Raw genomic sequence first — 56,797 nt, forward strand, 5'->3', positions numbered from 1 at the left:
CCTCGACCACGCCGATCGCCGGATAACGGGCTTTCAGCGCCTCAATATAGCGCCAGTGGGTGGTGGCTTTACGCCCGTTCAGCAGACCCGACGCGGCCAGAACAAACACCCCGGAACAGATAGAAAGCAGCTGGCAACCGCGCGCATTGGCCCGGCGTAAGGCCTCGGAGAGCGCCGCGGGAACAGGCGCATCCATCCCTCGCCAGCCCGGCACAACGATCAGGTCTGCCGATTCCAGCAGATCAAGCCCCCCGTCGGTCAGGATGCGGATCCCACCGGTTGCCCGAAGCTCACCGTCATCAATGCCCGCCACCGCAAAACGATACCATTCGTCGCCCAGCTCGGGACGTGGCAAACCGAAGATTTCCACCGCCACGCCAAATTCAAAGGTACACAAACCGTCATAGGCCAGTACCACCACCAGCGGGCGGGAAACCTGTCTTAAGTTTGTCATCTTTTTGCTGTTTTCTGGCATAAGCAGACGCATTCACGTGATCAATTTCTGGATAGAGTAGTGTTAACACAAACGCCAAAGATGAGGAAGGATCATGAGTTATGTTACTGAATTTCCGGCTGCCGAGCCGCAGGAAGCCGTTACCCATTTTCTGCGTCGCCTGAGCGTCGAAACAGACTGTGCCGATGTGCACCATGCGCTGACGAATAACGAGCAGGACTTTGTGTTGCTGCATGTTGTCGGGAAACCTGAGCAGTTTGCCCGTCGTCATGTGCCCGGCGCGATACATATGCCCTGGAGCCAGATCACTGAGGCGCGCATGGCGCAGTGGCCGGCCGATACGCTGTTTGTGGTGTACTGCGCCGGGCCGCACTGTAACGGCGCGGACAGAGCCGCACTGAAGCTGGCGCGTCTCGGACTGCCGGTGAAAATCATGATTGGCGGCATCACCGGCTGGGAGGACGAACAGTACGCGTTTGCCAGTAGCGAAACCGCTGCCGCGTTGTGAACATGAATAAATTTCAACTGTCGTGAAATTTTCTCGTTTGCCGGGATACAGCAGGTATGTCATCTTTTTTGGACATTTAGACATCCAGAAGTCTAAAGCTTCAAGAGATGAATTATCACTGCTGGCAATTATCGCCGGCAGACAGAGGAGATTTCCATGCAGCGACAGCACGCCCCATACCGCGCCGATGTAGTCGGCAGTTTTTTACGCCCGGATGCCATCAAACAGGCTCGCCAGCAGTTTGCCCGCGGTGAGATTGATGCCGGGCAGCTTCGCGCGGTGGAAGATGACGCGATCCGCCAGGTGGTCGAACAGCAGTGCGCCTGCGGCCTGCACGTGGTCACCGACGGTGAGTTCCGTCGCGCCTGGTGGCACTTCGATTTCTTCGATGGTCTGCAGGGGGTTGAGCGTTACGATTCACAGCAGGGCATTCAGTTCAACGGCGTGCAGACCAAAGCGCACGGCGTGCGCGTCACCGGCAAGCTGGGTTTTGGCGATCATCCGATGCTGGAAGACTTCCGCTATCTGAAAAGCATCAGCGGCAACGCGCAGCCAAAAATGACCATTCCCAGCCCGAGCGTGCTGCACTTCCGTGGCGGTCGCAAAGACATCGATGCGACGGTCTATCCTGATCTGAATGACTATTTTGACGATCTGGCCACCACCTGGCGCGACGCCATCCGGGCATTTTATGATGCAGGCTGTCGCTATCTGCAACTGGATGATACCGTCTGGGCCTACCTCTGTTCGGATGACCAGCGTCGTCAGATCCGCGAGCGCGGGGAAGATGCCGATGAGCTGGCGCGTACCTATGCCCGCGTGCTGAACAAGGCGCTGGAAGGAAAACCAGACGATTTGACCATCGGTCTGCATGTCTGTCGCGGTAACTTCCGCTCCACCTGGATTTCCGAAGGCGGCTATGAGCCGGTGGCCCAGGTGCTGTTCGGCACGGTGAACGTCGATGCCTTCTTCCTGGAGTACGACAATGACCGTAGCGGTGATTTCGCACCGCTGCGCTTTGTCCGCCCGGGCAAGCAGCAGGTGGTACTTGGGCTGATCACCACCAAAAATGGCGAGCTGGAAAACCCTGAAGGGGTGAAGGCGCGCCTGGAGGAGGCGGCCAGATACGTGGCAAAAGAGCAGATCTGCCTCAGCCCGCAGTGCGGTTTTGCCTCCACCGAAGAGGGCAACACCCTGAGTGAAGCCCAGCAGTGGGACAAAGTGCGTCTGGTCACACAGATCGCCAGCGAAGTCTGGTAATCCCGTCGTCACAGCGCTGCATTATAAAAGTGCAGCGCTGTACCATTCTGAGTCGTTCTCTTTACATCCCGCGTTACACATCCTGCAATAGCACGTTATTCATCCTGGCATCCTTTTTGCTCCTGTTTCGCTGAGACATTTTTCCGCGTCCATGCCGTAACGGACGTCTTCGCACAGCGTTCTTTTTCAGGAGTGAAAATATGCACCGTCGTACATTATTAAAAGCCTTCGCGTTGTCTGCGTCAGTCGTTGCTATGGGGATGAGTTTTGGCGCACAGGCGGCCGATACCATCAAAGTGGGGATTATGCATTCGCTCTCCGGCACGATGGCGATCTCAGAAACGCCGCTGAAAGATGTCGCCCTGATGACGATTGACGAGATCAACGCCAAAGGCGGGGTGCTGGGTAAAAAACTGGAGCCAGTGGTGGTTGACCCGGCCTCTAACTGGCCGCTGTTTGCCGAAAAAGCGCGTCAGCTGCTGAGCCAGGATAAAGTGGCCGTGGTGTTTGGCTGCTGGACCTCGGTGTCTCGTAAATCCGTACTGCCGGTATTTGAGGAGCTGAACGGTCTGCTGTTCTATCCGGTGCAATACGAAGGCGAAGAGATGTCGCCGAACGTCTTCTATACCGGTGCGGCGCCAAACCAGCAGGCCATTCCGGCGGTGGAGTACCTGATGAGCGAAGACGGCGGTAGCGCTAAACGCTTCTTCCTGTTGGGCACGGATTATGTCTACCCGCGAACCACCAACAAGATCCTGCGCGCCTTCCTGCACTCCAAAGGCGTGGAAGACAAAGATATCGAAGAGGTCTACACCCCGTTCGGACACAGTGACTACCAGACCATCGTTGCCAACATCAAGAAATTCTCCGCAGGCGGTAAAACCGCGGTGGTCTCCACCATCAACGGGGACTCCAACGTCCCGTTCTACAAAGAACTGGCTAACCAGGGGCTGAAAGCAACCGATGTCCCGGTAGTGGCGTTTTCCGTTGGCGAAGAGGAGCTGCGCGGGATTGACACCAAACCGCTGGTCGGCAACCTGGCCGCGTGGAACTACTTCGAGTCCGTTGATAACCCGACCAACCAGGCCTTCGTGGCGGACTATAAAGCCTATGCCAAAGCCCATAAGCTGCCGAACGCCGATACCGTGGTCACCAACGACCCGATGGAAGCCACCTATGTCGGGATCCACATGTGGGCGCAGGCGGTAGAGAAAGCAGGCACCACCGACGTGGATAAAGTGCGCGCGGCTATGGCCGGACAGTCCTTTAAGGCACCCTCCGGCTTTACGCTCACCATGGATGCCACCAACCATCACCTGCATAAGCCGGTCATGATCGGTGAAATCGAAGGTAACGGCCAGTTTAACGTGGTCTGGCAGACGGAAGAGCCGGTACGCGCCCAGCCGTGGAGCCCGTTCATCGCCGGGAATGATAAAAAGCCCGATCAGCCGATGAAGACCGCCAGCAACTAAGCCATTACTGCAGGGAGAAAAGTCATGAACGCCATGCGCATGATGATCGCTATTGTATGGCTTACCGGACTGCTGCCAGGGATGGCGCAGGCATCGGATGCCGATCAATTTGTTGCCGCCAGCCGCAGCCAGCAGGCGGATATGCTGACCCGCTGGGCTCTCGCGCCGGATGCCGCAAGACTGCCGTTACTGCAGGCGCTGCAAAACGAAAATCTGTTTGCCGACAGCCAGAAACATGCCTTTGCGCGACGCAATGGCGAGATGGTGGCGCTGGGAGATTCCCCTGCTGCAGAAGGGCAAACCAAAGCCGTACGCCTGACCAACCGTCTGCGGGTGCTGGCCGCCACGGCCAACGCTACGCATCAGCTTATCAGTGACAACGTCACGCAGCGGCGTGCCGCCGCGAGCCAGTTACAGCGGGATGCGCAGCCGGAAATGATCGGCCTCCTGCAAACGCGGGTAAGCAGTGAAACGGACGATGTGGCGCGCCAGTCGCTGCTGCTGGCGCTGGCTAATCTCCAGCTCGCCAGCCCACAGGCTGACGTGCGTCTTCAGGCTATTGAACGACTCGGGCAATCTGACGACCCGGACGTGCCATCCCGACTCATGCCATATACCCAGACGCAAACCGAACCGGATGCCCGCGTGCGTGCCGCCGCCGGGGAGAGCCTGAGCCAAATTCAGCACCGTCTGATGTGGGGCGATCTCCTCGGGCAGGCGTTTATGGGGCTGTCGCTGGGCTCGGTCCTGCTGCTGGCGGCGCTGGGGCTGGCGATCACCTATGGGCTGCTGGGTGTCATCAACATGGCGCACGGCGAGATGCTGATGCTTGGGGCGTACGCCACGTGGATGGTTCAGCAGATCATGGCCAGTGTCACGCCTCAGTGGCTGGCGCTGTATCCGGTCGTCGCGCTGCCTGTCGCCTTCTGCCTGACCGCAGGCATCGGGATGATCCTTGAACGCACGGTGATCCGCCATCTCTACGGTCGTCCGCTGGAGACATTACTCGCCACCTGGGGTATCAGCCTGATGCTGATTCAGCTGGTACGCATGACGTTTGGCGCACAAAACCTGGAGGTGGCAAACCCGGCCTGGCTGTCAGGCGGGGTGCAGGTGTTTGCCAACCTGACGCTACCGTGGAACCGCATTGTGGTACTGGGCTTTGTGCTGATGGTTCTGTTCTTCACCTGGCTGGTCCTGAATAAAACCCGTCTCGGCCTGAACGTGCGTGCGGTAACGCAAAACCGCAGCATGGCGGCCTGCTGCGGGGTGCCGACCGGACGTGTCGATATGCTGGCGTTTGGTCTGGGCTCCGGCATCGCCGGTTTAGGCGGCGTGGCGCTCTCCCAGTTGGGCAACGTCGGGCCGGAACTGGGCCAGGGTTACATTATCGACTCCTTCCTGGTGGTAGTTCTTGGCGGTGTCGGACAGCTGGCAGGGAGCGTGGCGGCAGCGTTTGGCCTTGGGATCTTCAACAAAATTCTTGAGCCGCAGATGGGGGCCGTGCTGGGCAAAATCGTCATTCTGGTGGCCATCATTCTGTTTATTCAGAAACGTCCGCAGGGATTGTTTGCGCTGAAAGGGAGGGTCACTGACTGATGAGCCAGCCACTTACCTTAAAACTGGCGCGAAAAGCGCCACGCACAACGCAGATAGCAGGCAGCCTGCTGGTGGCATGTTTGCTGATATTGCCATTCTTTGCAATGTTGCCCGCCACCCATCCGCTGGCGCTGTCGACCTGGATGCTGACGCTGCTCGGCAAAATCCTGTGCTACGCCATCGTTGCGGTGGCGCTCGATCTGGTATGGGGATATGCCGGTATGCTCTCGCTGGGCCACGGGATCTTCTTCGCCCTGGGCGGATACGCCATGGGGATGTACCTGATGCGCGAGGCCGCGGGCGATGGGCTGCCCGCATTTATGTCGTTTCTCTCCTGGAGTGAACTGCCGTGGTTCTGGTGGGGAACCCAGCACTTTGCCTGGACGCTGGTACTGATTGTGATGGTGCCGGGGCTGCTGGCGCTGGTGTTTGGCTGGTTTGCCTTTCGCTCAAAAATCAAAGGCGTTTATTTCTCGATCATGACGCAGGCGCTGACCTACGCGGGAATGTTGCTGTTCTTTCGCAACGAAACCGGGTTTGGTGGCAATAACGGTTTTACCGGTTTTACCACGTTGCTGGGGTTCTCCATCACCGCGACCACGACCCGTATCGCGCTGTTTCTGGCGACCGTCATGTTGCTGCTCCTCACGCTTGGCATCGGCTTTGCCCTCGCCAGAAGCAAGTTTGGCCGTATTCTCACCGCCGTGCGCGACGCTGAAAATCGCCTGACGTTTTGCGGCTACGATCCGAAGGGATTTAAGCTGCTGGTATGGACGCTTTCCGCCATGCTGTGTGGCCTGGCGGGAGCGCTCTATGTGCCGCAGGTCGGGATTATTAACCCCGGTGAAATGTCGCCGACCAACTCCATTGAGGCCGCCATCTGGGTGGCGCTGGGCGGCCGCGGCACGCTGGTTGGCCCGGTCATTGGCGCGGCGCTGGTGAACGGCGCGAAGAGTTTCTTCACCGTCGCAATGCCGGAATACTGGCAGCTGTTTCTCGGGCTGATTTTTATCGCGGTAACGCTGTTTTTACCGCGCGGCGTCTACGGCCTGTTTCGTAAGGGAGAGAAATAATGCAGCCAGCAGAAGGATTATTCACTCGCCAGCTGCCCGGGGATCGCTATCGCGAGCAGACGGACCCGGTGCTGCAGCTGGATAAGATCAACGTCAACTTCGATGGGTTTCAGGCGCTGACGGATCTCACGCTGAACATCGGCGTGGGGGAGTTGCGCTGCGTGATTGGGCCAAACGGCGCGGGAAAAACCACACTGATGGACGTGATCACCGGCAAAACGCGGCCGAAAAGCGGTAAAGCCGTTTATGACCAGTCGGTAGATCTGACCCAGCTTGAGCCAGCCGCCATTGCGCGCCAGGGGATTGGCCGCAAGTTTCAGAAACCGACGGTATTTGAGGCGCTGACGGTATGGGAAAACCTTGAGATCGCCATGAAAACCGACAAGTCCGTCTGGGCAAGCCTGCGGGCCAAACTCAACGGCGAACAGTGCGATCGTATTGATGAGATGCTGGTCCTGCTGCGGCTCGTCGGTGAACGCGACCGCCGAGCCGGACTGCTTTCGCACGGACAAAAACAGTTCCTCGAGATCGGAATGCTGCTGGTCCAGGATCCGCATCTGCTGTTGCTGGACGAACCCGCCGCCGGGATGACGGACGCGGAGACCGAGTACACCGCCGAGCTTTTCCGGACCCTGGCAGGCAAACACTCATTGATGGTGGTTGAACATGACATGGGGTTTGTTGAAACCATTGCCGATCGCGTGACCGTACTGCATCAGGGACAGGTGCTGGCAGAAGGCTCGCTTCGCGAGGTGCAGGCCAACGAGCAGGTGATTGAAGTCTATCTTGGACGCTAAGGAGCCTTGATGTTACAGGTTAACGAACTGAATCAATACTACGGTGGAAGCCATATTCTGCGCGGCGTGAGCTTTGAGGCTATCACCGGCGAAGTGACCTGCCTGCTGGGGCGCAATGGCGTGGGTAAAACCACGCTGCTGAAGTGTCTGATGGGGCTGATCCCGGCGAAAACGGGTGAGGTTATCTGGCAGGGGAAAAAGATCACCCACAGCAAGCCGCACCAGCGGGTGCAGTCTGGCGTGGCGTATGTACCGCAGGGACGTGAGATTTTCCCGCGCTTAACCGTGGAAGAGAATCTGCTCATGGGGCTCTCGCGCTTCCCAGCCCGCGAAGCAAAACATGTCCCGGAGGAAATCTGGCAGCTTTTCCCGGTATTAAAAGAGATGAAGCATCGACGCGGAGGCGATCTCTCTGGCGGACAACAGCAGCAGCTGGCGATAGGTCGCGCCCTGGCGAGCCGTCCGCAGCTGCTGATCCTTGATGAACCTACCGAAGGCATTCAGCCCTCGGTAATCAAAGAGATTGGCCACGTGATCCGCCAGCTTGCAGACCGGGGGGACATGGCGATCCTGCTTGTGGAGCAGTTTTATGACTTTGCGGCAGCGCTGGCAGACAGCTATCTGCTCATGTCTCGCGGCACCATTATCCAGCGAGGACGGGGAGAAAACATGGAGCAGGAGGGCGTTCGCGGACAGGTTGCGATCTGAAATGTTATAATATAACATCCCCATTCCTATAAAAACGGAGTGAGGATACTGTTGTGGCTGCACATATTGGAAAATTTGCGATGACTCTGGGGGCGCTGCTGGTCAGCGGCCAGCTGTTTGCCCACTCACACGGTCACCAGATGACCGAAGCGGAGCAAAAGGCGGCAAACGGCGTGTTTGCGGACAAAGACGTTAAGGACCGGAAACTGTCCGACTGGGACGGCACCTGGCAGTCCGTTTATCCCTTCCTGCTGGATGGCTCGCTGGATCCGGTTTTCAGAAAGAAGGCACAGAAGGACAATAAAACGTTCGACGAGATCAAAGCCTATTACCGCACGGGGTACGCCACCGATGTGGAGGCTATCGGCATCGAAAATAACGTCATGGAATTCCATAAAGGTAAAGAGGTCAGCCGCTGTCAGTATGATTACAGCGGCTACAAAATTCTGACTTACGCGTCAGGCAAAAAAGGTGTTCGCTATCTGTTTGAGTGTAAGGACGCGGGCAGCAAGGCGCCGAAGTTTGTTCAGTTCAGCGACCACACCATTGCGCCAAAAGCCTCATCCCACTTCCACATCTTTATGGGCAATACCTCCCACGAGGCACTGCTGAAAGAGATGGATAACTGGCCGACCTATTATCCAAACGAGATGTACAAAGAGCAGGTGGTGGAGGAGATGCTGCACCACTAGGCTGTTGCTGTTGCCGGGTGGCGGCTACGCCTTACCCGGCCTGCGATCAGGGTTTTGTAGGTCGGGTAAGCGCAGCGCTACCCGACACGCAATCTTCACGCTTCACGCTCATTCCACGCAGGATCATCAGCCAGGCAATGACGATAGCCGCCATCATAATCATAAACAGCGACCAGTGCGGCAAATGGGTCAGGATGATGCCGGTGATCATCGGGTTGGCCGCCGCGCCGAGCCAGCCCAGCGCCTGAGCGGAGAAGTAGCTTGCTTTCATACCTGGCGGGGCGATGTTGTCGATCAACATATATTCACCCGGCGCATAAATAATCTCACCCAGCGTAAAGATGGCGGCGGCGATGCCCCAGTAAATCAGGTTTTCTCCGGAGATCATAAAGCCACCCAACCCCACGATAAAAAACAGGGTGGCGGCCGTCATCAACGGGCGAATATTGCTGGCAGAGATTTTGCGTCCGAGTGCGTACTGCAGCGTCACCACCACGGCGGCATTGACGGGCAGAACCACGGCGACCACCTTTTCGGCGAAATCACTGTCTGCATGTGCGGCCAGAACATACTGCGAAATACAGCTCGCGAACGACCCGCCGACGTATGACGCGAGCAGGCCAGAGAGCGTATACCAGAACAGCGCGCGGTCTTTCAGCAAAACCGACGGTTGCCACGTTGTCTTCTGCTCCGCGGTATCTAACGCAATGCTTTTTTGCACAAAGAAGTGGATAAACCCCAGCGGCAGAGCGGCACAGAACGCGGCCAGCCAGAACGGCAGCTGCAGGCTGTACATCACCAGAAACGTGCCAAGAGGCGGCCCGATCGTCCAGCCGATGTTCAAAAAACTGTAGTTCAGCGAAAAAACGCGGGCTTTTTCACTGGAGGTCAGCACGTCGGAGAACCAGGCTTTCAGCACCGTCGAGAACACAGAATAGGCACAGTTGATTAACGAAAAGAACAGCACCACCAGGGTGACGTTATTGACCAGCGGGATCGCCACAAAACCGGCGATAAACGCCACAATCGCGATCAACATGTAGCGCTTTTTATCGAACTTATCGGCCAGAATGCCAAACCCCAGGCTGAATACCACGCCGATGGTCAAGGCGATGGTCAGGGCATAACCAATATTCTCGACGCTCATGTTAAACACGCGCGTGAGATAAATAGTCATAAACGGCAGCGTGGCGCCACGACCGATGGTTAATAACAATGACGATGCCAGCAGCGCTGCGGTTGAGCGCCTGAGAGATGGTTTCATATTCCTGCCCGACAAATGCTTATGCTTTTTATAGTGTGTCCTAAAAGGAGTATCACGACATAAGAGGCTTGTATAGCGCCCAATTTATCCGTAAGTGCTTCAACTGCCTGCCAGAATTAATGATCTTCTCGCGACGCACTTTTTTCTGTTACCTTGAAGTGTTAACAAATTATTAATAAATCAGGGGCAGGGTATGACGCGTAAAGACGGATTGCTGGCACTGCTGGTGGTCATCGTATGGGGACTTAATTTTGTGGTCATCAAAGTGGGGTTGCATAACATGCCCCCGCTGATGTTGGCCGGTTTGCGCTTTATGCTGGTCGCCTTCCCGGCACTGTTTTTTGTTGCCCGCCCGAAAATCCCGCTAACGCTCCTGCTGGGTTATGGCCTGACCATCAGCTTTGGCCAGTTTGCATTTCTGTTCTGCGCCATTAAGTTCGGTATGCCTGCCGGTCTTGCCTCGCTGGTGCTGCAGGCGCAGGCGTTCTTCACCATCATTCTCGGTGCGTTTGTTTTTGGCGAGCGTTTACAGGGCAAACAGCTGGCGGGGATCACTCTGGCCGTGTTTGGCGTGCTGGTGCTGATTGAGGCCAGCCTGAACGGCCAGCACGTGGCGTTGCTGGGCTTTATGCTGACGCTGGCAGCGGGGCTGAGCTGGGCCTGCGGCAATATTTTCAACAAGCTGATCATGCAGCATGAAACACGCCCGCAGGTCATGTCGCTGGTGGTCTGGAGCGCGCTGATCCCGATTGTGCCGTTTATGGTGGCCTCGCTGATTTTTGATGGCCCGGCGGTGATGCTGACGAGTCTGGTTGAAATCGATCTCACCACTATTCTGTCGCTGGTCTACCTGGCGTTTGTCGCCACCATTATCGGGTACGGGATCTGGGGTTCTCTGCTGGGGCGCTACGAAACCTGGCGCGTGGCGCCGTTATCACTGCTGGTGCCGGTTGTCGGGCTGGCGAGCGCTGCGATTTTGCTGGACGAAAAGCTGAGTGCATTACAGCTGCTCGGCGCGGTGCTGATCATGGCCGGGCTGTATATCAACGTGTTTGGCTTACGCGTGCGTCGGGCGGCGCGAGTGCGGAATTAGGGCAGAAAAAAGCCCCGCATCGGCGGGGCAAAACGAATCAGAAGCCGTGCTGATTATAATAAGGCACGCCTAATTCGTCGGATTTGTCGCTACCAGACCCCATGTGGTTGAAATCATAAGGGGACTGGCTATGTGCTGACGGCAAAATCATCGTGTCATGATTATTTTGCTGCGTTGCACGAGGGGGTTGCTCCGCGAAGGTCTGGCTGGAAAAGAGCACCAGCAAGGCGAGGGCGGCGGAGGCGGTAACGTTCATGATTTCCTCGGTTACGTCTTTACAGGCGATGATTAACTACAATGTTTTAGCGGATAAAGGTATCGGGATTCACCCGGCACGCTGGTGATACGATACTTATGAGGCGGCACGTCGAAGTAGTTCTTAAACGTACGCGTCAGGGTCTGTTGCGATTCAAACCCGTATCGCTCCGCCAGATAAAGGATCGGTTCATTGCTTTCTTTCAGTTTTTGGGCAATTTCCGTCAGCTTGCGGCTGCGAATATATTGACCTAATGAATGACCGGTCTCTTTTTTAAACATCCGTTGCAGGTGCCATTTGGAGTAACCTGAACGCTCTGACACTTTTTCAAGGGAGAGCGGCGATTCCAGGTTATCTTCGATCCAGTCCAAAATGCTATGAATAGTGATAGCGTCAGTATTGCGTCTGGACATCGTCATACCTCTTTTTCTGTTTACGGCAGTATTTTCTTAAGCAAAAGCTCAAGCGTTGCCACTTCCTCTGCCGTTAAGTTTTTTGTTAGTTCCTGATGCAGTGTTTGTCCTACTAATTGATGACATTGTTCACACATATCCGCACCGTCGCTGGTGAGTGTCACCAGGACGCCGCGCTTGTCATTCGGGTTAGGGCTTCGTTCTATCCATCCTTTACAGACGAGACGATCCAGCATGCGGGTCAGCGCGCCCAGATCGACAGAGAGCACCTTTTTTAACTCAACCGGGGTGATACACACCTGGCAGCGAATGGAGCACAGCACTTTAAACTGCGTTGCGGTGATATCCAGCGGCGACAGATAGTCATTCAGCAGGCGGTCTTTTTTCTGATTAACCAGATGAATAAGACGACCCAGCGGAACAACGTCGTTGAAGATATCACTGGTGCTTTTCACAATGGTTGCCCTGGCAAGTAGTTTAATCACGGCAGATATTATTGCTCAGGCAAGTATAAGTCAACTGAATGGATCTGCGGATGCCACGAATTGCTAAAACGTTTCATGAACTTTTGTTGAGGTCTTTCAAATCATACAGATAACGCAGGGTTATCGTTCCTTTATGAAAATAATCGTTACGTTGCGTGAATGGCTCAATGTCACACTTTCACCCTATAATTGCGGTGATAAACATGGATAAGGACAACGACGCACTATGTTGGATTTGATAAAAGCAATTGGTCTTGGGCTGGTGGTATTGCTGCCGTTGGCCAACCCGTTAACGACGGTAGCGCTTTTCCTCGGGCTGGCAGGGAATATGAACAGCGCAGAGCGCAATCATCAGTCGATGATGGCCTCAGTGTATGTGTTCGCCATCATGATGGTGGCTTACTACGCCGGTCAGCTGGTGATGAATACCTTCGGGATCTCCATCCCTGGCCTGCGTATCGCCGGGGGGCTGATTGTGGCCTTTATCGGTTTCCGCATGCTGTTTCCGGCGCAAAAAGCGCATGAATCGCCTGAAGCGAAGAGCAAATCCGAAGAGCTGGAGACCGAACCGAGTGCGAATATCGCCTTTGTACCGCTAGCCATGCCGAGCACGGCAGGGCCAGGGACCATTGCGATGATCATCAGTTCTGCCTCAACGGTACGTGACGGCACTACGTTTCCGGACTGGGTTGTGACCGTTGCGCCACCGCTGATATTTGCACTGATCGGCATTATTGTGTGGGCATCATTGCGCAGTTCCGGGGCAATTATGCGCTGGGTCGGCAAAGGCGGTATCGAGGCGATTTCCCGTCTGATGGGGTTCTTGCTGGTATGTATGGGCGTGCAGTTTATTATTAACGGCGTGCTGGAGATTATTAAGACTTACCACTGAGGTCATTGCCGGGTGGCGGGGCTGACGTTATTACGGGTTTGTAGGCCGGGTAAGCGTAGCCGCCACCCGGCACAAACAGACGTCACCCGTGCTGCCCCTGTTCCTCCACCGCCACCGGCCATTTACGGAAGATCAACACCGACCAGATAAGCGCCACCAGTGCCGGAATGGCCCCCAGATAGCCAATCGCCGACATGGATACGTGCAGAATCACCTGATTGCCCACCAGCGCACCCGCGCCAATTCCCAGGTTAAAAATGCCCGAGAACAGCGACATCGCAACGTCTGTGGCATCCGGCGCGAGGGCCAGCACTTTCACCTGCATCCCGAGACCGATAATCATGATCGCTACGCCCCAGAACAGGCTGAGGATCGCCAGCTGGCTTTCACTGCCCGCGGCGGGCATCAGCAGCAGCAGACACGCCAGCAGCAAACCGATGGCGCTGCTCACCAGCGCTGAAGCGTGCTGATTGCCAAGCTTGCCGAAAAGAATACTGCCAATAATGCCCGCCCCGCCAAGGAGCAGCAGGAGAAGGGTGGCAAAATTGCCGCTAAAGCCGGCCACCACCTGAACGAACGGCTCGATATAGCTGTAAGCCGTATAGTGGGCGGTGACCACAATAACGGTAAGCAGATAAATGCTCAGCAGCGCCGGGCGACGCATCAACAGCGGCAGGCTTTTCAGCGAGCCGGAATGTTCGCTTGGCAGCTTCGGCAGCAGTTTTACCAGACACACCAGGGTAACCAGCGCTCCCATGCCAATGGCGAAGAACGTGGTACGCCAGCCGAAGTATTGCCCCACAATACGGCCAATCGGCAGGCCCAGCACCATCGCCAGCGCGGTCCCGGTGGCAATCAGGCTCAGCGCCTGGGCGCGTTTCCCCGCCGGTGCCAGCCGGATAGCCAGCGACGCGGTAATCGACCAGAAAACGGCATGCGCAAAGGCGATCCCGACGCGGCTTAACACCAGCACCGTAAAATTCCACGCCAGGAACGACAGCACGTGGCTGGCGATAAACAACATAAACAGCCCGATCAGTAGCTTACGCCGCTCCATCTGGCTGGTCAGCAGCATAAACGGCAGCGACATCAACGCCACCACCCAGGCGTAAATGGTCAACATAATGCCCACCTGCGCCGTTTCCATCTGGAAACTCTCTGCGATGTCAGACAACAGCCCAACCGGAACAAATTCTGTGGTGTTGAAAATAAACGCGGCAATAGCCAGCGTGACCACGCGTAGCCACGCAACCCTGCGGGAAACTGTGTTCGTTGTCATAGGGATGTCGGAGATTCGTTGCAAAAGAAGAGGAGACGATCTTAAAGCCTTGCACGGCGAAAACTCAACCATTATGTGATGCAGATCTCAATATTTACCTTATGAAAGCGGTAGCCGGAGGCAGGGTTTTCATTGAATATAAAAGAACACTCCAACAAAAACAGGCGGTAAGACAGTGCAGGAGATTGATTTTTATCTGGTCGATGCGTTTAGCAATGTGTCATTTGGCGGAAATCCGGCTGCCGTTTGCCCGCTCAAGGCGTGGCTGCCGGACGAAACGTTACTGAAAATGGCGCAACAGCATAATCAGTCGGAAACCGCATTTTTCGTCTGTACGAAAGGGGGCATTGAGCTACGCTGGTTTACCACGCTGACCGAAGTTAATCTTTGCGGTCACGCCACGCTTGCTGCGGCGTACGTTTTGTTCAATGAACTGGACTATCCTGACTCGCGGATCCACTTCGAAACGGCCTCTGGCCGCCTGACGGTGAGCCGGGAGGGGGAGTGGCTGACGCTGGGTTTCCCGGCATGTCCCACGCATGAAGAGACGCCCCCGCCGGAGATGCTCGCGGCGCTCGGTATCCGCCGCTACGTTGAAGCCCGCAAAGGCCGCGCATGGGTGGTGGTGCTGGAAGATCGCCAGCAGGTTGAAGCACTCGCACCGACAATTTCAGCCATGACGCCTGGCGAACATAAGGTTGCCGTTACGGCGCGGGGCGACGGGGATTACGATTTCGTCAGCCGCTTTTTCTCCCCCGGCGTTGCCGTCTGGGAAGATCCGGTGACCGGCTCTGCACATACCATGCTCATTCCTTACTGGAGCGAAAAATTGGGTAAAACGACGATGTTTGCCCGTCAGGTTTCCGCGCGGGGCGGCGACGTGCGGTGCGAGCTAAAAGGCTCGCGCGTGCTGATGAGCGGACAGGCGTCATGCTATTTGAAAGGCACAGTTTTTCTGCGCTAGATACCTATAACAACAGAGGAAAAGACAATGCAGGAAATTGATTTTTATCTGGTGGATGCCTTCAGCGACAGGGCGTTTGGCGGCAATGCAGCGGCGGTATGCCCGCTGGAGGAGTGGCTTTCGGATGAGACGCTGCTCAAAATGGCGCAACAGCATAACCAGTCTGAGACGGCGTTTTTCGTACGCACCGACACCGGGTTCGAGCTGCGCTGGTTTACCACGCTGCATGAAATCAACCTCTGCGGCCACGCGACGCTGGCAGCCTCCCACGTGATTTTCGAATACCTCGATTATCCGCATACCGAAATCACCTTCACCACGCGCTTCGTGGGTGAGTTGACGGTGAAACGCAACGGCGACTGGCTGACGCTCAATTTCCCTGCCTGGTCGACCGAGGTGGTCGACAATCCCCCGCCGGGCCTGTTCAGCGCGCTGGGGATAGCCCAGGCTAAAGAGGTCCGCGTCGGACGGGATTACATGGTGGTACTGGAGAGCCAGCAACAGGTGGAGGCCTTAACCCCGGATATTGCAGCGATGGCGCCGCTCGGGAAAATGGTCTGCGTGACGGCACCAGGAGAGGAGTATGACTTCGTCAGCCGCTTCTTCTGCCCGGGCGAAGGGGTACCGGAAGATCCGGTCACCGGATCGACGCACAGCATGCTGATACCGTACTGGAGCGAGAAGCTGGGCAAAACGTCGATGAACGCCCGCCAGGTTTCATACCGTGGCGGGGATCTGCGCTGCGAACTGAAGGGCGACCGTGTGCTGATTGGCGGCCAGGCGACGCTCTATCTGAAAGGGCGTATCTTCCTGCGCTAGCTGAGCGAGGCGCCGCCGCATATCACCATCTCCTGGCCCGTGATGGCGGCGGCTTCATCGCTGAGCAAGAAATTCACCAGCCCCGCGACCTCTTCTGGCGTGATAAGACGGCCGATGGGCGGACAGGTAGGCGGTGAACTTTCTCGCCCCGGTGCGTTGAGCATCGGCGTTTGGGTGGCACCCGGCGCGACCACGTTTGCGGTGATCCCACGCGGGGCCAGTTCCGCCGCCCAGCTTCTGACCATCCCTGTCATCGCCGCCTTGGTGGCAACATACTGCGAGCGACCTGCCGCCCCGCGGGAGGTTCTGCTGCCAATCGCCACAAATCGTCCACCGGCGGTCATAGCGGGCGCGAAATGGTTAAACAGGGCTTCGCAGGCCTGAACGTGCAGTTGCCACAGTGACGCGCCAACCCTGCTTTCCAGTTGCCCCAGTGGGGCGGCGGCCATCATCCCGGCGGCGTGGATCACCGCCTGCGGTGTCGCGATGGCGTGCAGGGCGCTGTTCAGCGCCTCAGGGTCGGTGATATCCACGCGTAACCCCGTAAAGCCAGGGGTATCCGGGATCACGGCGCGGCGGCTGAGTCCGGTGACCTGCCAGCCTTCCGCCAGTAAACGCTTAACGATGGCCTCACCAATTCCGGAGCTGGCTCCGGTCACGACGGCGTGACGCATGTCAGACCTCCAGCATTGAACGAGGAACTTTAAACACCGCTTTACGCACTATCATCGGCGCGCTGCTGGCGCACAGCGCCTGGTGTGGTTCTCCGGGAGAAAAGACCGCAAAGTCACCCGCGCCAAGGCGGATCCCGACGCTGTGTGCCGATGAGCTGGCAATAAACAGGTCCGCTTTACGCTCTTCGTCATCCGGCTTGCCAACAGGGCGCGCGCCGGCATAGATGAGTTCTTCTCCCGCCAGCACAACCTGAATATCCGCCCACTGGTGATGGTACTCCGTATGCCGCTCCGCGCGCGGCTGCGTCTGCGCCGGACCAATCTGGCAAAACCAGGGGGCATTGTCCGGCTGCCAGCGGCCGTCATCGCGTTCGCTAAGCGCCTGCAGCGTGCAGTCCGGGCGGGACAGCAGGGCATACAACACCGGCGGTAACCCTGCCAGCGGCAGGGCGTCGAGATGTCCAATAATCATGCTGACTCCTTGACCCACTCGGGCGTCACCCGCACGTATTTTATGGCCTGACGAAAGTAGGTGTAGGCGATATGCAGGCTGCCATCCGGGCTCTGCTTAATGCTCGGATAGGAAAACTCACGGTTCAGTTTCTCCAGAGAGTTGTTAGTCATACAGTAGCCGTCTCCCTCGTCCAGATGCCGTTGCCACGGCCAGCTTTTGCCTCCGTCCGGCGAAATGGCGACGGTCATCGGCGCACGCGGGGCACCCCAGAAGGCGGTTCGACCGTGGGTCACAACCGGCTCTTTACGGCCATCGCCATCGTCAATTTCATCGTACAGAGAGGCGCGACGCTCCTGCGCCCCGGCGGCGCTCATGAGGTTAAACACCAGCGCCAGCTCGCCACTGGCAAGCGTTGTCACCTGGATAGAGGAGTTGTTGTTAGGTAATACCGTGGGCTCCGGCACGGACCAGCTTTCGCCCTTGTCCGTTGACTGGCTGTAATAAATGTTATCCGCCCAGCGGCTGCGGAACAGGGCAACCAGGGTGCCATTGCGCAGCGGGGTGATATTCATATGGACGCAGCCCAGGCTGTCCGGCACCTCGACATCACGCCAGGTTTTGCCCCCGTCTTCGGAGATTTTCACCGCGCTGATGTCATCGTTACCGACCCATTTCTCACCCGGCCGGGTGCGGCAGTAAAACACCGGCAGCAGCCAGTTCCCGTTCTCCAGCACGACAATCGGCTGACGAATAAAGGTGCCGGGTTTATCGAGCAGGGTCGCGATGTCCCCCCAGGTTTTACCCAGATCCCGGGACTGGCGATAGCGCACAATAGCGGTGTCCTGGTTGCCGGAAATTTGCGCGGTCCACAACAGCCACAGCACGTTATCGGGTGCCAGGAACAGAACCGGGTTCTGTTCGGAGCGCGTGGCATCATCCGACAGTTTTTCTGCCTCACTCCACTGCTGGCTTCCCGGTGACAGGCGCGAACCCCACACAGAGATATCCGCAATACCCTCCTGGGTACCGCCAAACCAGACGCACATCAGCGAACCATCCGGCAGCGGCAGCAGATTTGCCGCGTGGTTTTGTGGGCAGGCGGAAGGCAGCATGGCCGCCTCCACGCGCGTATCCTGTTGTGGGCGAATAATCCCGTCGCGGGTTACGGTTACAGACATATCAGACTCCATTGTTTTCAACGGGGGTTGGCGCTTTACCCTGTGCCTTTCCCGGAATGAGACGGTCGATGACCATGATGACCGCAGGGGTCAGCAGGGCGATGTACATATTGTTAATGCCAAACGGATCGCCCAGCAGATACCAGACAGAGGTCACGACGCAGGCGCCGATCAGCCCAGCATTGGCTCCGCGAGTACTGCGGAAGAACGGGGCGTAGAACGCGATGACCGCCACGACGGAAATCGACAGACGAATGGCGCGGGTAAAGAACGACAGCTTCAGCACTTCAGGCACCAGCAGAACAAAAATCAGCGGCAGGAAACCAATCAGCAGGGAGATCCAGCGGGTAGCTTTAAACTCCTGCTCGGGCGTCGGGTTGCGCATCGGCACGTAGAAATCTTTTACCACCAGGGAGGCAATGGCGAGCGCCACGGTACTGACGCTGACGAAGATGGACGCGACCAGAGAGGTGGTGACCAGACCGGCCAGCCACGGGTTCATATCCTGCAGGAAAATCGGCATCGCATACAGGCTGTCGATCTCCGGATGCAGGTATTTTGCCGCCACGCCAATCACCGCAATGGCCAGCGCGATCGGCAGGCAGAAGAAGAACGCGACCCAGGTGGAGCGTTTAGCCGATTTAACATCTTTGGTGGAGGAGATGGCCTGGATCACAAACTGGGTGCAGAAGATGGAGCCAATGGTGCCGATGAGCCATGCGAAAATGGTCGACGCGCCGATGTTGCCATCCCAGGTCCAGTAGAAGTCCGGCATGTTTTCGATCATCGGCGTGAAACCGCCGGTTTTGGATAACGCAAAACCCATGATGGCCAGAATGCCGAAGTATTTCAGCGCACTGTGCAGCACAGTTACCCACGCCACGCCTTTCATGCCGCCGAAGGCGAAATAGAAGGTACTGACGATAGCCGTAATGAAAGCGGCAACGGGCAGATTGACTTTCAGTACGGTAGAAATGGCTGCTGCGCCGCTGACGTAATTCCCCACATTCACCAGCAGCAGGGCGTAGATCATGATGAGGGAGATAATGTTTTTGGTGCTGTTACCGTACTTTTCAGCAATCGCACCCGAGATGGTGATTTTCCCGGTGTTGTATATGCGTTTTACCAGCAACAGGCCAAAAAGCGGGAAGCCAATCGCGGCCCCGATGACGGACCATGACGCAGCAAACCCGTCCTCGAACGCCGCCTGCGCGGTGCCGATGGTGGATTTAGCGCCGATATACTCAGACATCAGCAGGATCCCGACAATAAACGCCGGCATCGCGCGGGAGCCTTCCATAAAGTCCCCGGAGTTTTTACTGCGGATCCGGAAGGTCAGCCAGGTGGTGAACAGGATGTAGGCAATGACTATGCCCACAATGATCAGGGTATCTTCAGCGGTAAAATTATTCATCTTTGCCTCTCTTCAGGGCGAGTGAATCCTGGGCACCTCAGGTACCCGGTATTCTTATTGACGAAACCAACGCCGTTTAGCTAAGTGACGTTGTCACTATCTGGCGAATCTGTTGGCACTGCTGCTCGCTAAACGCCACGGCATAGCGACTCTCTCCGACATCCTCGCCCATGATTTGCAGGGCCTTTTTAACAGCGGCAGGGGAAAACGCCACGCTGTACAGCTCGGTGCGGAGCCGGGTGACGCGCTCCTGCGCCTGCCGGGAACCTTCAACATCACCCGCGTTAAAGCGTGACCAGATGGCGTTGATCGCCGCTGGCGCCACGTTTGCCAGCCCGGAAATACAGGCTGAACATCCCTCGACGAAGCCCTGATGGATCAGTGAATCTGGTCCGTTCAGCACGTCGAACCCGTCAATGTCGCTTACCGCGTTGAGGAAACCGCGCAGGCTTTCATAGCTCCCGGCACTGTCTTTAATACCTGAAATGTTGGGGTGTTCGGCCAGCGCCCGTACCGTGGCGGGCTCAAGGGTGTTGCCGGTCCGCGCCGGAATGTTGTACAGAAAGACCGGTACGGTTAGCGCGTCAGCGACGGCGGTGTAGTGTGCGATGAGCTCAGACTGTTTCAGCGGCACGAAGTAAGGGGTGATGACGGAAACCGCATCCACACCCAGCGCGGCGATCTGTTTTCCCAGCCGGATGGTGTCGCGGGTGGAGATTTCGCCAATATGCGCCACGACGGGCGCGCGTCCGGCGACGGTTTCCACACAGGTCCGGGTGACCGCGATTTTTTCCGCTTCGTTCAGGACAAAGAACTCGCCGTTGGTTCCGCCGCAGAAAATGCCGTTTCCGGCGTCCAGCTGCCGGGCGACCTGCCGCGTTAAGCCGGGAAGGTTGAGTTCGCCTTCCGCGTCAAAGGGGGTGACGATGGCCGTCAGCACGCCCTTGATGTTGTTACGCATTTCTTACTCCTTGACTATGCATGTTCAGGAAACAGTGTCCGGTAAATCGCCTGCACCTCGTCGTGATTCACCTGACAGGGGGCATTGTTCATTAACCGTTTAACGTTCAGGGCGGCATCGCTCAGGGAAGCGATGTCTTCGCGCGGCACGCCCAGGGACTCAAGGTTGTCCGGCAGGTTGAGCCGACGAACCAGCGCGGCAAAGTACTCCACCAGCGCGTGAGATTTTTCGTCATCGGACAGGCTGCCGTCCGCGCCTGGCACGAGATCCCAGACCTGCGCAAATTTTGTCACGCAGTGGGGACGAACCACCCTCATGCAGGGCGCCAGAAGAATGGCGTTGGCCACGCCGTGCGGCAGGTGATATTTCCCGCCAAGCGGATAAGACAGGGCGTGAACCAGGTGTGTGCCGGCATGCGCAATCGCGACCCCGCCGTAATAAGAGGCCCACAGCATTTCCAGCTTTGCCAGCAGGTTGCCCGGCTCAGCGCAGGCCGTTTCGATGTTCTTCAGCAGCTTAGCGAGCCCGGTCAACGCCGCGTTATCGCTGACCGGGTTGGCGACCGTGGCGGTGAAGCACTCAATCAGATGGCACAGGGCATCGATGCCGGTGGAGGAGGCAATATGCGCGGGCATGCTGGTGGTCAATTCCGGCAGCAGGGCGACGTAATCGGGCAGCAGGACCGGAGAGATAATACCGACCTTCGTGTTTTGCTCCGGTATCGCCAGAATAGCGTTCGGCGTGGCTTCTGACCCGGTTCCGGCGGTGGCGGGGATCAGAAGTGAGGAGATACGTGCCACCGGTTTTACCCCTGCCAGCAGGCTGTCCAGCCCCGGTGACAGCGGGTGACAAAGCACGGAGAGCAGTTTCGCCACATCCAGTACGCTGCCGCCGCCGATCCCAACCACGACATCAAACGATCCGCTGTTTAACCCCGCGAGCAACTGGCTGACATCGTGGTGGGAGGGTTCAGGCGGCACCGTGTCAATCACCGTGACGCGGCGGTTGCCCTCTTCAAGAATTGAACGGATCTGTGTTGCCGCCTCCAGACGCGCAATGTTGCCGTCCGTAACCAGCAAGAGCTGCGCGTTATCGGTGAGTAATGGCCTGATGGCGGCGAGCGCATTTGCGCCGCTAATAATGGTGCTGTTGAGGGTTACCACGCTTTTCTCCTGTCTTTGTGTCCATGATTAAATTCGCTCAATTAAGACGCTTCATGGTCATCGTGTGGCTAAATTTATAATTTATTCGCAAACTGATTAACTTGATCTTGCTCACATATAATCAATCATGATTGAATATAATCATTAACAGGAAAAACGAGCCCGGAGTGGGAATGAAAGAAAACAACCTGTTCAGAGACGTCGTTGTCGTTGCAGATGACTTTACCGGGGCAAACGATGCGGGTGTCAGCCTGACGCTAAGCGGTAAGAAGGTCAGCGTGGCATTCCACACCCCCTTTACCCAGCCGGTGGATGCACTGGTTATTAATACCGATTCCCGTGCGCTGCGGGCAGCAGAGGCGGCCGAAAAAGTGGCCGTACTGGGGGCGGATATTGCGGCTGCGCACTGGCTCATCAAAAAGATTGATTCCACGCTGCGCGGCAATGTAGGGGCAGAAACAGGCGTCCTTAAGGCAGTAAGCGGCAAACGGCAGGTGATTGTGGCGCCAGCGTATCCCGCGGCAGGGCGGATCACACGTCACGGCAGGTGTCTGGTGAACGGCATTCCGGTGGATGAAACCGAATTCGCCAGCGATCCGAAAACGCCCGTCCCGTCTGCCACGATTGCTGACCTGTTTACCGACGTGAGTTGTCAATCCGTGACGGCAAACACGCTGGCAGCCGAACTGGCGCAGGGAACGGAGTGGCTCATCGTCGATGCCCAGTGTGACGAGGATCTGGACGCCATTATTGCCGCCGCGCTGACCTGCCCGCAGACACCGCTGCTGGTCGGGTCTGCCGGGTTATGTGATGCGCTGGCACGCCATCTCGCCCCCGTGAAGCGTCAGCAATTGCTGGCGGTGGTGGGATCAATGAGTGAGATCGCTCAACGTCAGATTGCGCTGGCCGCTGCAGAGCCTGCGGTTTCGTCGGTATTTATTGATGTTAATGATGTGCTGAAGGGGGAGACGGCGAACGCGCTCATGCGCATCACGCAGGTCCTGAAGGCGGGCCGTCACTGCATCGTTCATACCTGCCCGGACCATGAGGCGCGACATCAGGTTGAACGGCTTTGCGCGCAGTATCAAATGACCCGGACCGAACTGGGTGAAACGATCTGCGCCTTCCTGGGAGAGATTACCCGAGAGGCACTGACGGCATGTCCGCCGGATGCGTTGTATGTCTCAGGCGGCGATGTGGCAATGGCCGTCGCCAGTGCGCTTGATGCGCAAGGATTTGAAATTACAGGGCGCGTCGCAGGATGCGTCCCTTACGGCAAATTTCTGGGTTGTGCCTGGCACCAGCCGGTAATGACCAAAGCAGGGGGCTTCGGAAAAGAAGAGACGCTGCTTGAGGTGTTGCATTTTATCGAGGAGAGACTGAGTGACTAACATTATTGCTGTAACCATGGGTGACCCGGCGGGCATTGGCCCGGAGATCATTATCAAATCCCTCACCGGGAGCGAATTAACGGGAGCCCCGGTTGTCGTGGTGGGCTGTGCCCGCACGCTCAGGCGGGTGCTGGATGATGGGATTGTGGGGCAGGCTGACATCCACATCATCAAGCAGGTCAGCGAGGCCCGTTTCGCACCCAACGTGATTAACGTGCTGGACGAACCGCTGGCCGACCCTGATGCCCTGAAGCCCGGCGTGGTCCAGGCTCAGGCGGGGGATTTAGCCTATCGCTGCGTGAAGCGCGCGACGGAACTGGCGATGGCGGGGGACGTAAAAGCGGTTGCCACGGCGCCACTGAATAAAGAAGCGCTGCATCTGGCCGGACATCACTACCCCGGGCATACCGAGCTGCTGGCCCATCTGACGCACAGCAAAGACTACGCTATGGTGCTGTACACCGATCGGCTGAAGGTCATTCATATCACGACCCATATTGCGCTGCGTAAATTCCTTGATACGCTCAATCAGGATCGGGTAAAAACCGTCATCGGCATTGCGGATACCTTCCTGAAGCGGGTGGGCTTTAGCACACCTCGTATTGCGGTCGCGGGCGTGAACCCGCATGCGGGAGAAAATGGCCTGTTTGGCGATGAAGAGATCACGATTGTTGGCCCGGCCGTTACAGCGATGAAAGCGCAGGGGGTCAACGTCACCGGACCGTGCCCGCCGGATACGGTATTTATGCAATGCCACGAAGGAATGTATGACATGGTCGTTGCGATGTATCACGATCAGGGGCATATTCCGCTAAAATTGCTCGGCTTTTACGACGGGGTGAATATCACCGCCGGATTGCCGTTTATCCGCACCTCTGCAGACCACGGAACCGCGTTCGATATTGCATGGACCGGTAAAGCCAGGTCGGAGAGCATGACGGTGTCTATTCAGTTGGCTATGCAAATTACACGGGAATAATATGAAGGGATATAACCGGTTAGAGCAGATAATGGATTACCTCAAAGGGCACAACCTGGTCACGGTGGATCAGCTGGTGGCGATCACCGATGCCTCGCCGGCGACGATCCGCCGCGACCTGATTAAGCTTGACCAGGAGGGCGTCATCAGCCGAACCCACGGCGGCGTTACTCTTAACCGGTTTATTCCTTCCCAGCCGACCACGTCCGAAAAAATGCAGCGCAGTCTGGCAGAAAAACATGCCATCGCCAGCGCGGCCGCGAGCTTTGTGAAAGCGGGGGATGCCATTGTGCTGGACGCCGGTACCACAATGATTGAACTCGCGCGTCAGCTCACGCATCTGCCGCTTCGCGTCATCACCAGCGATCTGCACATTGCGCTGTTTCTCTCTGAGTTTAAACAGATTGAAGTGACGATCATTGGCGGCCGTATCGATGATTCGAGCCAGTCCTGTATTGGTGAGCACGGGCGTCGGCTGTTGCAGAATGTCTGGCCTGATGTGGCTTTTGTCAGCTGTAATGGCTGGGATATTACCCGCGGTATCACGTCGCCTACGGAAGAGAAGGCCGCGCTGAAGCGGGATTTAATAGCCAATGCAAAACGCCGGGTGCTGCTGGCAGACAGCTCTAAATACGGTGCCTGGTCGCTGTTTAATGTGGCGCACCTGAACACCCTGACGGATATCGTCACCGACAGCAGGCTGGATGAAGCGGCCCGGACCCAGCTGGAACAGCTTGAGACCCGCCTGACGCTGGCGTCATGACATAAGTTAAAACTATGAAGTCCGAACAGATGGCAGACGCTATGTTGAAGCCTGGCCTCACAAAAAAAAGCAAGGAGCCTGCCATGTATTCCATTACCTCTGAATCTGCCCGACATCCGGACATCCTCAAGCTGATCGCGGCGCTTGACCGTTATCAGAGCGAACTCTATCCCGCTGAAAGCAATCATCTGCTCGATCTGGCTGCGCTGCCTGAAGCCTCGCTTATCCTGATGATCATTCGCGACCCGCAGCTGCAGGCCGTGGGATGTGGCGCCGTGGTGCTTAATGGCGACGGTACCGGGGAGATGAAACGGGTCTATATCGATCCGGCCCATCGCGGGCAACATCTGGGCGAGAAGCTGCTTGCTGCCCTTGAGGATGAAGCCCTGAGTCGTCACTGCCACACCGTGCGCCTGGAGACAGGGATCAAGCAACACGCCGCCATTCGCCTGTATGAACAGTGCGGATATGAACGCCGTCCGGCGTTTGCGCCGTATGTCGACGATCCGCTGAGCCTGTTTATGGAGAAGGCTCTGGTTGTCGACGTTCGTTTAGCAGCGCTATAAACGCTTCGAGCTGGCGGGTCATCGCCCCACGACGCCACACCAGCCAGGTGGTCAGCCAGCGCCAGTTCTCCGCCAGCGGCCACGCTTCTACCTGATGATGCCCCGGCATGCTCTCCAGCATGGAGCGGGGCATTAACGCAATACCCGCCCCTGCAATCACGCAGGCGAGCATACCGTGATACGACTCCATCTCATGGATCCGCCCGGGCGTGGCGCGGTCTGCGTGAAACCAGCTTTCCAGATGACGTCGATACGAACAGTTTGCGCGAAACGCGTAGACGTCGCTGCCGCTTACCTGCGCGGCGCGCGTCACCTCCGCATGTCCGGCGGGGGTGACCAGCATCATCTCTTCCCGGTAAACCGGCATGCCTTCCAGCTCCGGGTGTGAAAGTGGCCCGTCGACAAACGCCGCGCTTAAGGTGCCTTCCAGAACGCCGTCAATCATCGTTCCGGACGGGCCGGTAGAGAGCGCGAACTGAATGCGCGGATAGCGCTGGTTAAACGCCGCCAGACTTTCCGGGATCCGCACAGCGGCAGTGCTCTCCAGGGCGCCAAGGGCAAATAACCCCTGCGGCTCATCACCGGCGACGACCATGCGCGCCTCGTCAACCAGCGCCAGGATCTGCTTGCTGTAGCGCAGAAAGTTGTGCCCGGCGGGAGATAAGCGCAAACGCTGGCTCTCCCGGATAAACAACTCAACGCCGAGATCGGCCTCAAGCTGACGGATGCGGGTGGTGAGGTTAGACGGAACGCGATGCACCTTCTGCGCCGCCTGGGTAATGCTGCCGGTCAGGGCAACGGCGTTAAACATTTCAAGCTGAGTTAAATCCATAGCATTCTCGATTCGTGAATAAGGTGGTTAGTATTATTCATTTTTAAGAAATAGCAGAGTGGGCCACAATCAATCAACCGATATTACGTGGAGAACATCATGACTTATTCATCTGCTACGCATGCCCTCTCTGTTAACCCGGCGACAGGCGAGACGCTGGCCGCCTATCCCTGGGCCACATCCGAAGAGGTCGAACAGGCAATCACCCTGGCTGATGCCGGTTTTCGCCAGTGGCGAGGGGAAAGCGTCTCTCACCGGGCACAAAAGCTGCGCGACCTGGGGGCAGCACTGCGCCAGCGTGGGGAAGAGATGGCGCAAATGATCTCCCGGGAAATGGGCAAGCCGATTGTGCAGGCGCGGGCGGAAGTGGCCAAATCTGCGGGTCTGTGCGACTGGTATGCGGAACATGGCCCGGCGATGCTGCGTGCGGAGCCCACGCTGGTGGAAAACCAAAACGCGGTCATTGAATACCGTCCGCTGGGGCCTATTCTTGCGGTGATGCCGTGGAACTTCCCGCTCTGGCAGGTACTGCGCGGTGCGGTGCCGATCCTGCTGGCAGGTAACAGCTATCTGCTCAAACACGCACCGAACGTCCTGGGTTCTGCAGAGCTGATTGGGCAAATCTTTGCTGATGCCGGTATTGCGCAAGGCGTCTTTGGCTGGGTGAATGCCACCAATGATGGCGTGAGCCAGGCGATCAACGATCGTCGTATTGCAGCGGTCACCGTCACCGGTAGCGTGCGTGCAGGTGCGGCGATAGGGGCTCAGGCGGGAGCGGCGCTGAAAAAATGCGTTCTGGAGCTGGGCGGCTCCGATCCGTTTATCGTGCTGAATGATGCCGATCTGGATCTGGCCGTTCGTGCGGCCGTCACGGGACGTTATCAGAACACCGGGCAGGTTTGCGCGGCGGCAAAGCGCTTTATTATCGAAGAGGGTATTGCCGATGACTTTACCCGGCGTTTTGTTGCGGCGGTTACGGCGCTGAAGATGGGAGCACCGGATCGGGAAGAGAATGATATTGGCCCGATGGCGCGTTTCGATCTGCGTGACGAACTGCATCAGCAGGTGCAGGCCACCCTCGCGGAAGGGGCCACGCTGCTGCTGGGCGGCGAGAAAATCAGCGGGGAGGGCAACTATTACGCGCCAACCGTGCTGAGCCATGTCACCCCGACAATGACCGCCTTCCGTCAGGAGCTGTTTGGTCCGGTTGCGGCGATTACGGTGGCGAAGGATGCGGAACATGCCCTGCAGCTTGCCAACGACAGCGACTTTGGTCTCTCTGCCACGGTGTTTACCGCCAACGAAGCGCTGGCCGGAAAATTCGCCCGCGAGCTGGAGTGCGGCGGGGTGTTTATCAATGGCTTTAGCGCCAGTGACGCGCGCGTGGCCTTTGGCGGCGTGAAGAAAAGTGGTTTTGGCCGTGAGCTTTCCCACTTTGGTTTGCACGAGTTTTGTAACGTGCAGACGGTGTGGAAGAACAGAGTGTAACCGCCATCCTTACAGAGGCCCCGACGACGAGGGCCTCTGTCATTTCTCTGCAATGGTTCTGTCATTTTCGTTTCGTAGACTCGCACGCGTCTAACGTCTTGTTACTGAAGAAAATTATGAACCTAACGCAAATTTATCGTCGTATTGCGCAGCGCATTATCCCCCGCCAGTTTGGTCTGCTGACCGGTATCTTTTGTATTATCGGCCTCTTTTCCGCCCTGCAACTCTCCTCGTCGTTCCTGCTCAATGCCTCCCTTAAGGAAGCGCAACGCAACGAGCAGCAAAACCTGCTGGCGTACCAGCAGCAGAGCAAGCTGGATCTGGCTCGCGTTTCCCTGCTGGCCGCAAGCGATCTGCTTAACCGCTCCGGCGTCTGGTTTATGCAGGATAAAGAGACCGGCTCCGAGGGCAGCTGGCACAGCCTGATGGACGACGCGCAAAAGGCGCTGGCCGTTTCGCAGCAGGCGTGGAATGCCTGGCTGGCGCTTAATCCGCCAAAAGATGACGCCCTGGTGAACAGCTATCAGCTTTTTTACGGCGCGATAAAAGAGCAGGCGGAAGGGCTGGTGAAAACCAACACCATCGATGCGTTTTTTGCCGTGCCAGCGCAGGCGTTTCAGACCGACTTTAATGACAACTATGCCCGCTATCAGCAAGCAAGCGAGAAGCAGGCGCTCAAAGGGCGTCAGTCATTGATTGCGCAGCTCTCCGGTCTGCAAACGCTGTTCCTGCTTGCGCCTGTTCTGTTGCTCGCTATTGCGGTTGCCGTCTGGTTCGGGATGTCCCGGTGGGTAATTACCCCGTTGCGGCGCTTGATTGCGCATATCAACCGGCTGGCCGCGGGCGATCTTTCCGGTACCCCTCCTGGCGTGATGCGTTTTAACCGTGAAATTGCGCAGCTCAGCGACAGTATTGCCACCATGCAGAACGGGCTACAGCAGCTGGTGACCCAGGTCAGCGATGCGACCACCGCCATGGTGGAAAACATTGGCGCACTGGCGCAGGGCAATCAAAAGCTGTATCACCAGTCGGCGCGTCAGGCCAAAGAGCTGGAAGACGTGACGGCGCATATCGCGACTCTGGAAACCCACGTAGAAGGCAACACGGGCTATGCGAAGCTTGCCAGCTCGCGGGCGGATGAGGCGCGCCAGGCCGCGGCGGGAGGGGATCTGATGATGTCGACCGTCAATGCGTCGATGCAGGCGATCGTCGACCGATCCTCAGAGATGCGGGGGATCGTGGCGATGATCGACAGCGTCGCGTTTCAGACCAACATTCTGGCGCTGAATGCGGCAATTGAAGCGGCTCACGCGGGAAACCAGGGGCGCGGGTTCGCCGTTGTCGCTCGTGAAGTGGGGCTGCTGGCGAGGAAGAGCAGCCATTCGACGCAAACCATTCAGGAGCTTATCAACCGTTCCCTTCAGGGGATCGAAGATGGGTCACGGGCCGTTAACCGTCTGGAAGATAACCTGCAGCAGGTGACGGGGCTGGTGGGAACATTAAGCAGTTTGCTGAATGAGATCTCCGCGGCCACGCTGAGTCAGGGGGAGAGTATTCATCAGATGACGCGCCAGCTTCAGGCGCTGAATCAGGTGTCGCGGCAGACCGACAGCCTTGTCTCTGACGCGTCCGATGCCTCTGAGCGCCTGCACAAACAGTCGGATCTTTTATTGCAGGCGGTTTCGCGTTTTCGTCTCAGTGCCTGACGCAACACATAAGCGTCTGTTATACTCGCAGCCCGTTTTAGCCTGAGGGCAAGGAGCAAAGAGAGTGGCTGCGGTCATCCATAATGAGATGCTGGACGAGATTCTGGCGCAGGTTCGTCCGTTACTTGGAAAAGGAAAGGTTGCCGACTATATTCCGGCCCTTGCCTCGGTCAGCGGGAATAAGCTGGGAATTGCAATTTGTACGATAGACGGTCAGCGTTACCAGGCCGGTGACGCCACGGAACGTTTTTCCATCCAGTCTATTTCGAAAGTGCTGAGTCTGGTTGCGGCCATGCGACAGTACGAGGAAGAGGAGATCTGGCAACGGGTGGGTAAAGATCCCTCCGGGCAGCCGTTTAACTCTCTGCTACAGCTTGAGATTGAACAGGGTAAACCGCGTAACCCCTTTATCAACGCCGGGGCGCTGGTGGTCTGCGATATGCTGCAAAGCCGTCTCAGCGCGCCACGCCAGCGCATGCTTGAAATTGTTCGCCAGCTCTCAGGCGTTGACGATATTGCTTATGATTCAGTGGTCGCCCGTTCGGAGTTCGAGCACTCTGCGCGTAACGCCGCCATTGCCTGGTTGATGAAATCATTCGGCAATTTCCATAATGATGTGGCGACCGTACTGCAAAACTATTTCCACTACTGCGCGCTGAAAATGAGCTGCGTGGAGCTGGCGCAGACCTTCCTGTTCCTTGCTCATCAAGGGCACGCACCACATCTCGATCAGGAGGTGGTTTCACCTATGCAGGCGCGTCAGGTCAATGCCCTGATGGCGACAAGCGGGATGTATCAGAACGCGGGCGAATTTGCCTGGCGCGTCGGTCTTCCGGCCAAGTCGGGCGTCGGGGGTGGGGTGGTTGCCATTGTACCGCATGAGATGGCCATTGCTGTCTGGAGCCCGGAGCTGGATGAGACGGGTAATTCACTGGCCGGTGTGGCGGTTCTGGAGAAACTGACCCAACGCCTGGGACGTTCTGTTTACTGATGTCTGACCTGGATCCTCTTTTTTCTCGCCTGGCGCGATCGACCTTTCGGTCGCGCTTTCGCTTAGGCACAAAAGAACGACAGTACTGCTGGGACAAAGGTGCCGATACCATTGACCAGCATGCTGCCGACTTTATTGCGAAGCGTCTTGCCCCCGCGCACCCCGTCAACGACGGTAAACAGACCCCCATGCGCGGCCATCCGGTGTTTATTGCCCAGCACGCGACCGCCACCTGCTGTCGCGGCTGTCTGGCGAAATGGCACAACATTCCGCAAGGTGTTCAGCTCACCGCGCAGCAACAGCACTATATCGTCGGCGTGATCCACCACTGGCTGGTGTTGCAGATGAACGCCTGATGTTGATGGGTGCTGATCCTGTTGTAATTGTGTTATAGATGCACGCTATGAGATCCCCCGCGTGGTGACGGGTCAGTTAGTTGCCATAAGTTATTATATGGAATGATATTTAATGCGTTCAGACCCCGCTGCCTTCACGCTTTTTCGCCCTGAATCGCCGCTGCGTAATGCGGCGGGTATCTTTATTCTCACCACCTTGTTCTACTTTATCGGTGCGGAATTACGTCTGGTCGAAGCCTTGTCGCTGTTCTGGCCGCTGAATGGCGTGATGGCGGGCGTCTTTGCCCGTTTTACCTATCTCAATCGCCTGCATAACTACGCGGTGTCGTACGTCGCCATGCTGATGTACGACGCGGTCACCACCAACTGGGGAATGGCCTCGGTGGTCATCAACCTGTCGAATATGGTCTTTATCGTCGTTGTCGCATTGCTGGTGGTGCGTGATAAACGGTTGATGAAGAAAACCCCCGATCCCATTAATGCGCTGCGGCTGTTCAATTATTGTCTGATCGCCGCCTTATTATGTGCGCTGCTCGGCGCGACCGGGTCGGTGGGGATCGACAGCCATACCTTCTGGCCGCTGTTTGCCGACTGGTTCAGCGAGCAGTTCTCAACCGGCGTGCTCATTTTACCCTGCATGCTCACGGTCAGTATGCCGACGCGGGCATTCAAACTGCGTCTGGAGCAACTTTTACCGGTCATTGCGCTGATTGTCTCGGTGATGGCATCGGTGGTGATTGGCGGGGCGGGAAGCCTTGCCTTTCCGCTGCCGGCGCTGATCTGGTGTGCGGTCCGCTACTCCTTGCCCGCGACCTGTCTGCTGACGTTTCTGACCGGCGGTCTGGAGATCGTTCTGGTCGCTAACTCCATTATCAATATCGCCGTGGGCACGCCGCTCTCTACCCCGATGATGTTCTCCGCACGGCTGGGGATTGCCACCATGGCGATCTGTCCGGTTATGGTCTCCGTCAGTATGGCGGCCATTAATTCGCTCATCCGTCAGGTGTCGTTGCGCGCGGATTATGATTTTCTGACCCACGTTTATTCACGCTCCGGGCTCTATGAGGCGTTAAAGCGGGAAGAGGCGCAGCGGCAGACACGTTTTCTGACCGTGATGCTGCTGGATATCGATTACTTCAAAAGCATCAATGATAACTATGGGCATGAGTGTGGCGACCGCGTGCTGGCCGGGTTTGCCCGCGAGGTCCAGCAGGTTGTCGGAGACGATGGTATGGTGGCGCGTATGGGCGGAGAAGAGTTCGCGGTTGTGGTGAACACCGGTGACGCGCAGCACGGCTTTGCGCTGGCGGAACGTATCAGACTCACCATTGCCGCTCATCCGTTTACCTGGCGCCAGCAAACGCTCTATCTTACCGTGAGTATTGGTCTCGGGAGCGGGAAGGCGGCGTCGTGGCAGTTGACCGAAGTCTTCAACAGGCTGATGGCCGAAGCAGACGATCATCTCTATCGTTCCAAAAAAGCGGGAAGAAATCGCACCAGTGCGCGTGTGTCAGACGATCCCATTACCCCGACCCCGGAGAGTGAAACCTGAGCGTAGCCCGCATTCTGCCGGGGATAAATCATAACGAATAGCAGATAAATTGCTTGCTAGGTATTTTTAACGTCAATAAGATACCGCAAGAAAGCTATCGGAAAATTCGCAGAATGAATGCAGCTGACAAACTCAGTAGAACCCCTCGTGTACCAGGAAGCCGGTTTGTCAAACGTATGTATCTGATGCGTATTCTCGGCACGTTTCTCTGTTTTGTTCCCATCCTCTCCGTACTGATTGAACAGAATCGTTCAATCTGGCTGATGTGTTTGCTGGCGTTGAACGCGTTTATCTGGCCTACGCTTGCCTGGTATCGGGCGCGAAATTCGGCCATGCCGCTGGTGACTGAGCATCAGAATCTGGTGCTGGACGCCGGGGCGGGGGGATTCTGGATCGCCATGATGGCGGTTAATCCGCTGCCGTCGGTGGTCATTGCCACCATCATGCTGACCGACCGGCTCTCGGCAGGGGGCGTTACGCTGATGAGAAAGGCGGCCATCACCATGGTGGGCGTTTTTCTGGTGACCTGGCTGACGCAGGGAATGGCGGTGGATATGTACGTTTCGCAGCGCACCATGTTTGCCACGCTGCCGCTGATTGCAATTTATCTGCTGGCGCTGAGCATATTAACGGACAGCATTGCGCTGCGCCTGCGGATCAAGAGCCGGGAGCTTGAGCGGATCGCGATGATGGATCCGCTACTGGATATCGCGAACCGACGGCTGCTCGAAAAGCGCATTGACCACGAACTGAATAAACTGCGCCAGACGTGCCGGGAATCGGCCCTGATGTTCATCGATATCGACAATTTTAAAGACGTTAACGATCGTTTTGGTCATAAGGTTGGGGATGCATTGCTGGCGGCCGTCTCGCAAATACTGCATTTGTCGACACGCCCGAACGATACCCCCGCACGCCTTGGCGGTGATGAATTTGTGGTGTTGCTGCCGGATACCACCCTTGAAGAGGCGCAAGTTGTCGCCAGACGCATTATGGATGCGGCTGCAATGAAAAAGGAGGTGGCTCAGGAGACGGTGCATTGCACGCTCAGCATCGGTATCGCCTGTGCCACGCGAGAAATGATAAGCGTAACCGACTGGCTACAGGCCGCGGACAACGCCCTGTACCGCGCCAAGCGGGACGGTAAGAACAGAATATTCGCGCACTGACAATGTCTCTGTTTAGGCTACGCTTTGAGTAACGCTTTGCGTCAGGAGACGTTATGAAAACACCTGCAACCCCAGCAAATGAAATGGAACGTCTGAACTCGCTGCGCGAGTCAGGCCTGCTTGAGATCGACAGTTCCCCGGCGTTTGACCGACTGACACGTCTGGCAAAACGCTTCTTCCAGGTTCCCCTGGCGATGGTCAATCTTATTGATGAACACTCGCTGATTGTGAAGTCGGCCGATGGTCAGGCGCCTGACACCGTTCCGCGTAATATCTCGTTTTGCGGCCATACGATCCTCAGCGAAGCGCCGCTGGTGGTTGCCGATATGCGTCAGGACGATCGATTTGCCGATAATCCGCTGGTGGCCGGTGAGCCCGGCGTAAGGTTCTATGCCGGTTTTCCACTGCGTTTACGTGACGGGGCGAGCGTGGGATCGCTGTGCCTGATTGATTATTCTCCTCGTGAATTTTCCGCAGCCGATCTTGCCGTGCTGGGCGATCTGAGCGCACTGGCGGAAGACGAGTTTGCTGCCGTCAGCGCGGCGACAACCGATGAATTAACCGGTCTGTTTAACCGTCGGGGCTTTAACCAGCTGCTCCGGTTCACGCTCTCCGTAGCCAGACGCCGGGCGGAGCCGTTAACTCTGGGCTGGCTGGATCTGGATCGCTTCAAAGAGATTAACGATCGCTACGGACATGAAGAGGGCGACAACGCGCTGAAAGTGATGGCGGAACTGATGCGCACCTCTTTCCGTGAAGCGGATTTGCTGGTTCGCTTTGGCGGCGATGAGTTTGCCGTGCTGTTTGCCGATACCGACGAGCAGGGGGCCTGGATTGCCATGCAGTATCTGGCCGAGCAGGTTGAACAGTACAATGCGCGCAGGCTGCATCCCTGGTCACTCCATTTTTCCTGGGGGCTGAGCGAGTTCGATCATAACGGCAACGATCTGCAGCAGTGGATGAAAGACGCGGATGAAAAAATGTATGCCATGAAGCAGCAGCGCAAGCGCGCAACATGACATAACAAAAGCCTATGTCTGATGTGATTGCGTTACGTAAATGTTAAATGCACAGTGAGCGTATTCAACGTAAGGAAAACCCATGAATACCTCACTGCAGATCAAAACCCTCACCCGGGACGATATTCTCACCCACCTCGATGCGCTGGCCGATATCCTTGAAAATTGTGTCAGGGGCGGCGCTTCCGTCAGTTTTATGTTGCCATTCAGTACCGATAAAGCTCGTGCTTTCTGGCAGGATATTGCTGGGAGCGTAGAGCGTAACGAACGCGTTGTGCTGGCCTGCATCGATTCTCAGGATGGCGTGATTGGCACCGTGCAGCTCATTACCGATCAGCCGGAAAACCAGCCGCATCGTGCCGATGTGGCAAAGCTGCTGGTGCATGAAAAAGCGCGTCGTAAAGGTGCCGCGATGGCGTTAATGGAGGAGCTGGAAGTGCAGGCCAGAGCAAGAGACATCTCGGTGCTGGTGCTGGATACCTCAACCGGCAGCGGAGCGGAGACCTTCTACCAGCGCGCTGGCTGGCAAAAAGTGGGAGAGATCCCGCGTTATGCGCTAATGCCGGATGGCGCGATGACTGCCACATCGGTCTTCTATAAGTTCTTGTGATTATTTCCCTCAATGACGTGATGAATTGATCAAAAGCGGGGTTCTGGTCGAAAACCTTTGGTAAGTTATCATACCAATTTAATCAGGTTGTACGACTAATCATAAAAGGACCCCATTGTGAACACACTTAACCGTCGTGATTTCCCCGGTGCTCTCTACCCCGAACGAATCATTCAGTTTGGCGAGGGCAATTTCCTGCGTGCGTTTGTCGACTGGCAAATCGACCTGTTAAACGAACATACCGATCTCAATGCCGGCGTCGTGGTCGTACGCCCAATTCAAAGCGACTTCCCGCCGTCATTAAGCACTCAGGATGGCCTGTATACCACGATCATTCGGGGTCTGAATGAGCAGGGCGAGGCGGTCAGCGAAGCGCGTCTTATCCGCTCGGTGAATCGGGAGATTAGCGTCTACAGCCAGTACGATGAATTTCTGAAACTGGCGCACAATCCGGAGATGCGTTTTGTCTTCTCCAACACCACCGAGGCGGGGATTAGCTGGCACGCGGGCGATCGTTTCGAAGATGCGCCAGCGGTGAGCTATCCAGCGAAGCTGACGCGGCTGCTGTTTGAGCGCTTCAGCCATTTTAACGGCGCAGCGGACAAAGGCTGGATCATCATTCCGTGCGAGCTAATAGACTATAACGGCGAAGCGCTGCGCGAACTGGTGCTGCGCTATGCACAGGCATGGGCACTGCCAGCGGAATTTATTCAGTGGCTGAATGCGCATAACAGCTTCTGCTCCACGTTAGTTGACCGCATTGTAACGGGGTATCCGCGCGACGAAGCGGCGACGCTGGAAGCCGGGCTTGGCTATCACGATGCGTTCCTGGATACCGCTGAACATTTCTACCTGTTTGTTATTCAGGGGCCTGAATCCCTGGCCAGCGAACTGCGTCTGGACAAATTCCCGTTAAACGTGCGGATTGTGGATGACATTAAGCCGTACAAGGAGCGCAAAGTGGCGATTCTCAACGGCGCGCACACAGCGCTGGTGCCGGTGGCGTTCCAGGCGGGGCTGGATACGGTGGGCGAGGCGATGAATGATGCCGACATATGCGCATTCATCGAAAAAGCGATCTATGAGGAAATCATTCCGGTCCTGGATTTGCCGCGTGATGAACTGGCCTCTTTCGCCAGCGCCGTTACGGGTCGTTTCCGCAATCCGTATATCAAGCATCAGCTGCTGTCGATTGCCCTTAACGGCATGACCAAGTATCGCACGCGCATTCTGCCGCAGCTGTTGGCGGGGGTGAGGGCATCTGGCACGTTGCCCGCTCGCCTGACGTTCGCGCTGGCCGCACTGATCGCGTTCTACCGTGCAGAGCGTAACGGGGAGAACTATCCGGTGCAGGATGATGCGCACTGGCTTGCTCGTTACCAACAGCTGTGGGCGCAGCATCACGATAAACAGATCACCACCCGCGAGCTGGTCGCCTCCGTTTTAAGCGTTACTGAGCACTGGGAGCAGGATTTAACTCAGGTAGAGGGTCTTGTCGGTCAGGTTTCGCGCGATCTCGACGCGATTCTGCAACAGGGGATGCGGGCCGCAGTAAAACCGCTTTGTTAAACCATATCCGGCTTCGGCCGGGTATTTTATACCTTATTAGTTACAACATACTATGAACTCGTTTATGTAAAGCAGGCTCTAGCACCGTGCGGTTTATTGCTTATCAGGTGATAAAATGCAATCTCTTATTAACAAGCTTGCAACCGTGACAGGGATCACGTTTAATAACGCGGCTCTTTCCTTTCCTGAAGCTGACTATGATTGTTCGTCCCAAACAGCACTGGCTACAACTGATTTTCGTCTGGCACGGTTCGGTACTTCCTAAAATCTATACCCGGTTGTTACTTAACTTCCTGCTATCCATCGCCGTTATTCTGATGCTGCCGTGGTATACCTCGCTGGGCATCAAATTTACCGTTGCGCCGTTCAGCATCCTGGGTGTGGCCATCGCTATCTTTCTGGGGTTCAGAAACAACGCCTGCTATTCACGCTACGTTGAGGCGCGCCAGCTGTGGGGGCAACTGATGATAGCGGCACGCTCGTTATTTCGCGAGGTTAAAAACACCTTGCCGGATGATAAACATCTGGGTGAGTTCGTCCGCCTGCAGATCGCCTTTGCCCATTGTCTGCGCATGACCCTGCGTCGTGAAAAGGGGGAAGGGCAACTGGCGCGCTATCTGGCGGCGGAGGATTTACGCAACGTCATGGCCGCCAATTCCCCGGCGAACCGTATTCTGTTGATCATGGGTGAATGGCTGGCCGTCAGACGCCGTAACGGAGACCTCTCCGATATTCTGTTCCACAGCCTGAACAACCGTCTCAACGATATGTCGATTGTCCTGTCAGGCTGCGAGCGCATCGCCACCACGCCCGTGCCATTTGCTTATACGCTTATCCTGCACCGTACGGTCTATCTGTTCTGCATCATGCTGCCGTTCGCGCTGGTTGTTGACCTGCACTACATGACGCCGTTTGTCTCTGCGCTGATTTCGTATACCTTTATTTCGCTGGATACGCTGGCAGAAGAGCTGGAAGATCCGTTTGGTACCGAAGACAACGACCTGCCGCTGGACGCCATCTGCAACATGATGGAACGCGATCTGCTGCAGATGAACGATGAAGAGAACATTCCGGAAAGGCTGATGCCGGATAAGTATTATCAGCTGACCTGACGGGCGTTCCACTCGTCCCGGGTGATTTCCCACAGCTCAGAATCGAGCATACCGCTGACGTACGCTTTCTTTTCCGTTCTGATAAGCCGCATGCCGCTATTGTCTGAAATACGACGGGAGCGGCTATTGGCGGCCGCCTTCGGCGCGCGCAATACGGGTTTGTTCAGCGTGTTAAACCAGTAATCCGTTGCCGCAATGCTGGCTTCGCGCATATATCCCTTTCCCTGAAACTCCGGCGCCAGCCAAAACCCGCGGTTGTTATCTTCCACATCGTACAGGCAGATAACCCCCATCAGTTCGTCCGGCGCGTCACGACGGCGGATGCTCCAGAACCAGGCAATCCCTTTCGCCATATCCGGCAGCGCCACGTTGTTGACATAGTTTTCCGCGCCGTTATCCGGGTAGGGCCAGGGCACGGAAGAGACCAGATAGCGGACGATCTCCCAGCGCGGATAGCGCTTTTGTATCTGAACGGCATCTTCGGCAACCAGCGGTTTTAGCAGCAAGCGTTCTGTCGTGAGCGTCGGTATCGTCATCCGCAGATCTCCATATTTAAGCGTTAAGATTTTGTTTGCGTTCTGGTATTTTCATCTCTATCACATTCAGTTGAGGCGTGCTGAGTTTATACCCTACCAAAAATAGGCATCATTTCTTCAATGGCGAAATTTTAATGCGCTTGTGGTCTCTTTTAACCGGACGTGTTTTCCAGGATCTCCTGCAGCATGGCAAAGAGATAGAGGAGGCCATTGCTCGTCGTGATACCCGTGTTTTGAATCATTCCACCCCCGAGCTGGTAGGGTATTTTTCTCGCCCCTTCAGCGAGCTTCCGCGTCAAAATCCTTACCCGGTAGCGGCGCTGTTACCTCTTTTTTTAGTGGCGTTTGCGTTAAACCTTCTGCCTTTTCTCAGCGCGTTGCAGGGTTTGTCACCTTTACACCATGCACTGAGCTTTTTCGCACCATCATTAATAATGACAGGCGCGCTCATTGTTATCAGCGTGCTTCTGGCCCGAGGGGTAACGTCAGGATTGTTGGGGTTTATGGCAGTGTTCATCATTCTGCTGGTCATAACTCTCGTTCAGGTTCTGCATCTTCTGTTTTCTCATAGCGGAAACCTTTGGCCACTGGTCACCGCATCCTTCGCGCTGATACTTTGTCGGATGGTAATGAATAGCAGCGGCTTTGTGCTGTTTACCCTCTATTGTCGCACTCAGCGTCTTGCCAGAGTTGCACGTGAAATCCGGTTAAAAAACCATTAAAGAGGTGATATGACGTTACGAAAAGCACATCCGCAGGAAGCTGAAATACTCTGGAATATTCGCAATCAGGCGATTCGTCACGGCTGTAAAACCAGTTACGACGCGGACGTCATTGCGCGCTGGACGCCCGACGACATGCCGGAGCATTATCGGCAAATGGTCATTGAATACCCTTTTTACGTGGTGGAAGATGAAAAGGGCGACATTGCGGCAACTGGCTATCTTGATCTGGATACCCACTGTCTGGAGGCGATATTCACCTTGCCGGCGGCATCCGGAAAAGGCATGGCGACCCGGATTATCGAGGCGCTCAAACAGGAGGCACATAGCCGGGGGTTAACCCGCCTGACGCTCGATGCAACGCCTAACGCCCGGTCGTTTTACCAGAAGCTGGGGTTTGTCACGCTGAGCGAAAAGTATCATCACTCGCGCATGGCGGGCGCTGATTTACGCTGTTTTGAAATGGCGATCAACTTGTAATGTGAGGAACGCATGGCTGTCACGGTAAGACCTTTAAGCGCAGACGATTACGCCCAGTGGCGACCGCTATGGGACGGATATACCCATTTTTATGACTGCTTTCTCGATGAATCGGTTACCGCATCGACATGGGAAAGGGCGCTCTCAGCGCATTCACCGATGTTCTGCCGCGTAGTAGAGAAAGACGAAAAGATCATTGGTTTCGCGATGTGCATTCTCCACGAAGGCACCTGGTCAACGGCCCCCGTTTGCTACCTGGAAGATCTGTTTGTTGATGCCACCGAACGCGGTGCGGGGGCCGGGAAGGCGCTCATTGATGCCCTGATAGCCGAAGGCAAGCGCGAAGGGTGGTCGAAACTGTATTGGGTGACCCGGGAGAACAACCCGGCGCGTAAACTCTATGACAAATACGGCGAAGCTGACGATTACGTACGTTACCGCCTCTCGCTGTAAGCCTGAATCACCTGTGTTTGTATCACACTGTATCTGTGTACCGGATACATACACAGGATTGCAATAAACCCCCTTTCGCACATATCCGCTATACAAACGCGTGTTGTTATATCCCCGTCAACTGTTCTTAACCGGAGATACCAACATGTTCAGCAAACTCGCGTATTCAACCCTGGCGTTAACCGTTTCTCTTGGCACCGTTATGTCCTGTCAGGCCGAAGTCACCGGCAAAGATGTTGCCGCAGCCTTCGATCACCCTCAGCAAATTAACGCTGGCGATCTGAATATCGGCTATGTCGATATCGGACCAAAAGAGGGACAGCCGGTGATTCTGTTACATGGCTGGCCCTACGATATTCACAGCTATGCCGAAGTCGCACCCGCGCTGGCGGCAAAAGGTTACCGGGTCATTGTGCCTTCGCTGCGCGGCTACGGCACCACGCGCTTCCTGTCAGCAAGCACGCCGCGTAACGGCCAGCCTTCGGCCATGGCGAAAGATATCGTTAACCTGATGGATGCCCTCAACATTAAGCAGGCTGTTTTTGCGGGATACGACTGGGGCGCCCGTACGGCGGACATTGTCGCGGCGCTGTGGCCTGAACGCGTCAAATCCCTTGTTTCGGTAAGTGGCTATCTCATCAGCAGCCAGCAGATTGGTAAACAGCCGCTGCCGCCAAAAGCAGAGCAGCAGTGGTGGTATCAGTTCTATTTCGCAACAGAACGCGGTGCCGAAGGCTATGCCAAAAATACCCATGACTTCGCCCGTCTGATCTGGTCTCAGGCCTCACCAGACTGGAAGTTTTCCGATGCGACCTTTAACGCCAGCGCAAAATCCCTGGATAACCCCGATCACGTCGCGGTTACGCTCAGCAACTATCGCTGGCGTTTAGGCCTCGAAAAAGGCGAGCGTAAATACGACAGCTACGAACAAAAGCTGGCGACATTGCCAAATATCACCGTTCCGACAATCACCATCGAAGGCGGCAACAACGGGGCGCCACATCCTGCGCCGCAAGCCTATGCCGGTAAATTCACCGGTAAATATGAACACCGCACCTTTGGGGCCACCGTGGGGCACAACCCGCCGCAGGAGGATCCGCAGGATTTCGTCAAGGCGGTTATCGACGCGGATAAGCTGTGATATGTGCTATTTTCAATACGTTACCCCTCAGTCAGGAGATCCCGGTGGAGCATATTGATCATATTCTTGTCGTCGATGACGACAGGGATATTCGTGAATTGATTGTCGACTATCTCGTCAAGTCGGGCTATCGCGCGTCTGGCGCGGCGAACGGCAAAGAGATGCGGGCCGTGCTAGATAAACAGCATGTCGATCTGGTGGTGCTGGACGTGATGATGCCAGGCGATGACGGATTAACGCTCTGCCGGGGACTGCGCAGCGGTAAACATAAAGATCTGCCGATCCTGATGCTGACCGCGCGCAACGAAGAGACAGACCGGATCCTGGGGCTGGAAATGGGGGCCGATGACTATGTCGTGAAGCCCTTTGTTGCGCGCGAACTGCTGGCGCGTATCAAAGCCATTTTGCGCCGTTTTCGCACCATGCCACCCAATCTGCAGGTGACCGAGGCCGGGCGCCTGGTGATGTTCGGCGACTGGCAACTGGACACCGTTGCCCGTCACCTGATCGACAGCGAAGGGATGATTGTGGCACTCAGCGGGGCGGAATACCGACTTCTGCGCGTGTTCCTAGACCATCCTCAGCGTGTGCTGAGCCGCGATCAGTTGCTTAACCTGACCCAGGGGCGAGATGCTGAACTCTTTGAGCGCTCGATTGACCTTCTGGTCAGTCGGGTTCGTCAGCGACTGAATGAAGATGCCCGCACGCCGGCCTACATCAAGACCGTTCGCAGCGAAGGGTACGTTTTTACCATGCCGGTGATCATCAAAGAGGCCAATGAATGAGGCTCTGGCCACGCTCGTTACTGACGCGACTGCTGATCATCGTGATGCTGGGGCTCCTGCTGGCCAACGCGCTCAGCCTCACGCTGGTCATGCTTGAGCGGATGCGCAGCGCCCGCACGGTGATGCTCGGCAACCTGGAATATGACGTTTCCACCAGTGTGGCCATCCTCGACCGGCTTCCCGCAAAGGAGCGTCCAGCCTGGCTGGAACGACTGGCGCGGTGGAACTATCGCTACATTCTGGGCACCGGTGAACCGGGGCCTGCACCGCATGACAAACGCTCGCAGGATGCCATCCGCACCCTGACAGAGGCGCTGTCGGCAACCTGGCCACTGACGTTTACTGCCGTGCCGGGGCCGGTTTCCCATATTCAGGCCCACCTTACGCTGAGCGATGGTTCGCCGCTAACCATTGACCTTATCCCCCGAATGCCTCCGGTCGCCAGTTGGCTGCCTGTAGTGCTTGTGTTGCAGCTGCTGCTTCTGGCGTTCTGCTCATGGATTGCCGTGCGCCAGGTTATTCGACCCTTTTCTCAGTTTACCCGGGCGGTGGATTCCCTTGACCCGGCAGCAAGCTCGCCGATGACCGAGACAGGGCCAGTCGAGGTGCAACGGGCCGCACACGCCTTTAATGCGATGCAGGCGCGTATCCAGTCTTACCTGCGAGAGCGCGCGCAGATCCTGGCTTCCGTATCGCACGACCTTCAGACCCCGATAACGCGCATGAAGTTACGCGTCGAAATGGCGGACCAGCCGGAACTGCGGGACAAGTTGCTCAACGACCTGGACAATATGACGCGCCTGGTGCGGGAAGGAATAGCGTATGCCCGGTCATCAGAATCTCTGGAAGAGACCTCGCTCAAGCTTGAATTGAATGCCTGGATAAACAGCATCGCCAGCGATTACCAGGACATCGGGAAAAACGTGCAGCTTCAGGCAATCGATGCCCGTCTGCCCGTGGTCACGCGTCCGCAGGCGCTACGCCGGGTGATGACCAATCTGCTGGATAATGCGCTGAAATTTGGCGACTACGCCGTCATTACGATTCATTCAGATGCCCATCATGTCACGATCGCCATTCGCGATGGCGGACCGGGGATACCGGACGCCGAACTGGAGGCGGTATTGCAGCCGTTTTATCGGGTGGAAACCTCACGAAACCGCGACACTGGGGGCACCGGATTAGGGCTGGCGATCGCCGCCCAGTTGACTGCGCAGTTAGGCGGGAAATTGCATCTGGCGAACCACGCCGAGGGTGGGCTGGACGTTTCGATTACGCTGCCGCGCGGGTAATTGTACGGTTTTGTATCGGACAGCCTTCATGATACGCGCGCAGACAATTCGCGCTGATTTGCACACATCCTGAACATATCAACACGGTGAAATAACCTCACTGCAGCTTCGCAGGGCATCTGTAATGTGAGGTCACTATGTTTCTGATAATCGCTTTTCTGGGCGGGATGATAAGCCTGCTCAGCCCATGCACACTCCCGGTTATTCCACTGCTGTTTGCCGGGTTCCAGGGGCAACGACGGCATATTCTGGCGTTGCTCGCGGGGATGATTGTAATGTTCACCCTCGTGGCACTGGTAGCTACCGCCGCCAGCAACTGGATCGCCCAGGCGACGATAGCAGGGCGCTGGGTCGCACTGGTTGTACTGGCAATAGCCGCACTGGCACTCATTTTCCCGACATTCGCCCAGCGTATTGCCGGACCGGCCGTCAGCGCAGGTAATCTTCTCAACACACGCAGCGGACAGACGCGCGGTACTCTCTCCGCATTTCTGGCAGGGCTGGCCGTCGGGTTGCTCTGGTCGCCGTGCGCCGGACCGATTCTGGGTGCCATCTTCAGCCTGAATATTGCCGGTCACTCCGCCATTGCCACGGGGGCACTGCTGGCCGCTTATGGCAGCGGATGCGCGCTGATGCTGGGGCTGCTGGTTATCGGTGGTCGCGCGCTGATGGCACCCCTGCGTGCCAGATCGGCATTGATGGAAAGGTTACGCAAGGGGGCGGGCGTGTTGATGTTAGCGACCGTTGCGTTTAACGCCACCGGGATGACGTCCGTTCTGAAAGGCACCAACGGCGTCGCAGACCGTCTGGAAAACTCGCTCCTGACGCTGGCGAAACCCGCAACGGCACCGGTGAAGCTTCAGCCGGTGGTGATGACCGAACCCAGCAGCCAGTTACCCTCCTTAAGCGGCGGAACAGGATGGGTAAATGGTGACCCTGTCACGTCTGACTCTCTGCGGGGGAAGGTAGTATTGATTGATTTCTGGACGTGGGACTGCATCAACTGTCAGCATACGCTCCCGCACGTTCGCGACTGGGCCAAAAAGTACCAGGCGCAGGGTCTGGTGGTGATAGGTGTGCATACGCCGGAATACCCGTGGGAAAAACCGCTCAGCTCGGTGCAAAAAGCGGTGACGAAATGGCAGCTCCCGTATCGGGTGGTCACGGATAATAACTATAAGATCTGGAACGCCTTCGGGAATCAGTACTGGCCCGCGCACTACTATTTCGATGCCAAAGGGCAGTTGCGCTACACCTCCTTTGGCGAAGGCAATTATGACCAGCAGGAAAAAGTCATTCAGCAGTTGCTGAAAGAGGCCCGCTCCTGAGCCGACTTATGGCTGACGTTGAGCAACGATAAACAAGCGTGGAAATGCCAGCAGTATCTGCCCGTTTTCCTGAAGCGGATACTGCTCTTCCAGCAGTTCATGGTAGCGTTGCAGGAACTGCTTCTGCTCGCTTTCGTTCAACTCCTGTAACCACGGACGCAGCCCCGTGGCGCTGACCCAGTCAATAATCGCCTGATGCGATCCCATTTTATGGAAGTAGGTCGTGCGCCAGATATCCACGTCGCAGCCTGCCTCCGTCAGAATATCGTAATACGCATGGACACCGGGCAGAGGTTCACGACCACGATCCGGATAACCTTGTTCAACAGCCACTTCACGCATCGAAACGTGTGTCGGTTCAAGCCAGTTATCCGGCATCTGGATCGCCAGCACGCCGTTTAGCTTCAGCAGCGAAACCAGATGCGGCAGGAGATCGTAATGGTCAGGGATCCACTGTAGCGAGGCATTCGCATAAATCAGGCCCAGCGGCTGGCCTGGCTTGTACTGCCGGATATCGGCCTCAACAAAGTGGCAATCGGGCAACGCCTGGCGCGCCTCTTCGAGCATCGCCGGTGAGTTATCAACACCAGTGATGTGGGCGGAAGGCCAGCGATGCTTCAACAGCGCGGTGCTGTTTCCCGGTCCGCAGCCTAAATCAACGATGGTGGACACCTCATCCAGTGGAATTCTGGCGAGCAGTTCAGCAGCAGGGCGCGTGCGTTCGGCACCGTATTGCAGATAAAGCGAAGGGTTCCAGTCGGCCATTTTTGCCTCTCCGTGTTGAATTCATCAGCAAGAATAGCACAGGCAGAGACCCGCACTGGGGCAGGTCTCAACCGACGCAGTGACTACAGAACGCCTTTCAGCGCGATATGGTAAAGCAGCATGATCGTTTTGCCGTCGACAATCCTGCCGGTATCAATACCGCGCAAGGCCTCATCCAGCGGCATTTCCAGCACGTCGATATCTTCTCCCTCTGACTTGATGCCGCCGCCCGCGCTGGCCCGATCCTGCGGGTGATACTCTGCGATATAAAAATAGAGTTTTTCCGTGACGGAGCCTGGGCTCATGTAGGCTTCAAAGACTTTCTCAACACGGGAGACACGATATCCGGTCTCTTCTTCCGCTTCCGCCTTGATGCGGCTTTCGGGATCCATGTTATCCAGCAGCCCGGCAGCGGCCTCGATAAGGTCGTCCTCATGGCCATTGATAAAGACCGGAAAGCGGAACTGGCGCGTCAGGATCACCGTTCTTTTATCACGGTTATAGAGCAGTATCGTGGCCCCGTTTCCCCGGTCATACACTTCGCGGCTTTGCCGCTGCCATTCGCCGTCGCGTCGCTGCAGCTCAAAGGTGTACTTTTTCAGGATGTACCAGTTATCCGACAGGGTTTCATTTTCAATGATGCGCACATCTGCACGTTTCGATTGCACGTTTGCTGCTCCTTACGTAGAGTGATCGTCATAAACAGCATTATCATGCACATTCAAGATAAAACGTGCAATATCAGGAATCCACAATGCTCACCAGTCAGCGAAAACAATTAATCCTCGAGAAGCTTGCCGCTGAAGGCCAGGTCCAGTCTAAAGCGCTCAGCGCACATTTCGCGGTGTCAGAAGACACCATTCGTCGTGATCTCCGCGAACTGGCGGCGGAAGGGCGTTTGCAGCGTGTCCATGGCGGTGCGCTGCCGGCCTCGTCGGCCACTGTGCCATTTGCCGAGCGTAAATCGGTGAAGATGGACGCGAAAAAAAATGTGGCCCGTAAAGGCGCAAAGCTCATTTCCCCTGGGCAGGTGGTGATTGTCGACGGCGGCACCACCACATCGGAACTGATCGCGTTTTTACCGGCGGATTTACGCATTACCGTGGTCACACACAGCCCGAGCATTGCCCTTGGGCTCGTCGAGCATCCTTCGATTGAAGTGATCCTGATCGGAGGACGTCTGTACAAACACTCCATCGTGACGGTAGGCGCAGCGGCCATTGAAGGCATCGACAATATCCATGCGGATCTGTTCTTCATGGGGGTTACCGGCATCCATCCTGAAGCGGGGCTTACTACCGGCGATTTCGAAGAGGCGTGCATCAAACGTGCATTTTCCTGCAGGGCCGCCGAGACAGTGGTCCTGGCATCGCCAGAAAAAATTAACACCGCGTCATCGTTTGTGATTGGCGAGCTATCGCTGGCCAATACGATTGTCGTGGAAGATGATACCGATCGCGCCTGGATTAGCGCGGTAAGGGAGAAGGGCGTCTCCGTGGTGACGACCTCAGATCCAGAATAACCCTTGAACCTGCCTGTGATGAGCAGGCAGGTTCAGGCGCATCCTCAGGCCTGAGGGATGCTTTCTAACGAGGTGTAAACGTTCAGCCCGAGCTTACGGGCAACCTCGATATCCATATCAGCTCCCTTAGACGCACCGGCAATACGATAAATCGCGTCGCATTTCCCAATAAGCCGGTGTGCAACGGGATAGAGCATCGCTTCACTGATTTCATCCCCAATGGACGTTGAACCAGCGGCCTTTGCCAGCGGTAGCGCAAGCCATTCACCAATCACCGGAACGTGGCCACGCTGGTACACGGCTAATGCTGCGTTTTCCAGACGGGCAAGGTTTTCATCCATTTTGGCCTGGTCGCCATCAGTCCCGCTGCGCCAGGGGCCCGCGATTAAAATCAACTGTTGTGTCATACATACCTCGTTGCGTGATGGTGCATGAATTTGCACGTTAATAATTGAAGTATCGGTTTTCAGCTCTGAAACGTATCTTAATAGGCAATATCGTGCATATGCAAGCAGTATCATGCATAGTGGTGTTGTTGCATAAGCGCGACGCTGGTCTATGCTCAACATGCAGAGACTCGCCATTCTCTGGGGCAATTGAAAAATAACAATAAGTTGCGTTTCAGGGGGTGGAAATGAATAAGGTCCTGCTCGCATTATTATCCTGCGTGCTGTCGGTCATCTCATTTACTGGCATCGCCGCCGAGCCACGCCAGGAGCCTACTGAGCAGGAGCGGGCCCGAACCGTTTATATTTTTCATCAACCGATTGTGATGTTGCAGGCCAAATTTGGTCTCACGACGCCTGAAGAACGCGTGTTACGTATTCGCCATACCCTGCGCAATTTTACGCAGCAGGACGTACGTGAGCCGCTGAAAATTGTTCCCGTCACCCGTTACAACCAGCAGGGAAGGCTGATTGTCATGAACAATAAGCCTGTTTTATTGCTTACGCAGGCGGACCTGGATGAGGGGGACGATTTGACTCTCGACCAGGCCGCTCAGCGCGTGCTGGCGCGGATGGAGGCGCAACGTACGGCGCTTCGCGATCAATATGACACCGGCTGGCTGGCGCTCTCCGCCGGGAAAACGGTCGTCGGGCTGCTGGTTCTGTCTCTTTTCTGGTACGGGGCGTGGCGGTCGTGGCGCTGGGTTCGCAATGTCTGCCGTCGCCGCATTCTTGAAAACCGCAGCGTTATCCCGCAGAGCTGGCGTAAGTTTGTCGGCGCAATTGAGGCTCGTTTGTATGCTTTGCTGATGATTTTACTGGGCATTCTCGGATTGTATCTCTGGCTGAGTTGGGCGTTCAGCTTGTTCCCCTGGACACGCGTCTGGGGCGCATCGTTAGGCGACTGGACCATGCGCGTGCTGCGGGATATTGCGCTGTCGATTGTCTCGGCCATGCCGGGAATTATGATTGTCCTGATCATCTTTGTGATTACCGCCTTTATTCTGAAGCTCCTGAAGGTGTTGTTAAATCAGGTGGAAGCAGGGCGCCTGCAGCTGCCAGGCATTCATCCTGAAACCGTGGGAGCTACGCGTAAACTGATTTCTGTCGTGGTGTGGTTATTTGCCCTCTCTGCTGCCTATCCGTTTTTACCGGGAGCGAATTCGCTGGCGTTTAAAGGCATTAGCGTCTTCTTTGGCTTGATGCTTACCCTGGGTTCGGCAGGCGTGATGAACCATGCGATGAGCGGACTGGTACTGATCTATTCACGAGCGTTGAGGAAAGGAGACGTTATACGGGTGGCGGATAACGAAGGGCTGGTCACGGAGATAGGCATGCTGGCGACCAAGATCATCACCCGCGAGAACTATGTTGTGACCGTACCTAATGCGGTGGTGGTGAGCGGAAAAATCACCAATCTGAGCGTACAGAATCCTGACGGTGGCGTGAACCTGACGATTGGCGTGACGATTGGCTATGACACGCCGTGGCGACAGGTTCATGCCATGCTGGAGATGGCGGCGAGACGGTCGAAATGTGTTGACCCTTCGCAGCAGCCCCTGGTGCGTCAGCTGGGGCTGATGGACTGGTACATTGCCTATGAGCTGCAGGTAAAATTGCAGCCCGGACAGTCGCTTGCTGAGGCCCGCAATGAACTCCACAGTAACATTCAGGACGTTTTCAACGAGTTCAACGTGCAGATTATGTCGCCAAACTTCGTGATGCAGCCGGAAGGTGCGGTCGTCGTCGCGGAAGAAAACTGGTTCGCAGCACCGGCAGAGAAACCCGCACAAAAGCCATCATGAATCAGTCCGGTGCATGACAGACCGCCTCGATATTATGGCCGTCAGGCGGCCATCATCCTTTTGTGCAATCCTGTCCAATGCCGAAACGGACAAATGGCATATTCAAAACATCAGGGTTCGAACTGCTGAAATACACCATTCCCGTACGGTTATCCATCGGCTTGTATTTTTTCAGCATCTCCAGTTCGATACCGGTACTCATAAATGATTTGCCGTTTTTATCAAACAGGAAGAAACACATTTTATTGTCTTTGCCCGGCTCAATACTTTTATCAGACGCGTTATTCAGTGTCACCTTGTAGCTAACCATGTACTGCGCTTCGCCAGTTGTGCTATCCCATTGACTTCCCTGGGATTGCTTTTCAGCAAAAAGAGTAATACCGCCCTGAGACGCTTTCTGAGCTGCCAGGGCAGTTCCGGCTGCAGAAACCGCTAAAGTAAGACATACTGCTTTAATTAAGTTACAACGCATTTTTCCTTCCTCCTGTTAAAATACAGAGCCGCTAAATGGCGGACCGTTTCCGCCCAACAAATGTCCAACGCAGGTAGTCATAAAGCCAGTTAAAGAGCATCGTGTATGGCAGAAAAAACAGTACCAGACCGATCTCGACAAAAAATGCCTCAGTGACTGTTAAATTCAGCATTACCATCGCGACAGGAATTAATGTAATGATAAGTCCTGTTTCAAAGCAGACAGCATGGATTGCACGCACGAGAAATGTTCTTTGAAACGCATATTTTTTCTGCAAGGCGTCAAAGAATTTATTAAACACAAAATTCCATGCCGTGGCGGCAAGTGCAGATATCACGGACAACGAACCCGACTGAAGCACCGACACGTTCATCAGCCACGCAAGTGACAGCGCAATGATGACATTGGCCGTCACTTCGAAAAGAACCGCATGCAAAACGCGTTCTTTAAAACTTTTATCCAGTTCAATTTCCATTTACTTAGTACGGCTTTTAAAAAAAACTGAAGTATATCAGACGTGCTTCAACTTTCTCTAAACGTGAAGGGTAGAATGGCTGTCAGGCCCCGGTTATTCGGGGCCTTGCTCTATGTTCTGAGGAAAAGATGTAAAATCAACCCGATTACTGCACATGCGGCAATTACATGTGTGACGCTATATTTGAACCGGAATAGTGCGATGGCGGCAGCAAAAGCAATGACCGCTGCTATCCAGTCCATTTTGCCGTCAAATCCCTGTGGCCAGAGCACGTGGTAGCCAAAAAAGAGTGCCAGATTCAGGATCACGCCAACCACCGCTGCGGTAATTGCCGTGAGTGGCGCGGTAAAATTAATATTGTTGTGCGTCGTTTCAATAAAAGGCCCACCGGCCAGAATAAACAGAAATGATGGCAGAAACGTAAACCAGGTCGCCAGCACGGCCGCTACAGCGCCTGCCAGGAAAAGCTGATCCGGTCCATACGCCATATTCACATAGCCACCAACAAATCCCACAAATGCCACAATCATGATAAGCGGCCCCGGCGTGGTTTCGCCCAGTGCCAGACCATCAATCATCTGCGTTGGCGTGAGCCACTGATAATGGCCAACCGCGCCCTGGTAGATATAAGGCAGTACCGCATAGGCACCCCCAAAGGTCAGCAGCGCCGCCTTGGTAAAGAACCAGCCCATCTGGGTAAACGGGTGCATCCAGCCAAGGCTCAGATAGAGCATCGCCATTGGCGTTGCCCATAAAAAAACACCGGCAATGATAATCAGGGTCAAGCGTGACCATTTGAAAACCGTATGCGGAGCCGCTGGCGTATGGTCATCAATAATGGCAGCACCGTAGGATTTTCGGCTGGCGTCATGGGCGTTACCCTGACCAAAATGGTCGGGGAAAAGGTGCCCACCCATATAACCCATCATTGCGGCTGACAGGACAATAACGGGAAAAGGGACATTGAGGGCGAAAATGGCGACAAACGCGGCGGCAGCGATTGCCCACTGCGTGCGGTTACGCAGCGCCCGCGAACCGATACGGTGCGCAGCCTGCACAACAATCGCCGTAATTGCCGGTTTTATGCCGTAAAAGAGACCGGCCACGACAGACAAATGGCCATACGCCACGTAAATCCACGACAGGACAATAAGGATAAAAAGGGAAGGGAGCACAAACAGTGTCCCGGCAACCACGCCACCCCAGGTGCGGTGCATCAGCCAGCCAATATAGGTCGCCAGTTGTTGCGCCTCCGGGCCCGGAAGCACCATACAGTAATTCAGTGCATGCAAAAAGCGCTGTTCGGATATCCAGCGTCGGTTTTCAACCAGCTCCTGATGCATTATCGAAATCTGCCCGGCCGGCCCGCCAAAGCTGATGAATCCCAGCTTCAGCCAGAATAAAAAGGCTTCACGGAAACTGACATGCGGAGGTGGGACGCCCGGTTCGTCGTCGACCGGAGGCAGATTGCTGTTCATGAGTATCTGAACCTGTTTTGAATTCTGCTGAGAGAAGGATCCGCTAAGCATATGCCATATTTATGAAAGATGAGTGATGATGGCTACGTCAGCAAACTGAGATAAGAGATTCTAAAGACAGCGGCCGTGTTAACGGTATTTCTTTTTAATTTTCCATGCCTTATAGGAAAGAAACGGCGGCTGAAAAAACCAAATGATGAACAAAGCGATCAACATCGCAACGCCCGTGGATACTACATTTTCTCTGGACGCGATGATAAGAACTATGAGGTAAACAGCAGCAAGCAATATGGTCAATAACAATGCTGCGTTAAAACGTCTGGACAAGTCAGATATCATCATATCCAGAGAAAGGGCATCTTTTGTTATGTACTTACGCAACTTCTGAAGGTCCGAGGATGTAAATCCAGATGCCAGCAGCTTTGCTTCGGTTATCGACATGTTTTCTCCATCAGCGCTGATTACTCCGTGTAATCAAGACTATCAACCAGGTAGCTCAGTGGGTAGCGTTATGTACAAACTCGTAAATGATTTTACAACAGCTATCAGTAGCCAAGGGAACACACAATGACGGCCACGGAATGCTGGATTCGCCCTGAATCAACCTTGGTGCGCATAATGTATATTATGTTAAATACGATAAATCCTTAAATCATGTCCTGTGCCTCAGCCTCTGTTCTCACATCATAATCAGTCAATGATGTCGGAAGGCTTTTCAAACTCTGGCGACCAGTACCCTCCACTTCCATGGTACGTTTCTGCCCCCAGGACGAACTGGGTACCGCAAAAGTTGCATGCAAAGTGGTAATCGACGATGTCGCCCCATATCATCTTTTCAGCGCACTCACTGAAGCTGTACTGATTCCAGTCGTCCTTTGTCAGAACTTCTGACAACATCCCTTCGTTGATTGCATTTCTGGCAATACGAATTGCTTTTCGTAACTGATCGGGCGTCCGGATAACGTACTTAACACAGAGTTCACGGCAGTGCTCGCAGCTCATATGGCTGAACCTCTTTCGCATGACGGGCTGATGACGTTTATGTCATTATATTCAAATGATTAAAGCACTATATCGTCGACTAAACCACTGTAACGACCTGGCGGTAAGAATCAGCAAGGCCAATACTGCACAACTGCAACAGTTAAAAGCGGAACTGGCCGAACTGATCGGGACACCCACGGGATGCTATACCATGGGCATTCCAGCTGTTCTCAGTACCCTTGGGGTGATCGTCAGTTTTGGGATACCGCAGCTGTGGTTAGGTTACAAAGTCAGCGCCGCCCTCGGGCTACCTGAAGAAAGCGTATTTATATGGGTGGTTTTGATCGCCCTGCTGTTCTCAGGCATTAATGGCATGACGATGTTTCTGATTGGCAAAGGCCTCATGCGTGCCGTGCAGGTGCATCTTACGCTGGCGGTTATGAGCCTTGTGTTAACGACAGTCTATCTGCTGACTGCGCTAAGCGGTGCGAGTGTTCCGGGCGTCAGTCTCATCGCGGCGCTGATAAGCATCTTTATGCTGCTGCTCAGCGGTTACTGCATCCACTCTATTTCTTTCTATAAGATGCTGCTCTTTACCCTGCACAATCGTGCCTGGCGTAAACTTTTGCACCAGACTCGTAAAACGTAAAACCCCGCCATCTCTGGCGGGGTCTGTTTATTGCTTTTTATACCTGCGCAACCAGATAAGCTTATACGCCGCCGGAATGATAAACAGCGACAGCAGCGGCGCTGTGATCATCCCGCCAATCATCGGCGCGGCGATCCGACTCATCACTTCTGACCCCGTGCCGGTTCCCCAGAGTATGGGCAGCAAACCCGCAATGATAACCGCCACCGTCATCGCCTTAGGTCGGACACGCAGAACCGCACCATGGTACAGGGCTTCATCCAACGCTTGTGCGGTGAATGTCTCCCGTCGGGATAAGGCCGGATTCGCTTCGATAGCATGGCGCAGATACATCAGCATCACCACGCCAAACTCGGCGGCCACCCCGGCCAGGGCAATAAACCCGGTGCCGGTGGCGACAGACATATGGAAGCCCTGCCAGTACAGGAACCAGATCCCCCCGACAAGGGCGAACGGCAGACTCATCAGGATCAGCAAGGCTTCATCAACGCGGCGGAATGCCAGATACAGCAGAATGAAAATAATCATCACCGTCATCGGCACCATCAGCTTCAGTTTCTTATTGGCATGTTCCAGCAGCTCAAACTGACCGGAGAACGACACGCTGGTTCCCGGTCTCAGCTTCACGTTCTGGCTGATGGCCGTCTTAAGGTCATTGACCACCGACACCATATCCCTGCCGCGGGCATCAATATAGATCCAGCTGGTTGGTCGGGCATTTTCCGTTTTCAGCATCGTCGGGCCGGAAACGACACGTATGTCCGCCACATCCCCCAGCGTGATTTGCTGCTTCATCGGGGTCAGGATCGGCATCTCTTTCAATGCCTGCGGGCTGTTCCGGTAGTCCTGAGGATAACGGATATTAATCGGGTACCGGGCCACGCCCTCAACCGTTTCCCCTACTGTCTCGCCACCAATTACGGAGGAGACGAACAGCTGCACATCCCCCACCGTCATACCGTAGCGGGATGCTTTTTCACGATTAATATCCACATCAATGTAACGCCCGCCTTCCAGCCGCTCTGCAAGAGCAGACACCACGCCGGGTACGGTTTTGGCGACCGCTTCAATGCTCTGCGCCGTGGCGTCGATATCCGACAGAACGGTGCCTGACACCTTGATACCGATTGGGCTTTTAATCCCGGTAGAAAGCATGTCGATGCGGTTACGGATCGGCGGCACCCAGAGGTTAGCCAGACCCGGCAGACGGACTGTTTTATCGAGTTCGTCAATAATCTTGTCAATCGTCATCCCGGGTCGCCACTGATCCTCGGGTTTCAGTTGAATGGTGGTTTCCACCATTTCAAGCGGTGCGGGGTCCGTTGCTGTCTCTGCCTTACCGGTCTTGCCAAACACAGACGCCACTTCAGGAACGGTTTTGATGAGCTTGTCCGTGGTCTGCAACAGCGCAGCCGCTTCAGCCGGAGAAACGCCCGGCAGTGTTGATGGCATATACAGCAGATCGCCTTCGTTGATCTTCGGCAGAAACTCGCCGCCCATCTGACTCAGCGGCCAGATAACCGTGAAGATTGACAAAGCCGCCACCAGCAGGATTGTTTTTGGCCAGTGAAGCACCCGCAGCAGCAGCGGATGATAGGCTTTAATCAGCAGCCGGTTCAGCGGGTTACTGCTTTCGGCAGGAATTTTCCCCCGGATCCAGAAGCCCATCAGAATGGGAATGACGATAATGGCCAGCGCGGCTGCGCCTGCCATGGCGTACGTTTTGGTAAAGGCCAGCGGACCAAACAGTCGCCCTTCCTGACCTTCGAGGGTAAAAATAGGGATGAACGATAAGGTGATGATCAGCAGGCTAATAAACAGCGCGGGGCCAACTTCAACGGAGGCGTTAGTGATCACCTTCCAGCGGGTCGCGTTATCAATCTGCTCGCCAGGGTGCTGATGATCCCACTCCTCAAGCCGTTTATGCGCGTTTTCAATCATCACGATGGCGGCATCCACCATCGCTCCCACGGCAATGGCGATCCCGCCCAGGGACATAATATTGGCGTTCAGCCCCTGGAAATGCATGACGATAAAGGCAATACACAGGCCTAGCGGCAGAGAGATAATCGCCACCAGCGCAGACCGCACATGCCAGAGAAACAGCGCGCAGACGATGGCCACCACAATAAACTCTTCCAGCAGTTTATAACTCAGGTTATCAATGGCCCGGTCAATCAGCTGGCTGCGATCGTACGTGGTAACAATCTCAACACCTTCCGGCAGGCTGGCCTTCAGCGTCTCCAGTTTATCTTTTACCGCGGTAATCACTTCACGCGCGTTTTTACCCGAACGCAGGATCACCACGCCGCCCGCGACCTCTCCCTGGCCGTTAAGCTCGGCGATCCCGCGCCGCATTTCAGGTCCGGTTTGTACGCGAGCAACATCACGCAGATAAACCGGTACTCCGTTCTCGCCGGTTTTCAGGACGATGTTATTGAAATCATCAATGGTCTGAAGATAGCCGCTGGCCCGAACCATATACTCTGCTTCCGCCATTTCGACCGATGAGCCCCCAGCTTCCTGATTAGAGGATCCCAGAGCCTGCTTCACATCAGCCAGACTGATGCCGTATTGCGCCAGTTTCAGCGGATTGACCTGGATCTGATACTGCTTTACCACCCCGCCGACCGAGGCCACCTCCGCCACGTTCGGGATGGTTTTCAGCTCAAATTTCAGGAACCAGTCCTGCAGGGAACGCAGTTCGGACAGGTCGTGTTTTCCGCTGCGATCCACCAGCGCATATTCAAAGATCCAGCCCACGCCCGTAGCGTCTGGCCCAATTTCCGAACTGACACCAGCAGGCAGCTTCCCCTGAACCTGATTGAGATATTCCAGAACGCGCGAGCGGGCCCAGTAGAGATCGGTCCCGTCTTCAAAAATGACGTACACATAGGAATCACCAAACTGTGAAAACCCACGCACGGTCTTCGCACCCGGCACCGACAGCATGGTCGTGGTGAGCGGATACGTCACCTGGTTTTCGACAATTTGCGGTGCCTGGCCGGGGTAGCTCGTTTTAATAATCACCTGAACATCAGACAGATCGGGTAAGGCATCCACCGGCGTATTGATGATGGTCCATGTTCCCCAGACGCTAAGAAACAGCGCCCCCATCATCACCAGGAAACGGTTGGCGACAGCGCGCCGGATAATCCATGCAATCATCGTCGTCTCCTCAATGGCCTGAATGACTCTTTTCAGGCTGACGCATACGCTCCAGCGCACCGGTAATATTGGCTTCGGAATCAATCATGAACAGACCGCTAACCACCACCGACTCCCCTTCGTTGAGGCCGGATCCTACGGCGGACTGCTGCTGGGATTCGTGCAGAACGTGGATCTGCTTCGGCACAAACCGTCCTTCCGCATCAACGGTGATGACCCGCTGTTCTTTACCCGTATCGATAACGGCCTGGGAGGGGATCAACAGCATCTCCTGGCTTTGGGTGTTCAGCTTCAGATATGCATTCATGCCCGGCTTGAGCC

General features: G+C 55.8%; 59 protein-coding genes (2 of these 59 running past the window's edge). 36 read left to right on the plus strand and 23 right to left on the minus strand.

All coding sequences use genetic code 11. The features are described from left to right. A protein-coding gene (gene ftrA / locus ACQG22_RS11365) for a transcriptional regulator FtrA (RefSeq protein ID WP_045903407.1) crosses the window boundary here: on the minus strand, positions 1 to 475 show its 5' portion. 527 nt of this gene lie to the left of the window's left edge; 475 of the gene's 1,002 nt are visible here — the first part of the coding sequence; its start codon is at positions 473 to 475; the stop codon falls past the left edge of the window. A gap of 73 nt (positions 476 to 548) precedes the next feature. Here ftrA and ACQG22_RS11370 point away from each other — a divergent pair, with 73 nt between their 5' ends. The 8 genes from ACQG22_RS11370 to zinT all read left to right on the plus strand — a co-directional run bounded on the left by ACQG22_RS11370 (position 549) and on the right by zinT (position 8,563). Next, on the plus strand, positions 549 to 962 hold the full coding sequence (locus ACQG22_RS11370; protein ID WP_013096638.1) for a rhodanese-like domain-containing protein: 414 nt from the start codon (positions 549 to 551) through the stop codon (positions 960 to 962). A gap of 156 nt (positions 963 to 1,118) precedes the next feature. Beyond that, positions 1,119 to 2,222, plus strand: coding sequence for a cobalamin-independent methionine synthase II family protein (locus ACQG22_RS11375; RefSeq protein WP_013096637.1), 1,104 nt, complete (start codon positions 1,119 to 1,121; stop codon positions 2,220 to 2,222). A gap of 200 nt (positions 2,223 to 2,422) precedes the next feature. Further along, entirely contained in the window at positions 2,423 to 3,694 is a 1,272-nt protein-coding gene (gene urtA / locus ACQG22_RS11380; protein ID WP_013096636.1) for an urea ABC transporter substrate-binding protein, read from the plus strand. 24 nt (positions 3,695 to 3,718) lie between these two features. After that, a complete protein-coding gene (urtB, locus tag ACQG22_RS11385) occupies positions 3,719 to 5,293 on the plus strand; it encodes an urea ABC transporter permease subunit UrtB (RefSeq protein WP_284957621.1) in 1,575 nt (524 codons plus the stop codon). Continuing rightward, on the plus strand, positions 5,293 to 6,366 hold the full coding sequence (gene urtC, locus ACQG22_RS11390) for an urea ABC transporter permease subunit UrtC (protein ID WP_369706494.1): 1,074 nt from the start codon (positions 5,293 to 5,295) through the stop codon (positions 6,364 to 6,366). Before urtB ends, urtC begins: the two co-directional genes overlap by 1 nt. Beyond that, entirely contained in the window at positions 6,366 to 7,163 is a 798-nt protein-coding gene (gene urtD / locus ACQG22_RS11395; RefSeq protein ID WP_038980653.1) for an urea ABC transporter ATP-binding protein UrtD, read from the plus strand. The genes urtC and urtD overlap by 1 nt, the downstream gene beginning before the upstream one ends. Before the next feature lie 9 nt (positions 7,164 to 7,172). Beyond that, positions 7,173 to 7,871, plus strand: a complete 699-nt coding sequence (gene urtE, locus ACQG22_RS11400) for an urea ABC transporter ATP-binding subunit UrtE (protein ID WP_248066609.1) — start codon at positions 7,173 to 7,175, stop codon at positions 7,869 to 7,871. 53 nt (positions 7,872 to 7,924) lie between these two features. Beyond that, positions 7,925 to 8,563: a metal-binding protein ZinT gene (zinT, locus tag ACQG22_RS11405; protein ID WP_013096631.1), complete on the plus strand. Its 639-nt coding sequence runs from the start codon at positions 7,925 to 7,927 to the stop codon at positions 8,561 to 8,563. Between the two features lie 46 nt (positions 8,564 to 8,609). On the opposite strand, the gene ydeE is transcribed toward zinT, so the two are convergent. Then, positions 8,610 to 9,827, minus strand: a complete 1,218-nt coding sequence (ydeE, locus tag ACQG22_RS11410) for an efflux MFS transporter YdeE (RefSeq protein ID WP_038419405.1) — start codon at positions 9,825 to 9,827, stop codon at positions 8,610 to 8,612. A gap of 193 nt (positions 9,828 to 10,020) precedes the next feature. On the opposite strand from ydeE, the gene eamA reads away from it, so the two are divergent. Beyond that, positions 10,021 to 10,920, plus strand: a complete 900-nt coding sequence (gene eamA / locus ACQG22_RS11415) for an O-acetylserine/cysteine exporter (protein WP_013096629.1) — start codon at positions 10,021 to 10,023, stop codon at positions 10,918 to 10,920. A 37-nt stretch (positions 10,921 to 10,957) separates the two neighbouring features. Here the strand turns inward: eamA and marB are convergent, their stop codons facing one another. The 3 genes from marB to marR are packed head-to-tail and all read right to left on the minus strand — an operon-like array spanning position 10,958 to position 12,044. After that, positions 10,958 to 11,176, minus strand: a complete 219-nt coding sequence (gene marB / locus ACQG22_RS11420) for a multiple antibiotic resistance protein MarB (RefSeq protein WP_013096628.1) — start codon at positions 11,174 to 11,176, stop codon at positions 10,958 to 10,960. A gap of 32 nt (positions 11,177 to 11,208) precedes the next feature. Beyond that, complete coding sequence (gene marA, locus ACQG22_RS11425; RefSeq protein WP_008502237.1) at positions 11,209 to 11,589, minus strand: MDR efflux pump AcrAB transcriptional activator MarA; 381 nt, start codon at positions 11,587 to 11,589, stop codon at positions 11,209 to 11,211. 20 nt (positions 11,590 to 11,609) lie between these two features. Continuing rightward, complete coding sequence (marR, locus tag ACQG22_RS11430; protein ID WP_013096627.1) at positions 11,610 to 12,044, minus strand: multiple antibiotic resistance transcriptional regulator MarR; 435 nt, start codon at positions 12,042 to 12,044, stop codon at positions 11,610 to 11,612. A 256-nt stretch (positions 12,045 to 12,300) separates the two neighbouring features. Here marR and ACQG22_RS11435 point away from each other — a divergent pair, with 256 nt between their 5' ends. Beyond that, complete coding sequence (locus ACQG22_RS11435) at positions 12,301 to 12,966, plus strand: MarC family NAAT transporter (protein ID WP_013096626.1); 666 nt, start codon at positions 12,301 to 12,303, stop codon at positions 12,964 to 12,966. Between the two features lie 82 nt (positions 12,967 to 13,048). On the opposite strand, the gene ACQG22_RS11440 is transcribed toward ACQG22_RS11435, so the two are convergent. Continuing rightward, a complete protein-coding gene (locus ACQG22_RS11440; protein ID WP_369706493.1) occupies positions 13,049 to 14,245 on the minus strand; it encodes a sugar transporter in 1,197 nt (398 codons plus the stop codon). A 175-nt stretch (positions 14,246 to 14,420) separates the two neighbouring features. Between ACQG22_RS11440 and ACQG22_RS11445 the strand changes: the two genes are divergently transcribed. After that, positions 14,421 to 15,209, plus strand: coding sequence for a PhzF family phenazine biosynthesis protein (locus tag ACQG22_RS11445; RefSeq protein ID WP_369706492.1), 789 nt, complete (start codon positions 14,421 to 14,423; stop codon positions 15,207 to 15,209). Between the two features lie 27 nt (positions 15,210 to 15,236). Beyond that, positions 15,237 to 16,028, plus strand: a complete 792-nt coding sequence (locus tag ACQG22_RS11450; RefSeq protein WP_013096623.1) for a PhzF family phenazine biosynthesis protein — start codon at positions 15,237 to 15,239, stop codon at positions 16,026 to 16,028. Here the strand turns inward: ACQG22_RS11450 and ACQG22_RS11455 are convergent. From ACQG22_RS11455 to ACQG22_RS11480, 6 genes are all read right to left on the minus strand, one after another. Next, positions 16,025 to 16,702, minus strand: coding sequence for an SDR family NAD(P)-dependent oxidoreductase (locus tag ACQG22_RS11455; protein WP_369706491.1), 678 nt, complete (start codon positions 16,700 to 16,702; stop codon positions 16,025 to 16,027). The genes ACQG22_RS11450 and ACQG22_RS11455 overlap by 4 nt on opposite strands. Before the next feature lies 1 nt (position 16,703). Next, the gene (locus tag ACQG22_RS11460; protein ID WP_369706490.1) at positions 16,704 to 17,174 is read right to left on the minus strand and encodes a YhcH/YjgK/YiaL family protein; all 471 of its coding nucleotides are present in this window, start codon (positions 17,172 to 17,174) and stop codon (positions 16,704 to 16,706) included. After that, complete coding sequence (locus ACQG22_RS11465; protein ID WP_369706489.1) at positions 17,171 to 18,334, minus strand: sialidase family protein; 1,164 nt, start codon at positions 18,332 to 18,334, stop codon at positions 17,171 to 17,173. Before ACQG22_RS11465 ends, ACQG22_RS11460 begins: the two co-directional genes overlap by 4 nt. 1 nt (position 18,335) lies before the next feature. After that, positions 18,336 to 19,748 (minus strand): sodium:solute symporter family protein, encoded by a 1,413-nt coding sequence (locus ACQG22_RS11470; protein ID WP_013096620.1) that lies wholly within the window; start codon positions 19,746 to 19,748, stop codon positions 18,336 to 18,338. Between the two features lie 76 nt (positions 19,749 to 19,824). Then, entirely contained in the window at positions 19,825 to 20,709 is an 885-nt protein-coding gene (locus tag ACQG22_RS11475; protein WP_048972138.1) for a dihydrodipicolinate synthase family protein, read from the minus strand. 14 nt (positions 20,710 to 20,723) lie between these two features. Beyond that, a complete protein-coding gene (locus ACQG22_RS11480) occupies positions 20,724 to 21,872 on the minus strand; it encodes an iron-containing alcohol dehydrogenase (RefSeq protein ID WP_368268396.1) in 1,149 nt (382 codons plus the stop codon). A gap of 173 nt (positions 21,873 to 22,045) precedes the next feature. Here ACQG22_RS11480 and dtnK point away from each other — a divergent pair, with 173 nt between their 5' ends. The 4 genes from dtnK to ACQG22_RS11500 all read left to right on the plus strand — a co-directional run bounded on the left by dtnK (position 22,046) and on the right by ACQG22_RS11500 (position 25,571). Next, a complete protein-coding gene (dtnK, locus tag ACQG22_RS11485; protein ID WP_058678508.1) occupies positions 22,046 to 23,263 on the plus strand; it encodes a D-threonate kinase in 1,218 nt (405 codons plus the stop codon). Continuing rightward, complete coding sequence (locus ACQG22_RS11490; RefSeq protein ID WP_058678507.1) at positions 23,256 to 24,242, plus strand: D-threonate 4-phosphate dehydrogenase; 987 nt, start codon at positions 23,256 to 23,258, stop codon at positions 24,240 to 24,242. Before dtnK ends, ACQG22_RS11490 begins: the two co-directional genes overlap by 8 nt. 1 nt (position 24,243) lies before the next feature. Beyond that, a complete protein-coding gene (locus ACQG22_RS11495) occupies positions 24,244 to 25,005 on the plus strand; it encodes a DeoR/GlpR family DNA-binding transcription regulator (protein ID WP_029883777.1) in 762 nt (253 codons plus the stop codon). 83 nt (positions 25,006 to 25,088) lie between these two features. Next, on the plus strand, positions 25,089 to 25,571 hold the full coding sequence (locus ACQG22_RS11500) for a GNAT family N-acetyltransferase (RefSeq protein ID WP_045294042.1): 483 nt from the start codon (positions 25,089 to 25,091) through the stop codon (positions 25,569 to 25,571). Here ACQG22_RS11500 and ptrR read toward each other — a convergent pair. Beyond that, entirely contained in the window at positions 25,525 to 26,403 is an 879-nt protein-coding gene (gene ptrR / locus ACQG22_RS11505) for a putrescine utilization regulator PtrR (RefSeq protein WP_013096613.1), read from the minus strand. The genes ACQG22_RS11500 and ptrR overlap by 47 nt on opposite strands. Positions 26,404 to 26,502: 99 nt before the next feature. Between ptrR and sad the strand changes: the two genes are divergently transcribed. From sad to ACQG22_RS11555, 10 genes are all read left to right on the plus strand, one after another. After that, complete coding sequence (sad, locus tag ACQG22_RS11510; protein ID WP_058661503.1) at positions 26,503 to 27,891, plus strand: succinate-semialdehyde dehydrogenase; 1,389 nt, start codon at positions 26,503 to 26,505, stop codon at positions 27,889 to 27,891. 116 nt (positions 27,892 to 28,007) lie between these two features. Then, on the plus strand, positions 28,008 to 29,597 hold the full coding sequence (locus ACQG22_RS11515) for a methyl-accepting chemotaxis protein (protein WP_058678506.1): 1,590 nt from the start codon (positions 28,008 to 28,010) through the stop codon (positions 29,595 to 29,597). Positions 29,598 to 29,661: 64 nt separating this feature from the next. Then, complete coding sequence (gene glsB, locus ACQG22_RS11520; RefSeq protein WP_013096610.1) at positions 29,662 to 30,588, plus strand: glutaminase B; 927 nt, start codon at positions 29,662 to 29,664, stop codon at positions 30,586 to 30,588. Next, complete coding sequence (locus tag ACQG22_RS11525) at positions 30,588 to 30,944, plus strand: DUF4186 domain-containing protein (protein WP_013096609.1); 357 nt, start codon at positions 30,588 to 30,590, stop codon at positions 30,942 to 30,944. The genes glsB and ACQG22_RS11525 overlap by 1 nt, the downstream gene beginning before the upstream one ends. A 112-nt stretch (positions 30,945 to 31,056) precedes the next feature. Beyond that, positions 31,057 to 32,496 (plus strand): GGDEF domain-containing protein, encoded by a 1,440-nt coding sequence (locus ACQG22_RS11530; protein WP_248031664.1) that lies wholly within the window; start codon positions 31,057 to 31,059, stop codon positions 32,494 to 32,496. Positions 32,497 to 32,672: 176 nt separating this feature from the next. After that, positions 32,673 to 33,665, plus strand: coding sequence for a sensor domain-containing diguanylate cyclase (locus ACQG22_RS11535; protein ID WP_020688631.1), 993 nt, complete (start codon positions 32,673 to 32,675; stop codon positions 33,663 to 33,665). Between the two features lie 53 nt (positions 33,666 to 33,718). Next, positions 33,719 to 34,684 (plus strand): sensor domain-containing diguanylate cyclase, encoded by a 966-nt coding sequence (locus ACQG22_RS11540; RefSeq protein WP_013096606.1) that lies wholly within the window; start codon positions 33,719 to 33,721, stop codon positions 34,682 to 34,684. Positions 34,685 to 34,766: 82 nt separating this feature from the next. Continuing rightward, the gene (locus ACQG22_RS11545; protein WP_013096605.1) at positions 34,767 to 35,294 is read left to right on the plus strand and encodes a GNAT family N-acetyltransferase; all 528 of its coding nucleotides are present in this window, start codon (positions 34,767 to 34,769) and stop codon (positions 35,292 to 35,294) included. A 117-nt stretch (positions 35,295 to 35,411) separates the two neighbouring features. Further along, the gene (locus tag ACQG22_RS11550) at positions 35,412 to 36,863 is read left to right on the plus strand and encodes a tagaturonate reductase (protein ID WP_029883280.1); all 1,452 of its coding nucleotides are present in this window, start codon (positions 35,412 to 35,414) and stop codon (positions 36,861 to 36,863) included. 197 nt (positions 36,864 to 37,060) lie between these two features. Then, on the plus strand, positions 37,061 to 37,975 hold the full coding sequence (locus tag ACQG22_RS11555) for a bestrophin family protein (RefSeq protein ID WP_023619574.1): 915 nt from the start codon (positions 37,061 to 37,063) through the stop codon (positions 37,973 to 37,975). Here ACQG22_RS11555 and ACQG22_RS11560 read toward each other — a convergent pair. Next, positions 37,963 to 38,511, minus strand: coding sequence for a GNAT family N-acetyltransferase (locus tag ACQG22_RS11560; RefSeq protein ID WP_369706488.1), 549 nt, complete (start codon positions 38,509 to 38,511; stop codon positions 37,963 to 37,965). The genes ACQG22_RS11555 and ACQG22_RS11560 overlap by 13 nt on opposite strands. Before the next feature lie 134 nt (positions 38,512 to 38,645). On the opposite strand from ACQG22_RS11560, the gene ACQG22_RS11565 reads away from it, so the two are divergent. The 7 genes from ACQG22_RS11565 to ACQG22_RS11595 all read left to right on the plus strand — a co-directional run bounded on the left by ACQG22_RS11565 (position 38,646) and on the right by ACQG22_RS11595 (position 44,712). Continuing rightward, positions 38,646 to 39,233, plus strand: coding sequence for a hypothetical protein (locus tag ACQG22_RS11565; protein ID WP_057071900.1), 588 nt, complete (start codon positions 38,646 to 38,648; stop codon positions 39,231 to 39,233). A gap of 9 nt (positions 39,234 to 39,242) precedes the next feature. Then, on the plus strand, positions 39,243 to 39,713 hold the full coding sequence (locus tag ACQG22_RS11570; protein ID WP_020688637.1) for a GNAT family N-acetyltransferase: 471 nt from the start codon (positions 39,243 to 39,245) through the stop codon (positions 39,711 to 39,713). A gap of 12 nt (positions 39,714 to 39,725) precedes the next feature. Further along, entirely contained in the window at positions 39,726 to 40,166 is a 441-nt protein-coding gene (locus tag ACQG22_RS11575; protein WP_038980697.1) for a GNAT family N-acetyltransferase, read from the plus strand. A gap of 145 nt (positions 40,167 to 40,311) precedes the next feature. Then, entirely contained in the window at positions 40,312 to 41,307 is a 996-nt protein-coding gene (locus tag ACQG22_RS11580) for an alpha/beta fold hydrolase (RefSeq protein ID WP_013096598.1), read from the plus strand. 44 nt (positions 41,308 to 41,351) lie between these two features. Further along, positions 41,352 to 42,092 carry a response regulator gene (locus ACQG22_RS11585; protein ID WP_020688639.1) on the plus strand — a complete coding sequence of 247 codons (741 nt, stop codon included), beginning with the start codon at positions 41,352 to 41,354 and terminating at the stop codon, positions 42,090 to 42,092. Further along, positions 42,089 to 43,384 (plus strand): sensor histidine kinase, encoded by a 1,296-nt coding sequence (locus tag ACQG22_RS11590; RefSeq protein WP_369706487.1) that lies wholly within the window; start codon positions 42,089 to 42,091, stop codon positions 43,382 to 43,384. The genes ACQG22_RS11585 and ACQG22_RS11590 overlap by 4 nt, the downstream gene beginning before the upstream one ends. A gap of 137 nt (positions 43,385 to 43,521) precedes the next feature. Further along, a complete protein-coding gene (locus ACQG22_RS11595; protein WP_262816322.1) occupies positions 43,522 to 44,712 on the plus strand; it encodes a cytochrome c biogenesis protein/redoxin in 1,191 nt (396 codons plus the stop codon). Positions 44,713 to 44,718: 6 nt separating this feature from the next. Here the strand turns inward: ACQG22_RS11595 and tam are convergent, their stop codons facing one another. Together tam and ACQG22_RS11605 are read right to left on the minus strand one after the other, a co-directional pair. Continuing rightward, complete coding sequence (gene tam / locus ACQG22_RS11600) at positions 44,719 to 45,477, minus strand: trans-aconitate 2-methyltransferase (protein WP_062856647.1); 759 nt, start codon at positions 45,475 to 45,477, stop codon at positions 44,719 to 44,721. 83 nt (positions 45,478 to 45,560) lie between these two features. Then, positions 45,561 to 46,145, minus strand: coding sequence for an NUDIX domain-containing protein (locus ACQG22_RS11605; protein ID WP_020688643.1), 585 nt, complete (start codon positions 46,143 to 46,145; stop codon positions 45,561 to 45,563). Positions 46,146 to 46,231: 86 nt separating this feature from the next. On the opposite strand from ACQG22_RS11605, the gene ACQG22_RS11610 reads away from it, so the two are divergent. After that, on the plus strand, positions 46,232 to 46,999 hold the full coding sequence (locus ACQG22_RS11610) for a DeoR/GlpR family DNA-binding transcription regulator (protein ID WP_057071904.1): 768 nt from the start codon (positions 46,232 to 46,234) through the stop codon (positions 46,997 to 46,999). Positions 47,000 to 47,043: 44 nt separating this feature from the next. Here ACQG22_RS11610 and ACQG22_RS11615 read toward each other — a convergent pair whose 3' ends face one another. After that, a complete protein-coding gene (locus tag ACQG22_RS11615; RefSeq protein WP_023619585.1) occupies positions 47,044 to 47,406 on the minus strand; it encodes a DUF4406 domain-containing protein in 363 nt (120 codons plus the stop codon). Between the two features lie 227 nt (positions 47,407 to 47,633). Between ACQG22_RS11615 and ACQG22_RS11620 the strand changes: the two genes are divergently transcribed. After that, positions 47,634 to 49,250 (plus strand): mechanosensitive ion channel family protein, encoded by a 1,617-nt coding sequence (locus tag ACQG22_RS11620; protein ID WP_062856649.1) that lies wholly within the window; start codon positions 47,634 to 47,636, stop codon positions 49,248 to 49,250. A 52-nt stretch (positions 49,251 to 49,302) separates the two neighbouring features. Here the strand turns inward: ACQG22_RS11620 and ACQG22_RS11625 are convergent, their stop codons facing one another. The 4 genes from ACQG22_RS11625 to ACQG22_RS11640 form a co-directional block, all read right to left on the minus strand. Beyond that, positions 49,303 to 49,722, minus strand: a complete 420-nt coding sequence (locus ACQG22_RS11625) for a DUF4354 family protein (RefSeq protein WP_029883290.1) — start codon at positions 49,720 to 49,722, stop codon at positions 49,303 to 49,305. A 31-nt stretch (positions 49,723 to 49,753) separates the two neighbouring features. After that, positions 49,754 to 50,197, minus strand: a complete 444-nt coding sequence (locus ACQG22_RS11630; protein ID WP_013096588.1) for a PACE efflux transporter — start codon at positions 50,195 to 50,197, stop codon at positions 49,754 to 49,756. A 110-nt stretch (positions 50,198 to 50,307) separates the two neighbouring features. Next, positions 50,308 to 51,675, minus strand: a complete 1,368-nt coding sequence (gene chrA / locus ACQG22_RS11635; protein ID WP_369706486.1) for a chromate efflux transporter — start codon at positions 51,673 to 51,675, stop codon at positions 50,308 to 50,310. Positions 51,676 to 51,804: 129 nt separating this feature from the next. Further along, the gene (locus ACQG22_RS11640) at positions 51,805 to 52,116 is read right to left on the minus strand and encodes a hypothetical protein (protein WP_369706485.1); all 312 of its coding nucleotides are present in this window, start codon (positions 52,114 to 52,116) and stop codon (positions 51,805 to 51,807) included. Between the two features lie 616 nt (positions 52,117 to 52,732). Between ACQG22_RS11640 and ACQG22_RS11645 the strand changes: the two genes are divergently transcribed. Beyond that, complete coding sequence (locus ACQG22_RS11645) at positions 52,733 to 53,308, plus strand: hypothetical protein (RefSeq protein WP_058684687.1); 576 nt, start codon at positions 52,733 to 52,735, stop codon at positions 53,306 to 53,308. 27 nt (positions 53,309 to 53,335) lie between these two features. Here the strand turns inward: ACQG22_RS11645 and silA are convergent, their stop codons facing one another. Together silA and ACQG22_RS11655 are read right to left on the minus strand one after the other, a co-directional pair. Beyond that, positions 53,336 to 56,476: a Cu(+)/Ag(+) efflux RND transporter permease subunit SilA gene (gene silA, locus ACQG22_RS11650; protein WP_369706484.1), complete on the minus strand. Its 3,141-nt coding sequence runs from the start codon at positions 56,474 to 56,476 to the stop codon at positions 53,336 to 53,338. Positions 56,477 to 56,486: 10 nt separating this feature from the next. Further along, positions 56,487 to 56,797, minus strand: the 3' portion of a protein-coding gene (locus tag ACQG22_RS11655) for an efflux RND transporter periplasmic adaptor subunit (protein WP_369706483.1). The gene runs 931 nt beyond the window's last position; 311 of the gene's 1,242 nt are visible here — the last part of the coding sequence; its start codon lies beyond the right edge, outside the window; its stop codon occupies positions 56,487 to 56,489.

This window comes from Enterobacter cloacae complex sp. 309I3 (assembly GCF_050031595.1).
GTDB lineage: Bacteria > Pseudomonadota > Gammaproteobacteria > Enterobacterales > Enterobacteriaceae > Enterobacter > Enterobacter cloacae.

Coding starts and splice junctions, on each gene's coding strand:
- ACQG22_RS11610 (WP_057071904.1), top strand. CDS start 46,232: ATGCTCACCAGTCAGCGAAAACAATTAATCCTCGAGAAGCTTGCCGCT.
- silA (WP_369706484.1), bottom strand. CDS start 56,476: ATGATTGCATGGATTATCCGGCGCGCTGTCGCCAACCGTTTCCTGGTG.
- urtE (WP_248066609.1), top strand. CDS start 7,173: ATGTTACAGGTTAACGAACTGAATCAATACTACGGTGGAAGCCATATT.
- ACQG22_RS11645 (WP_058684687.1), top strand. CDS start 52,733: ATGATTAAAGCACTATATCGTCGACTAAACCACTGTAACGACCTGGCG.
- ACQG22_RS11580 (WP_013096598.1), top strand. CDS start 40,312: ATGTTCAGCAAACTCGCGTATTCAACCCTGGCGTTAACCGTTTCTCTT.
- ACQG22_RS11450 (WP_013096623.1), top strand. CDS start 15,237: ATGCAGGAAATTGATTTTTATCTGGTGGATGCCTTCAGCGACAGGGCG.
- marB (WP_013096628.1), bottom strand. CDS start 11,176: ATGAACGTTACCGCCTCCGCCGCCCTCGCCTTGCTGGTGCTCTTTTCC.
- ACQG22_RS11630 (WP_013096588.1), bottom strand. CDS start 50,197: ATGGAAATTGAACTGGATAAAAGTTTTAAAGAACGCGTTTTGCATGCG.
- ACQG22_RS11570 (WP_020688637.1), top strand. CDS start 39,243: ATGACGTTACGAAAAGCACATCCGCAGGAAGCTGAAATACTCTGGAAT.
- tam (WP_062856647.1), bottom strand. CDS start 45,477: ATGGCCGACTGGAACCCTTCGCTTTATCTGCAATACGGTGCCGAACGC.
- sad (WP_058661503.1), top strand. CDS start 26,503: ATGACTTATTCATCTGCTACGCATGCCCTCTCTGTTAACCCGGCGACA.
- eamA (WP_013096629.1), top strand. CDS start 10,021: ATGACGCGTAAAGACGGATTGCTGGCACTGCTGGTGGTCATCGTATGG.
- ACQG22_RS11370 (WP_013096638.1), top strand. CDS start 549: ATGAGTTATGTTACTGAATTTCCGGCTGCCGAGCCGCAGGAAGCCGTT.
- ydeE (WP_038419405.1), bottom strand. CDS start 9,827: ATGAAACCATCTCTCAGGCGCTCAACCGCAGCGCTGCTGGCATCGTCA.
- urtA (WP_013096636.1), top strand. CDS start 2,423: ATGCACCGTCGTACATTATTAAAAGCCTTCGCGTTGTCTGCGTCAGTC.
- ACQG22_RS11500 (WP_045294042.1), top strand. CDS start 25,089: ATGTATTCCATTACCTCTGAATCTGCCCGACATCCGGACATCCTCAAG.
- ACQG22_RS11555 (WP_023619574.1), top strand. CDS start 37,061: ATGATTGTTCGTCCCAAACAGCACTGGCTACAACTGATTTTCGTCTGG.
- ACQG22_RS11535 (WP_020688631.1), top strand. CDS start 32,673: ATGTATCTGATGCGTATTCTCGGCACGTTTCTCTGTTTTGTTCCCATC.
- urtB (WP_284957621.1), top strand. CDS start 3,719: ATGAACGCCATGCGCATGATGATCGCTATTGTATGGCTTACCGGACTG.
- ACQG22_RS11475 (WP_048972138.1), bottom strand. CDS start 20,709: ATGCGTAACAACATCAAGGGCGTGCTGACGGCCATCGTCACCCCCTTT.
- ACQG22_RS11530 (WP_248031664.1), top strand. CDS start 31,057: ATGCGTTCAGACCCCGCTGCCTTCACGCTTTTTCGCCCTGAATCGCCG.
- ACQG22_RS11465 (WP_369706489.1), bottom strand. CDS start 18,334: ATGTCTGTAACCGTAACCCGCGACGGGATTATTCGCCCACAACAGGAT.
- ACQG22_RS11470 (WP_013096620.1), bottom strand. CDS start 19,748: ATGAATAATTTTACCGCTGAAGATACCCTGATCATTGTGGGCATAGTC.
- ACQG22_RS11545 (WP_013096605.1), top strand. CDS start 34,767: ATGAATACCTCACTGCAGATCAAAACCCTCACCCGGGACGATATTCTC.
- urtD (WP_038980653.1), top strand. CDS start 6,366: ATGCAGCCAGCAGAAGGATTATTCACTCGCCAGCTGCCCGGGGATCGC.
- ACQG22_RS11525 (WP_013096609.1), top strand. CDS start 30,588: ATGTCTGACCTGGATCCTCTTTTTTCTCGCCTGGCGCGATCGACCTTT.
- ACQG22_RS11565 (WP_057071900.1), top strand. CDS start 38,646: ATGCGCTTGTGGTCTCTTTTAACCGGACGTGTTTTCCAGGATCTCCTG.
- urtC (WP_369706494.1), top strand. CDS start 5,293: ATGAGCCAGCCACTTACCTTAAAACTGGCGCGAAAAGCGCCACGCACA.
- ACQG22_RS11590 (WP_369706487.1), top strand. CDS start 42,089: ATGAGGCTCTGGCCACGCTCGTTACTGACGCGACTGCTGATCATCGTG.
- marA (WP_008502237.1), bottom strand. CDS start 11,589: ATGTCCAGACGCAATACTGACGCTATCACTATTCATAGCATTTTGGAC.
- ACQG22_RS11595 (WP_262816322.1), top strand. CDS start 43,522: ATGTTTCTGATAATCGCTTTTCTGGGCGGGATGATAAGCCTGCTCAGC.
- ACQG22_RS11435 (WP_013096626.1), top strand. CDS start 12,301: ATGTTGGATTTGATAAAAGCAATTGGTCTTGGGCTGGTGGTATTGCTG.
- ACQG22_RS11515 (WP_058678506.1), top strand. CDS start 28,008: ATGAACCTAACGCAAATTTATCGTCGTATTGCGCAGCGCATTATCCCC.
- chrA (WP_369706486.1), bottom strand. CDS start 51,675: ATGAACAGCAATCTGCCTCCGGTCGACGACGAACCGGGCGTCCCACCT.
- ACQG22_RS11575 (WP_038980697.1), top strand. CDS start 39,726: ATGGCTGTCACGGTAAGACCTTTAAGCGCAGACGATTACGCCCAGTGG.
- ACQG22_RS11540 (WP_013096606.1), top strand. CDS start 33,719: ATGAAAACACCTGCAACCCCAGCAAATGAAATGGAACGTCTGAACTCG.
- ACQG22_RS11625 (WP_029883290.1), bottom strand. CDS start 49,722: ATGCGTTGTAACTTAATTAAAGCAGTATGTCTTACTTTAGCGGTTTCT.
- ACQG22_RS11615 (WP_023619585.1), bottom strand. CDS start 47,406: ATGACACAACAGTTGATTTTAATCGCGGGCCCCTGGCGCAGCGGGACT.
- ACQG22_RS11620 (WP_062856649.1), top strand. CDS start 47,634: ATGAATAAGGTCCTGCTCGCATTATTATCCTGCGTGCTGTCGGTCATC.
- ACQG22_RS11495 (WP_029883777.1), top strand. CDS start 24,244: ATGAAGGGATATAACCGGTTAGAGCAGATAATGGATTACCTCAAAGGG.
- ptrR (WP_013096613.1), bottom strand. CDS start 26,403: ATGGATTTAACTCAGCTTGAAATGTTTAACGCCGTTGCCCTGACCGGC.
- ACQG22_RS11560 (WP_369706488.1), bottom strand. CDS start 38,511: ATGACGATACCGACGCTCACGACAGAACGCTTGCTGCTAAAACCGCTG.
- dtnK (WP_058678508.1), top strand. CDS start 22,046: ATGAAAGAAAACAACCTGTTCAGAGACGTCGTTGTCGTTGCAGATGAC.
- ACQG22_RS11455 (WP_369706491.1), bottom strand. CDS start 16,702: ATGCGTCACGCCGTCGTGACCGGAGCCAGCTCCGGAATTGGTGAGGCC.
- ACQG22_RS11440 (WP_369706493.1), bottom strand. CDS start 14,245: ATGACAACGAACACAGTTTCCCGCAGGGTTGCGTGGCTACGCGTGGTC.
- ACQG22_RS11640 (WP_369706485.1), bottom strand. CDS start 52,116: ATGTCGATAACCGAAGCAAAGCTGCTGGCATCTGGATTTACATCCTCG.
- ACQG22_RS11375 (WP_013096637.1), top strand. CDS start 1,119: ATGCAGCGACAGCACGCCCCATACCGCGCCGATGTAGTCGGCAGTTTT.
- ACQG22_RS11460 (WP_369706490.1), bottom strand. CDS start 17,174: ATGATTATTGGACATCTCGACGCCCTGCCGCTGGCAGGGTTACCGCCG.